Below are 45503 nucleotides of genomic sequence, written 5' to 3' on the forward strand. Positions count from 1 at the left end.
CCCCTCGTGGGGGGGGGGGGTGCGGGGCGGGGGTGGGTCGTTACGGTCGGGCGGCGCCCGGGGCCCTGCGGTGGCGGGCGGGGCCGGGCGGGGGGGGGGGGCCCCACGGCCGTTCTCGCGTACGCGTCCGGTCGGCGGCCGGCGGCGGAGGAGCCGCCTCCGGCCGGGCCGCGGACCGCTTTCAGCTGCCGGGCGCGGGGCTTCCCGCCGCCTGGAGGAGGACCGGCGCCAGGTTCTCCTTGCGGATGCGCTGGTCGACGTAGACGAGGCTGGTGACCAGCGGCGGGAAGACCGAGACGACGATCTGGCCGAGCGTCGAGAGGATCAGTGAGGCCGCGAGGAAGGGAGCCATCTCCGCCAGGACCTCGCCCGGCGACTCCGGGGCCGTCTCGGCGGTGAAGGTCATGGGGCTGGAGAAGAGCTGGGCGAACAGCTGGAAGAAGGAGCCGGCCATCCCCGAGATGAGGCCCGCCACCAGCAGGGCGCCGAAGATCCGCCACCAGGAGCCGTGCACCAGGCGCCAGGAGCGGCGCATCGCCTCCACCGCGCGCTGCTTCTCGAAGACCGCCGCCGACGGGGCCAGGCTCAGCTTCACCCAGAGCCAGGCCGTCAGCGGGAACAGCAGCAGCGCGCCGAGCAGGCCGAGGACCGGCAGCACCCAGGAGGCCGAGCCGGACTCGTTCGCCGTCGCGACGGCCGCCACGATCAGACCGACGAGGGCGGCGCCGAAGAGCGCCATGGGCAGCAGCATGAGCAGCATGGTGAGGAAGACCGTGCCGAGGACCGCCGGCAGGCTCGCCCAGGAGCGTCGCCAGACCGCGCCGAAGGTGGTGGGGCGCCCGAGCACCGCCTCCTTGAGGACGGCGGGGCAGGCCGCGTACACCAGACCGCTCGCGGCGACCATCACGATCATGGCGACGAGCCAGACGCAGACGGCCGCGATCAGCAGGGGCCGTACGTCGTCCCAGGACGGTTCGCGGGCGCCCGAGAGGTCGAGGACGGCGGACAGGTGGTCGCCGACCACCCCGTAGGCGATCCCGACCGCCGCGGCCAGGACCAGCGTCGCCGCGCCGTAGGCCGCCAGCGTCACCCCGAGCAGTTGCTTCCAGTAGCGGCCGAGGGTCGCGAAGGCGCCGGTCAGTATCTCGCTCAGCTTGAGCGGCACGAGGGGTATCACGCCGGGCTTCGGCGGAGGCGGTGGGGGAGGGTAGCCGTAGCCGTACGGTCCCGAGTGATGCGTCATGCGGGACACCGTAGCGGGAGGCCGTGCGTACAGACGTACGGATATATGTGTACGGGTGTCCCTATCCATGTGTACGCTCGTACACATGGGATACGGACTGCTGGCCGGAGCGATCGCGGCGGAGATCGTCGGAACGACGGCCATGAAGTACAGCGAGGGTTTCTCCCGCCTCTGGCCCTCCCTCCTCACCGTCGGCGGCTACCTCCTCGCCTTCGCCCTCCTCGCGCAGACGCTCAAGACGCTGGAGATCGGCACGGCGTACGCGATCTGGTCGGGTGTGGGCACCGCGGCCGTCGCCGCCATCGGCGTCCTCTTCATGAACGAGTCGCTGAGCCTCGCCAAGCTCGCCGGCATCGTGCTGATCGTCGTCGGCGTGGTCGTCCTCAACCTCGGCGGAGCGCACTGATGGCCCGCGCCCGCCGTCACGACCCCGAACGGCGCCGGCGCATCGTCGACGCGGCCCTGCGCGTCGTCGGGCGGCGCGGCATCGCCGGACTCAGCCACCGCACGGTCGCCGCCGAGGCGGACGTACCGCTCGGCTCCACCACCTACCACTTCTCCTCCCTCGACGAACTCCTCGTCGCCGCCCTGCGCCAGGCCAACGAAGGCTTCGGGCGGGCGGTCCGCGAGAGCCCCGGGCTCGCCGACCCCGAGGCCGACCTCGCGCGCGAACTGGCCGCGCTGATGGGCCGCTGGCTCGGCGGCGAACGGACGGGCGTGGAGCTGGAGTACGAGCTGTACCTGGCCGCCCTCCGCCGCCCCGTCCTCCGCCCGGTCGCCGCCGAGTGGACCGAGGCCGTCACCGACGCCCTGTCCCGGCGCACGGACCCCGTCACGGCGCGCGCCCTGGTCGCCCTCATGGACGGCATCTGTCTACAGGTGCTCCTGACCGACGGGGCGTACGACGAGGCGTACGCGAGCGAGGCGCTGGCACGGGTGCTCACCCCGGCGCCGGGGCGGACGTCGGGGCGCGGCCGGGCGGAAGGGACGCGCTCGGCGCCGGTGGAACCGCCGAATCGGGCGGTCGCGGCCTCGTCGGATCCGCCGGACGGCTCGACCGACACCTGAGACCGGTTGGCCCGCGCGGGGGCCCGCCCGTTAGGTTTTCCGCATGACCACTGCTCCTCGCACCACCGGCGCCGTCGCCGCCGGCCTCGCCACCCTCGCCGGTGACGGCACCGTTCTCGACACCTGGTTTCCCGCCCCCGAGCTGACCGAGGCCCCCGGCCCCGCCGGCACGGAGCGGCTCACCCCCGACGCCGCGGTCGACGCCCTTGGCGAAGGCGCCGCCAAGGCCATCGGCGTGGACGCCCGCCGGGGCGTCGAGGTGGTCGCCGTCCGCACCGTCATCGCCTCCCTCGACGACAAGCCGCTCGACGCCCACGACGCGTACCTGCGCCTGCACCTGCTCAGCCACCGGCTGGTCAAGCCGCACGGCCAGAACCTCGACGGCGTCTTCGGCGTCCTCGCCAACGTCGCCTGGACCTCGCTCGGCCCGGTCGCCGTCGACGACGTCGAGAAGGTCCGCCTCAACGCGCGCGCCGAGGGCCTCCACCTCCAGGTGACCTCGATCGACAAGTTCCCCCGGATGACCGACTACGTCGCCCCCGCCGGTGTCCGCATCGCCGACGCCGACCGTGTTCGGCTCGGCGCGCACCTCGCCGCCGGCACCACCGTCATGCACGAGGGCTTCGTCAACTTCAACGCCGGCACCCTCGGCACCTCGATGGTCGAGGGCCGGATCTCCGCCGGTGTCGTCGTCGGCGACGGTTCCGACATCGGCGGCGGCGCCTCCACCATGGGCACGCTCTCCGGCGGCGGCAACGTCGTCATCTCCATCGGCGAGCGTTGCCTGATCGGCGCCGAGGCGGGCGTCGGCATCGCCCTCGGCGACGAGTGCGTGGTCGAGGCCGGTCTGTACGTCACCGCCGGTACGCGCGTCACGATGCCCGACGGCGAGGTCGTCAAGGCCCGCGACCTGTCCGGCGCCTCGAACATCCTCTTCCGCCGCAACTCGGTGACCGGCGCCGTCGAGGCCCGCCCGAACAACGCGGTCTGGGGCGGACTGAACGACGTGCTCCACAGCCACAACTGACCCGACGTGACCGATGCGGGTGACTCTGCGTTAGCACGGTGGCGCTGATCACAGCGTCACACGAGCAGAAAAGGCGAGGAGTCGACATGAGGACGAGGCCCACCGTCGGCGGACTGATCGGGGTACTGGCCGCCACGGCGGTGCTGGTGCCCGCCACGTCCGCCACGGCGGACGAGACGCACCACCACTCGCACAACGGGCCGCACGTCTCCCTGATCTCCGTCGGGCAGGTCGACGACCCGCTGGAGGACGTCCTGGAACACGCCGCGATCCTCGGCAGCACGTACGTCAAGGACTGACGCCACCCGGCGCCACGCGCACGGCCGCGGCCCGCCGACCGGAAGACGGTCGGCGGGCCGCGGCGCGTTCGGAGCGGCTGCGGTGCGGCTACGGGCGGAAGCGCAGCACCTGCGGGTCGTGGTCGCTGTTCTGGTCGGCGAACTCGGCGTTGATGTGCACGCTGTCGTACTCGAAGCGACGGATCCCCGGGCTGGTCAGGATCTGGTCGAGGACCTGGCTGTTGCCCTGGTAGACGTACGAGTAGCGCTCGCCGCGCGGCAGCGACTTCACGGCCGGGTAGAGCGCCCCGCCGTGCGTCAGCGCCTTCGTGGTCTCGGAGAACTCGAAGTCGTTGATGTCGCCGACCACGAGCACGTCGGCCTGCTTCTCGATGGCCAGCACGTCCTTGACGAAGGCGTTCACGGACTGCGCCTGGAGCAGGCGCTTCGCCTCGGAGGAACGGTTCGGCGGCTGGTGGTGCGAGGTCAGGCCCTCGTCGCCGCCCTTCGAGCCGAAGTGGTTGGCGATCACGAAGACGGTCCGGCCGCGGAAGGTGAACTCGCCCGCCAGCGGCTTGCGGCTGTTCTCCCACGCGGTGTTCGCCGGGTCGATCCGCCCGGGGGAGAGGGTCAGCGCGGCGCGGCCGCGCTCGCCGCGGACGACACCGGTCGCGGCCGTCGCGTCGCCGCCCGAGCGGTCGGTGAAGGAGACCCGCTCCGGGTTGAAGAGGAAGACCTGACGGATGTTGCCGCCGGGCTCGCCGCCGTCCTTGTTGTTCTCCGGGTCGACGGAGCGCCACTCGTACGCCGGGCCGCCGGCCGCCGCGATCGCGTCCGTGAACTTCTTCAGCGTCTGTCCGGCGGTGACCGTGCCGTCGTTCGTGGCGCCGTTGTCGTCCTGGATCTCCTCCAGGGCGAGGATGTCGGGCGAGGCCAGGTTGTCCACCACGGCCGCGGCCAGCGCGTCGAACTTCTCCTGCGGGTCGGACGGGTCGAGGTTCTCGACGTTGTACGTCGCCACGGCCAGCTCGTTCCGGTGCTGGCGGTCCGTGGTCTCGCGCTGCAGCCGGCGGTCGACGACCGTGCCCAGGGTGCGCGCGGTCAGGGTGTAGCCGCCGAACTGGTTGAAGTCCAGCGGGCCCTCGGTCCATCCGGCGAGGACGTCGCCGACGTTCGCCTTCGGGAAGGGCTTCTCCGCGATCGGGGTCAGCGACTGGATCTGGAGCCGGCCGGTGTTCTGCGCGGTGTACGAGCCGTAGACGGCGCCGCCGCGGCGGTTGTCGTTCTCCCAGGGCTTCACCGTGATCCACAGCTCGGAGTACGGGTCGGTGGCACCGACCACCCGCGAGGTGCCGACGCGGACGTTGGTGCCCTCCAGGGACTCGTAGTAGTCCAGGGCGTACGCCTTCGGCTGCAGCGGGAGGCCGTTGACGGAGCCGCCGGCGGCCGGGTCGCCCTCGGGGGCGTACGCGTCCGGCACGGACCGGCCGGAGATCGTCACGGGGGCCGGGACGGGGTTGCCGGAGGAGACCACGGTGACCGTCGGCCGGGAGAGCTGGGTGATCGACTGGTTGCCCGAGTTCAGGCCACCGGGGACGTACTCGCCGACGGTGCCGTCCACGCTGACCGCGTCGCCGACCGCGACGGTGGGCACGGAGCTGGTGAAGACGAAGAGGCCCTCACTGGTGGCCGGGTTGCCGTCACCCTGCGGGTCCTGGATCCAGAACCCGCGCGAACCGTAGGTGCGCACGCCGGTGACGACGCCCGTGACACCGGTGACCTGCTTGCCGACGAGCGGCGAGACGCGCGTGGTGCCCTGGACGTCGTGGACGCGGACGCCGGCGGCCGTCGTCGGAGTGGTCTCCGCCGAGGCGGAGGAGCCCGCGAGGAGCCCGGCGGCGAGCGCGGCGGACACGACGGCGGCGACGGCCGCGGATCTCGGTATGGAGGAAGGCATCAAGGAACTCCGGAGCTGCTTGGAGAATCGGTCAATAGATCTACGCGCGTCAATCTCTTGTCTGGGCGCCCCCCTTGTCAAGGGTCGACGGGTGTACGAAGGCTGACGGATCCGTGAACCGGATGACCTCGTCGGAATTGCGTCTACCCTGAAGGCCGTCTCTGACCGACCCGGGCCCCCACCCCCCGCCTAGCTTCGAGGAGAAGACCCTTCATGGCATCGGACCGCCCCACCCTGCCCCCCGTTCAGCTGCACACGGACGCGGAGCTGGCGCGGGACGCCCTGGCCACCCCCCTCCTCGCCCGTGCCGTGCGGCTCGCCCGCTGGGCGGGGCCGGAGACCCGGGTCGGCGCGGGAGGCGAGCTGATCGACGGGCAGCTGGCCGCGGCCGCCGAGGCGTTGGGCCTGGCGGCGGACGAGGACGGCGCCGCGTACGCGAGCGAGGCGTGGCGGGTCGCGGTCGACACGGGTCTCGTGGAGGTCGAGGACACGGACTTCGACGCCTCCGACGGTGCGCGCGACGCGGCGCGGGAGGGCGACGGAGACGAGGAGTCGGAGGCCGTCGGCACGGTCACGGCCGGCGAGAACCTCGCGCTCCTCACCGGAGGCGGTGCGCCGCGGGACGTGCTCGGCGTCTGGCTCGACGGCCTGGACGTGGTCTTCGCCGACGCCACCGCGCCCGTGATCGACGACCTCGCGGAGGCCATCGACGAGGACGGCGAGATCGACTTCGAGCTGCTCGACTGGAACCCCGAGGAGGAGGCGGAGTTCCTCGAAGGTGTGCTCGGCAACCTCTACCTGCTGACCGTCAGCGAGGCGGGGGCGGGCGACGGACCCGTACCGCTGCCCGCGCTCGCGGCGTCGATGATCGTCCCGGACGACATGGGCGAGCCGACCGACGACGTCCTGGAGCAGGTGTCGGAGGCGATGATGCGGCTCGACGACCAGTTCCGGCTGCTCGAACCGATCGGGCTCGTCGAATACCAGCCGGTCGACGAGGCGCTGATGGCGGAGGAGGGCGAGGAGCCGGCCCCGCCGGTCGACGAGGAGGACGTCACGCGGTACGGGATGGTGCGGCTGACGCCGCTCGGCCTCTACGGCGTCCGGGCGCGGATGCTGGAGGCGGGCGTGGACGCCCCGGCGGTCGGCGACCTGGCCGGCAAGGGCGCGGACGCGCTGCTCGACGGGATCGCGCACTACCCCCTGACGGCGGCCCGTGCCGAGACGGCCGGCTGGCTGGCCGGGCGGGACGCGGTGGCGGCGGCGCGTGAACTACTCGCGGCGGCGCGGGGCGCGGACGCGGGCTCTCCGCTGCGGCGCCTGCACTGCCAGCAGACGCTGGCCCTGGTCGGCGCGGAGGCGGAGCCGGCGGTCCGCGAGGTCCTGGACGACGCGGAGCTGGGCGGCCTGGCGCGGGTCTGGCTGGCGGAGCGGGGAGCGGCGGACATTCCGGCGCCGCCGGAGTCGATGATCTTCTGGCTGGCGATCGACACGATCGCGGCGCAGCTGGACTCGGACGGCGACCTGGAGGAACTCCAGGAGCTGGTGGAGAGCCTGACGGGCCGCCACAGCGGCTTCTTCGACGCGGCCTGGCGGGTGGAACACCCGGCGACGGCGGAGGTCCTGGAGGCGATGGGCCGCCTCCACCGCGACAAGCCCTCGGCGAAGGAGGCCCGCAAGGCCGCCTTCAAGGCCCGGTCCCGCCAGGGGGCGTAAGGGGGACCGCGCCGGGGGGCGGGGCCTTACGGCCGCTTGGCCTTCGGGCCCGAGCCGGGCGGGGGCCGGGGCCCGGGGTGCCGCCCTTGCCGCGCGCCCGGCTCGGCCGCGAGGGCGCTGCCCGGGCTCCGTCCGGGCCGCCGACCCCGCCCGGGGGTGCCGTACCGGCGCCGCGCCGGTGCCGGCCGGTCAGGTGCGCAGGTAGGAGGCGCCGTTGAGGTCGAGGATCGTGCCCGAGGACCACTCCGCCTCCGGGGAGGCGAGCCAGAGGACCGCGGCGGCGATCTCGGGCGCCGTGGCCACCCGGCCGAAGGGGCTCTGGGCCAGGATGGAGGGGCCCTCCGGGCCCGTGAGGCGCGGGGCGACGCGTTCCGTCGCGAAGAAGCCCGGGGCCACCGAGGCGACGCCGATGCCGTGCGGGGCCAGGGCGACCGCCAGCGACTGGCCCAGCGCGTGGACCGCCGCCTTCGTCGCGCCGTACGCCGGGTGATCCGGCTCGCCCCGGAACGCCCCGCGGGAACCGATGTTGACGATCCGCCCGCCACCGCCCTGCCCGATCATCCGCCGCGCCGCCAGATGGCTCAGGTTCGCCGTGGCGAGCAGGTTCACGGAGACGTGCCGCTGCCAGATCTCCGCCCACTCCTCGTACGGCGTCTCCACCGGCGGATGCGGCAGGTTCACCGCCGCGTTGTTCACCAGCACGTCGATCCCGCCCAGTGCCTCCGCGGCGGCGGCCTCCACCGCCGCCGCCCCCGCCGGATCCGCCAGGTCGCCGCCGACCAGCGCGTGCCCCGTGCCGTCCAGCGAGCCGAGGGTCTCGCGGGCCTCGTCGGCGCGGGTGCCGTAGTGGACGGCGACCCGGTCGCCCTGGGCGGCGAACGCCTGGGCCACGGCGCGGCCGAGCCCCCGCGACGCCCCGCTGACCAGGACCCGTCGACCGGACGCGGGCAGGTTCATGGAAGGTGGCCTCTCTGTTCGACTCTGGTTCGGCCGGCGTGCGTACGCGCACGGGACCGTGCGCCCCGAGATCCGGTGACCTCGGGGAGACGTACGCCGTCCCTCCACCGTAGAGAGTCCGCCGAGCGCTCCGCCGCACCCGTCCGCCGGGCCGCCGACCTGGTCAGTCCCACGGACTGACACCTAACATGTCAACTCATGGACGGACTGCGGCCCGTGGGCCGGACACTGCTGCGTGACCAGGCCTACGAGGCCCTGCGCGATGCCATCGTGCGCGGGGACCTGGCGCCCGGCTCCGTGGTCAAGGACGCCGAACTCGCCGAGCGGCTGGGCTTCTCGCGCGCCCCCGTGCGCGAGGCCCTGGCCCGGCTCGCCGACGAAGGCCTCGTGGAGACCAAGCCCCAGAGCTACACCCGGGTCACCCGACTGGTCAGCCGCGTCGTCCGGGACGCCGCCGCCGTCGTCCGGGTCATGCACGAACTCGCCACCCGCACCGGTGTGCCCCTGCTCGGCCCCGAAGGCATCCGCGCCATGCGCGAGGCCAACGTCCGCTTCGCCGCCGCGGTCCGCTCCGCCGACGTCGAGGCCGCCCTGCGCGCCGACGACGAGCTGCACCAGGTCCTCGTGAGCGCCAGCGGCAACCACGCCGTCGCCGCCACCATCGACCGCTTCACCCCGCTCCTGCGCCGGGTCGAACGACGGCTCTTCGGCGACACGGGAGCCTGCGGCTCGGCCGCCCTCCACGACCGGCTGATCGAGGCCTGCGCGGCGGGGGACACGGAGGAGGCGGTCCGGGTCACGACGGAGATCTGGCGCGCCCTCGAGGAGTTCGCCGACGACGCCGCCGACCTGACGGCCGTACGGAACCGCGTCCCTCAGCCGCACTGACTCCCCTCCGGACGCGCCGCTCCCGCCACCGGCGTCCTGTGCGGACGGTGGGCCGTCCGCACAGGACACCGGCGCGCGGACCGGATCAGAGCGCCTGGGCGGCGGGCTTCACCATGCCGCGGACGGTCCGCGACTTCACGAAGTCGCCCAGCGCCGTCATCTCCCACTCGCCCGAGAACTGCTTGATGAGCTTCGCCATCATCACGCCGGTCTGCGGCTCGGCGGTGGTGAGGTCGAAGCGGACCAGCTCCTCGCCGGTCGCCGCGTCCATCAGCCGGCAGTAGGCCTTGGCGACCTCGGTGAACTTCTGTCCCGAGAACGAGTTCACCGTGAAGACCAGGCCGGTCGCGTCGGCCGGGAGGCGGCCGAGGTCGACGACGATGACCTCGTCGTCCCCCGCTCCCTCGCCGGTCAGATTGTCACCGGAGTGCTTGATGGAGCCGTTGAGGATGGACAGCTTGCCGAAGTAGCAGCTGTCGAGGTGGTTGCGCTGGGGGCCGTACGCGATCACCGAGGCGTCGAGGTCGATGTCCTTGCCGCGGTACGCCGGCTCCCAGCCGAGGCCCATCTTCACCTGGGAGAGCAGCGGCCGGCCGCCCTTGACCAGGGACACCGTCTGGTTCTTCTGGAGGTTGACCCGGCCCTTGTCGAGGTTGATCTTCCCCGTGGCGGCGGCGGGTGCGGGGGCCGCGGCGGGCGGGGGAGGCGTCGAGGCGGCCACGCGGGGGTCGGCGGGGGCGGCGGGCGCGGCCGCCACGGGGGCGGCCACCGGAGCGGCCGGGGCGGGGGCCGCGGCGGCGGGCGCGGCCGGCTCCTCGTCGACGGAGACGCCGAAGTCGGTGGCGATGCCGGCGAGTCCGTCCGCATAGCCCTGTCCCACGGCCCGCGCCTTCCAGGCGCCGTTGCGCAGATAGATCTCCACGACCACCAGCGCCGTCTCCGTGCCGAGCCGCGGCGGGGTGAACGTGGCGAGGACGCTGCCGTCGTCGGCGTCGCGGATCGTCGCGGTGGGCTCGATGCCCTGGAAGGACTGGCCCGCCGCGTCCGGGCTGGCGGTGACCACGATCTTCTCGATGCCGGCCGGTACCGCTCCGGTGTCGACGACGATCGCGTCCGGCGCCGCGCCGCCGCCGGAGCGGTACGTCACGCCCGGGCCGGCCGGCTGGTTGTAGAAGATGAAGTCGTCGTCCGAGCGCACCTTGCCCTCGGGAGTGAGCAGCAGGCCCGAGACGTCGAGCCGCACCGGTGCGGCGACGTCCACCGCCACGCGCGCGGCGGAGAGAGGGATGTTCGAGCCGGGGGTCATAGCGGTCATGCCAGGGCTAACGAGCGAGACCGCTTTGCCGTTCCCTTACCTTCGCCCCCTTCGGCCACTCTGATGACGGGGGTGGTTCCGGGCGGTGCGTTCGTTGCCGAACTTGTACGCGCCGGTCCAGCGGGCCATCACCAGCTGGGCGTCGCCCGACCCCACCTCGGCGAGGAACTTCTCCGCCCGATCGCCCCGCAGGGTCCCGGCGGCACGGCCGCGGTGGGTGAGCACGACCGTGCCGTCCGCGCGCCGCGCGTAGCTGAATCCGAAAGGCTGAGGCATGACGGGCATCCTGCCGGTCGGGGACCGGTCCGTCATGCGAATATTCTTGCGACTCGTGGGTGGGAGCTCTTTTCGTACGCGGGACGTCGACCAGGCGCGGGTGGAGATCGGCGCGCGGTACTACGCCAACGTCATGGACGTCATCGAGCGGTGGGACCGCCCCTTCGCGGCCCGTTTCGACACCGTCGAGCTGGGTCCCCTGGTCATCGGCGACCTCGCCTGCGGGGCGGACGTGCGGATGCGCTTCGGCGAGCTGGGGGCGTTCCACGTCAACGCTCCGATGGGCGGCGGCGTCATGGAGCTGCGGCAGGGCGGTGGCCGGGCTCCGCTGCTCGCGACAACGGCCGAGGCGGTGGTGCTGGACCCGCTGGGCGACACCGTCCTCGACCGGTGGAGCGGTGACTGCCGGGCGCTCTCCGTGAAGATCGACGCGGCCGCGCTGCGGGACCGCCTGGAGCGCCTGACCGGCCGCCCGCCCCGCGGCCGGCTCTCCTTCGCGCCCCGCCTGGACACCTCGCGCGGCCCCGGCCTGGCGTGGGTGCGCTTCGCCCGGCAGGCCGCCCGGGAGGCCCTGCGCGGGGACAGTCTGGCCCACCACGAACTCGTCGCCCTGCCCTTGCAGGAGGCGCTGCTCAACGGGCTGTTGCTGGCGGCCGAGCACCCGTGGCGCGAGGAGCTGGACCGCCCCGGCGAACGGCTGCGGCCCGCCCCCGTCAAGCGCGCGATGGACGCCGTACGGGCGCGCCCCGAACACCCCTTCACCACCACCGAACTGGCCGCCCTGGCCAAGGTGAGCGTCCGCAGGCTCCAGGAGTCCTTCCGGGAGTACGTGGGGATGTCACCGATGGCGTACGTCCGGGAGGTCCGCCTGGACCGGGTCCACGAGGAGCTCAGGAAGGCGGACCCGGGCGAGCGGGGAGTGGGCGAGGTGGCCTGGCGCTGGGGGTTCGCGCACCAGGGGCGGTTCGCGGCGCGGTACCGGGCCCGGTTCGGCGAGACGCCCTCGCAGACACTGCGCGGGTCGGCCTCCTGGAGCGCGTCCGGACCCGACCCGGGCTCGTCGCCCGCCGGACCCGCGGGCCGGTAGGCCCGCGGTCTCGTCCGACCCGTCGCCCCGGGGCCGTCGCCTCCCGCGCCGTCGCCGGCGGCGGGCGCGGCCCGCCCCACAGGTCCGTCGCGTTATCCGGACAGCCGCCGCGCTGCGCGGATCGTGCCGCCCGGGCGGTGGTCCTACAGTGCGGAGGTCGGGTGTGCCACGCATGCCGTGACCCGGGCCCCGGCCGGCGCTCCCCCGCATAGTCCGGCCGGGCCCGTGTATCCGTCTGCTCCGTGCCGCCCGGCCCCGTGCCGGGCGGGCGGGTTCAGTGCGGCCAGCGCGGCGGGTCGGTGCAGAAGTGGCCGCCCAGGTGCGCCTCCGCCGGGTCGTCCTCGGCCGGCAGCCCCCGTTCGGCGATGATCCGCTCCGCGAACGGCTCCGAGTCGTCCCGCGGTGCGTACCCGAGCGCCCGGGCGGAGGAGAGGTCCCACCACAGGCGGGTGTTGGCGGAGGAGCCGTAGACCACCGTGTGTCCCACGTCCTCCGCGGTGAGCGCCGCGTGCAGGAGCCGGGCGCAGTCGGGCGGGCTCAGCCATATCGACAGCATCCGTACCGAGGTCGGCTCGGGGAAGCAGGAGCCGATCCGCACCGAGACGGTCTCGATCCCGTGCGCGTCCCAGTAGAACTGCGCCATGTCCTCGCCGAAGGCCTTGGAGAGGCCGTAGAACGTGTCCGGGCGGTGCGGGGTGTCGACCGGGACGAGCGGATCGTCGCCGCGCGGGCGCGGGGTGAAGCCCACCGCGTGGTTGCTCGACGCGAAGACGATCCGGCGCACGCCCTCCTCGCGCGCGGCCTCGTAGAGGTGGTGCAGGCCGGTGACGTTGGCGGCCATGACCTTCTCGAAGGTGGACTCCAGCGAGATCCCGGCGAGATGGACGACGGCGTCGACGCCGCGGACGGCCTCCCGCAGCGCCTTGCGGTCGGCGAGGTCGGCGACGATCGCGTCCGGTGCGCCGTCGACGGGCGCCACGTCGAGCAGCCGCAGGTCGTATCCGTGGGCGGGCAGCAGCTCCCGCATGAGGGTGCCGACCCCACCGGCGGCGCCGGTGAGCAGGACGGTGCGGGGTGCGGGCATGGAAGAGATCTCCGTCCGTAGATCGAATTCACAACCATGGACACGCTAAGGAGTGGCTCCAAGGTCGTCAAGAGTCCCTGGACGGGCCGTCAAGAGTCCATTTGGGGGAGGGTGAGTGCCTTGACCCGCGCTCCCTGGCTGCTCTAGCGTGAAAGTGTTCATAAATATGGACGACAATCAGAATTGTGCACGACGGACTTCTCTGGGAGCGCCCGTGACCTCAGCCCCGCTCGCCGACCGGCTCGACGGCCTGCTGTTCTTCCCCGTCACCGCCTTCGGTCCGGACGGCACCGTCGACCTCGACCTCTTCCGCGCCCATGTGCGCGCCGGCGTCGAGGCGGGCGCGGCCGCGGTCTTCGCCTGCTGCGGGACCGGCGAGTTCCACGCCCTCACCCCGGAGGAGTTCCGCGACTGCGTCGCCGCCGCCGTCGAGGAGACCGCGGGCCGCGTCCCCGTCGTGGCCGGCGCCGGCTACGGCACGGCGCTCGCGATCCGGTACGCCCGCCTCGCCGAGGAGGCGGGCGCCGACGGGCTGCTCGCCATGCCCCCGTACCTCGTCGTCGCCGACCAGGCGGGGCTGCTGCGGCACTACACCGCGCTCGCCGCCGCCACCCCGCTCGACGTCATCGTCTACCAGCGCGACAACGCGGTCCTGACCCCCGAGACCGCCGTCGCCCTGGCCCGCGTCGAGGGCGTCATCGGCCTCAAGGACGGCCTCGGGGACCTCGACCTCATGCAGCGGATCGTCAGCGCCGTACGGGCCGAAGGCCTCGGGCTGCTCTACTTCAACGGCCTGCCCACCGCCGAACTCACCGGCCTCGCCTACCGCGGCATCGGCGTCACGCTCTACTCCTCCGCCGTCTTCTGCTTCGCCCCCGACATCGCCCTCGCCTTCCACCGCGCCTTCGCGTCCGGGGACGACGCGACCGTGGAGCGGCTCATCGACGGCTTCTACCGGCCGCTGGTCGAACTCCGCGCCAAGGGACGGGGATACGCCGTCTCCCTCGTCAAGGCGGCGGTGAGGATGGCGGGTCTGGACGTGGGGGAGGTACGGCCCCCGCTGAGCGAGCCGGCGCCCGAGCACCTGAAGGAGCTGGTCACGATCATCGAGCGCGGGCGCGCGCTGCTGGCGACCGGGGACGGTGGAGCCGGTGGCGCCGACGGGTCCGACGCCCAGGGCGAGGGCCGGGACGGCGGCGCGGGCGCCGGGGCCGCGTCGTGAGGGCCGGGACCTTCGTCTACCCCTGGGACGTGGTCGGCGACCCGGCCGCGCCGGCCCTCCTCGCGGACCTCGGCGTCACACAGGTCACCCTCGCCTCCGCCTACCACTCCACGCGCGCGCTCACCCCCCGCCACCCGGCGCACCGGGTCGTCACCGCCGAGCACGCCGCCGTGCTCTACCCCCCGGACCCGGCCCGCTGGTCGGGACGGGCCCCGCGGCCGTACCCGGCGGGGGAGTGGGCGCCGGGCGACGCGTTCGGCGACGCGGCGCGGGCGCTGGCCGAGGCGGGCCTGGAGGTGCACAGCTGGGTCGTCCTCGCCCACAACTCCCGGCTGGGCGCCGAGCGTCCGGACACCTCGGTCGTCAACGCGTACGGCGACCGCTACCCCTGGGCGCCGTGCATCGCCATGCCCGCCGTCCGCGCGTTCCTGGTCGACCTCGCCGCCGAGGCGGCGGTACGGCCGGGGGCGGCCGGCACCGAGCTGGAGTCCTGCGGCTGGTACGGGCTGGCCCACCTCCACGCCCACGACAAGACGGCGGGCGTGCCGCTGGGGGACGCGGAGCAGTACCTGATGTCGCTGTGCTTCTGCCCGTCCTGCCGGCAGGGGTACGGGGCGGAGGGCGTGGACCCGGACGGGCTTGCGGCGGCCGTACGGGCCGCCCTGGAACCGGTCTGGGCCGGGCGGCCCGCGGGACGGCTCGGGACCGCCGACGCCGACGCGGCCCTGTCCTGGCGGATCCGTACCGCGCGCGCCTTCCAGGAGGCCGCGGTGGAGGCGGTCCGGGCGGCCGCCCCGCCCGGCTTCCGCGTCCTGCTCCACGCGGACCCGCGCCCCGACCGCTGCGGCGCCAACGCCGGCACCGACCCGGCCCATGTCCTCGGCCTCGCGGACGGAGTGGTCACCCCGGCCGCCTCGGTCGCCCTCTTCGCCGCCCACGCGGCCCCGGGCTCCGTCCTCGCGGCCAACCTCCCGATCGTCAGGGGCATGGGAGGCTCCCCGGCCACCCTGGCCGCCGACGCGCGGCGCGCGGCCGCCGCCGGAGCGACCGAACTCCGCCTCTACCACGCGGGCCTTGCCTCGGACGCGGACCTCACGGCGGTGCGGGCGGCCCTGCGGACGCCGGCCTGAACCACGGCCGGGGCGGGGGGCGTCGGCGTCAGGCCACCGCCTTCCTCCCGCCGCGGTTCTCGTACCGCAGCGCCGCCCCCGTCAGCACCGCTCCCAGGCCCTCCCACAGGCCCACGCCGAGGAAACCCGCCGGCGCGCGGCCCGTGAGGACGGCCAGGGTGAAGACGGCGCAGGTGAGGAGGCGGAAAGGGACCGTCCAGCGGAAGAAGGGCTTCCAGTCGGCGCAGGCGGCCAGGACGTAGTAGACGCCCATGTTCAGCGCCGCCATCGAGGAGGCGGTCAGGAAGACCAGGGTGTGGTCTCCGTCCGCGCGTCCCGTGCCGGGTATGGGGTCGAAGCCCATGACCGTGAGCAATGTGTCCGGGGAGACGAGACCCACCACCCCCAGGGCCGCGGCGAGCAGCCCGAAGACGGCCATGGTCCAGCCGGACAGGGAACGGGGCAGACGCACGGCGGTCCTCCGCGGAGTCGAATCTATGCTCGGGTCATGAGTGACCTTGCATATCGTGTCGCGGGCCCCGCGGACCAATCGGCGATCGCCGCGCTCGACGACTCGTTCACGACGGAACACGTCTACGAAGTCGCCGCGGGCGCCGTCGGGTTCGGACTCCGCATGGTCGCCGTCGACCCGCCCCTGGCGAAGGTCTTCCCCGAGGACGAACCCGACGCCCCGGACACCGACGACGACGCGCACGAGATCGTGGCCGTCGACGCGGACGGCACGGTCCTGGGCGTCGTCGCCGTCGCCGTCGAGGAGTGGAACCACCGGCTCGTCATCCGCCGGATCACCGTCGACCCCGCGCATCGCGGCCGCGGCATCGGCGGCGAACTGATGCGCCGCGCCCTCGCGTACGGCCGTGACCGGGGGGCCCGTACCGCCTGGCTGGAGGTCACCAGCGTCAACGTCCCGGCGGTACGGGCCTACCGGCGCATGGGATTCCGGCTCTGCGGCCTCGACACCACGCTCTACACCGGCACACCATCCGAGGGCGAAGCGGCCCTCTTCATGGCCAAGCCCCTCGAAAGGCCTTAGAGGGTGTCCTCCCGGGAGGTCGTGGACGGGTGAGCCAGGTCTCGGCTGAGGGAGCTTGAAGGGGGGATCAGCTCTGCGTCTCCCCGCGGCCTCCCACAGCGGCCGCATCGGGTACGACGAGCAGCTTGCCGGTGGTACGCCGAGCCTGCAGATCGCTGTGGGCCTGGGCGGCCTCCGACAAGGCGTAGCGGCCCGTCACGGTGACCTCAAGCGCCTTGGAGCGCACCCACTCGAACACGTCGGCGGCCCGTCGGAGCAGTTCGGACCGATCGGCGATGAAGTGCCCGACGCTCGGCCGGATCAGGGTCAGCGAACCGTCGGCGAGCCGCATCGGATCAAACGGAGGCACGGCACCACTTGCCGCGCCGAAGAGCACGAGATGGCCGCGGGTTCGCAGGCTGGCGAGGCTCGCATCGAAGGTGTGCGCGCCGACGCCGTCGAAGACGACCGGCAGTCCCTGACCGCCGTTGAGCCGCCTCACCTCGGCTGCGAGATCGTCGACCGCGGAGGAAAGGATCACCTCAGCGGCCCCGGCACGCTTCGCCAACTCGGCCTTCGCCGTGGTCGACGTCGTGCCGATCACCCTGCCGCCGAGATGGGTGATGAGTTGGGTCAAAAGCAGCCCCATCCCACCAGCAGCCGCATGCACGAGCACCGTGTCGCCCCCCTGAACCGGGTAGGCGTCCTTGACGAGATAGTGCGCGGTCATGCCTTGGAGGAGCACGGCGGCGGCTGTCTCGAAGCCGATATCGTCGGGCAGCGGCACCAGCCGGGAGGAGTCCACGACGGCCCGCTCGGCATACGTGCCGGGAATCTCCACCCAACCGACCCGGTCCCCGACGGCGACGTCAGCGACGCCGGGTCCGACTTCGACGACCGTGCCGGCGCCCTCAGCGCCCGGGGTGAAGGGCAGCGGGAGGCTGTACCGGCCTTCGCGGTAGTAGACGTCGAGGAAGTTGACCCCGGATGCGGCGACCTCCACGATCGCCTCGCCCGGACCCGGCCGCGGCTGGTCCACCTCGGCCTCCTGCAGCACCTCGGGACCGCCCACTTCGTACACCTGAATCGCTCGCATGACCCCTCCGATAACGGCTCGTCCCCCCACCAACCCCGTTGCCGGCGATCCGATTCCCGGCAAGCAGACAGCCCGCCGCCCCCGCGCGCCGTCGACGACCACTCCCGCCTCGCCTGCAGCGAGATCCACGCGGACGTGAGGAAGGAGACCGCCACCTCCTTCTGGCCTACACCGAGGTCACCTCAGCGCCGCCTTCATCATCTTCTGCGCCACCGGGGCCGCCAGTCCGTTGCCGCTGACCTCCGAGCGTGCCGCGCCCGAGTCCTCGATCAGGACGGCGACCGCGACCTCCTTGCCGGTGCCCGCGTCCTTGGCGTAGGACGTGAACCAGGCGTACGGCGTCTTGCTGTTGTTCTCGCCGTGCTGCGCGGTGCCCGTCTTGCCGCCGACCTCCGCGCCGTCGATCGCCGCGTTGCCGCCCGTGCCTTTCTCCACCACGGTCACCATGGCGCTCCGCAGCTGCTCCGCGACCGACGAGGAGAGGATCCGCTCGGTCTTCCCGTCCTCGAAGGACTCCAGGGCGTCCCCGTCCGCGTCGGAGACCTCGGAGACCATGTGCGGCGACGCCATGAGTCCATCGTTGGCGATCGCCGCGGACACCATGGCCATCTGCAGCGGGGTGGCCGTCACATCGAACTGGCCGATCCCGGTCAACGCCGTCTGGGCCTTGTCCATGTCGGACGGATACACACTCGGATAGGCGCGCACGGGCACGTCCTGCTCGGTGTCGCCGAAGCCGAACTTCTCCGCCATCGCCTTCACCTTGTCCTGGCCGAGGTCGACGGCCAGCTTGGCGAAGACGTTGTTGCAGGAGTACCGCAGGGCGGTGCGCAGGGTGGCGTTCTCGCAGGGCGCGGAGGCGTTCTCGTTCTTCAGGACGGTCCGGGTGTTCGGCAGCGTGTACGGATCGGGGCTCTCGGTCGGCGTGTCGACCGAGCCGTACAGCCCGTCCTCCAGCGCGGCCGCCGCGACGACCAGCTTGAACGTCGACCCGGGCGGCAGCGGCTGCCGCAGCGCCCGGTTGACCAGCGGCTTGTCCTCGTCGGTGGTCAGCTCCCGCCAGGCGGAGCCGTCGTTCAGGCCGGCGATCTTCGAGGGGTCGTAGGACGGGGTGGAGACCAGGCCGAGGATCCGGCCGGTCTTCGGGTCGATGGCGACCGCCGCGCCCTTGTTGTCCCCGAGCGCTTCGTACCCCGCCTTCTGCACGGCCGGGTCGATCGTGGTCAGGACGTCGCCCGGCTCCTGCGCCGAGCCCGTGAGGGCGTCCAGCGGGTTCTTCAGCCGGGTGTCCGTGCCGTCCAGGACGTCGGAGTAGATGCCTTCCAGCTGGGTGGAGCCGTACGCCTGCGAGCTGTAGCCGGTGACGGCCGCGTACAGCTCACCGTCGGTGTAGTCCCGCTTGTACGCGAGGTCGGTGCCCTCCGTCTTCTTCGAACCGGTGACCGGCGAGCCGGCCACGATGATGTTCCCGAGCGGCTGCGCGTACTGCGCCATGATGTTCCGCCGGTTGCTCTTGTCGTCCGCGAGGGCCTTGCCTTCGTACGCCTGTATCCAGGTCGCCCGGCCCAGCAGGGCGAGCACCAGGAGCAGCGCGAAGACCGAGGCGCGCCTGATCGTCTTGTTCATCCCATATGCGGGACGACCGAAGGGGGACCGGACGTTCCGGATGTGTCCGGTTTCTCAGGGAACCTTCATGCGGTCGTCGGGTGTAGGTTCGATTCAGGATCCGGCGTGCGGGCTCACCCCGCTCTGACGAACCCCGACTCGTACGCCAGGATCACCGCCTGCGTCCGGTCCCGGGCGCCGGTCTTCGCCAGGACCGCCGCCACATGGGTCTTCGTCGTCGCCGGGCCGACCCCCATCCGGGCCGCGATCTCCGCGTTCGTCAGGCCCGTCGCCATCAGGCGCAGCACCTCCGACTCACGGTCGGTGAGCCGGGCGGCCCAGGGCGGCGGCGCCGAGGGACCGCGCCGGGCGTGCTCGGCGGCCAGACCCCGTACCGCCGCCGGATAGAGCAGCGAGTCGCCGCGCGCCACCAGGCGTACCGCCCCGACCAGCTCCTCCACCGCCGCCCGCTTCAACAGGAACCCCGCCGCGCCCACCCGCAGCGCGTCGTAGACGTAGGAGTCGTTCTCGAAGGTCGTCACCACCACGACCCGCGGGGGCTCCGCCATCCCCGCGAGGATCTGCTCGGTCGCCCGGATCCCGTCGATCTCCGGCATCCGCACGTCCATCAGCACCACGTCCGGCCGCAGCTCGCGGACGACCGACACCGCCTCGGCGCCGGTCGAGGCCTCGCCGACGACCGTGAGGTCCGGCTCCGCGTCCAGGATGACCCGCAGGGCGGTGCGGACCATCCGCTCGTCGTCGGCGAGGACGATCCGGATCATCGTCCACCCGCCACGGGCAGCCGGACGGCGAGCCGCCACATCCCGTCGGCCGGCCCTGCCTGGGCCGTGCCGCCGAGCAGCCGGGTCCGCTCGGCGATGCCCCGCAGGCCGCGGCCCCCGTCCGGGCGGGCCACCGGCGCGCGGCCGGGCAAGGGGTTCTCCACGGTGATCTCCAGCTCCTCTTCGTGCAGGGCGAGACGCGCGGTCACGCGCGCCCCCTCCGCGTGCCGGGCCGCGTTGGTCAGGCCCTCCTGGACGATCCGGTACGCCTCCCTGGACACCGCCTCCGGTATCCGGTCCAGCGTCCCGGTCACGGTCAGCTCCACCCGCCGTCCCGCCCCCGCGACCAGCGCGTCGAGCGAGCCGAGCCCGGGCCCCGCCGGCTCGCCCTCCTCGTCGCCCCGGCGCAGCAGGCCGAGGACCGCGTCCAGTTCGCCGACCGTCCGCCGGGTGGTCTCCTCGATCGCCGCCAGCGCCTCCCGGACGAACTCCACATCGGAGTCGAGGACCTTGCGGGCGGCGCCCGCCTGGAGCGTGACGGCGCTGAGCGCGTGGCCGACCGAGTCGTGCAGTTCGCGGGCGAGCCGGTTGCTCACCGCCAGCTCGGCGGCGCGCCGTTCGGCCGCCGCGAGACGGTCCACCCGGCTCGGGCCGAGCAGCCGCGGGGCCAGCCGGGCGAGCAGCCCCCCGGCCCCCGCCGCGACGGCGGAGAGCGCCAGGAGCATCAGCAGCCCCAGGGGGACGCCGGCCCAGGCCGCCCAGGCGTGGTCCGCGTTCCCGTAGAGGCTCGCCGCCGAGGCCCGCAGCGAGGCCGAGAACGGCAGGGCGATCAGCGTGAGCGCGAACGGCGGCACGGCGAGGGACGCCCCGCTGACCAGCGCGCCGGCGCCGAGGTGCAGCGTGAACCAGGCCGCCGTCCGGGCCTGGTCGGCCCGCCCCCGGGCCGGGCTGTCGGCCAACCGGTGCGCCGGCACCCCGCACAGCGCCTGGACCGCCGCCACCGACATCGGCCGGACCAAGGGGAAGAACGAGGTGGCGGCGGCGATCGGCACGCCGATGGCGTACGCCGCCGCCTGCGCCGTCAGACCGCCCGTGAACGCGGATGCCCCGCCGGCGAGCGGCCCCGCGACCACGGTGCCGACGAGCCAGTACGGCATGAACAGGGCGCCGCCGAGGATGAGATGGATCCACCGTCGTCGCGTCCGCTGCCCGAGCAGGGCGCGGACGGCCCGGCGGGCTCTCACGCGGCGCGTCGGCGGAGGAAGACGGCCAGACAGCCGGCGAGCAGGAACCCGGTGATCATTTCGCCAGCGTAGGTCACCTCCATCAGGACCGAGTGCGCTTTCTCCTGATCGGTCTCGGGCATCAGCGACACCAGGCTCAGATACGCGCCCCAGCAGCCGAGACCGCCCGTGGCGACCCAGCCGGGGCCGAGGACGGCGAGGACCGGGAGCCCGCGGGGCCGTCGGGAGACGAGGAGCAGGACGGCGCCGACGGCGACGGCGGCGAAGAGCACCCGCGTCCACTCCAGGACGGCGACGTCGGAGGTGCGCTGTGCCATGCGGGCCGCCGAGAGGCCGGCCGTGGAACCGAGCGCCCACCGCACGTGCGGCGCGGCGGAGGCGACGGCGAGCACGGCGGCGGTCACGGCCGCGATCCGCACCGGGGCGCCGGTGGACCGGGCGGGCAGCTCGCCGAGGGTGCCGCGCCAGAGGGGGCCCCACCGGTCCCGCGCGTAGAGGAAGAACAGGGCGCCCAGGGCCGCTCCCTGGACGATGAAGCCTCCGTAGACGACGCCGAAGACCCACTCGTCGAGGAACGGCCGGGCCGGACCGCCGTCGGCCGTGCGGTTCCCCGGGCCGGTGAACAGGGCGGTGGCCAGCTGCGCGGGGAAGGCGACCATGATCGGGGCGAGCAGTCCGGTCGCCACCCACAGGGGGAACGCGAGCAGCCAGGCCCGTACGCGCAGGCCCCACGGCTCGGTGAGCAGCCGGGCGAGGACCACGACCAGGGCGTCGGCGACCACGGAGACCGTGTTGGCGACGACCAGCAGCGTCCGGTGGTCGAGGAGCGGGCTCCCGGTCGGGATGCCGATCTCGCTGCCCGCCACCCAGGCGATCTTGAGGGCGATGTAGGGCAGGCAGGCCACCGCGGCGAAGGTCCGCAGGACGCGGCGGGCGGTGCCGGGGCGCGCCGCCCGGGTGGTGCCGGGGCGGTCCGCGGCGGCGGGCCGCGGCGCGGGAGGGAGGGTCCGTGTCATGGCTCTCACGCTTCCGTGCCGGCGGCCGCCGCACCTCCTGCCCGGCGACGATCCGCCTCCGCCGGGCGGGGGAGACGGCCTCGCACCCCGGGGGAGAGCCCCCCGCATCCGGGGGAGACGGCGTCGCGCCCCGGGGAGGCGGCGTCACGCACGGCCCGGGAATTGACCCATGATCTCGGGTGCCGAATGCACCCTGTCATCGGTCACTGTGCGCACTAAAGTGATCTTCATGAACACGCCGCAGACCTTCGCCCCGCTCCTGACCCGCGCCGCCGACGCCGAGACCACCGCCGACCCGAGCAGTGTGATGACCCTCCTCGCCGACTCGGACACCACCGGCGGTCTGCTCACCAGTTACCGCTCGTCCTTCGCGAAGGGGGCCGTCGGCGCCCCGGCGCACTTCCACACCAAGGCGTCGGAGATGTTCTTCGTCCTGGGCGGCTCGCTCCAGGTGCTGGTCGGCGAGGAGCTGAGCGTGCTGGAGGAGGGCGACTTCCTGCTCGTGCCGCCCCACACCCCGCACGCCTTCGCCGCCGCCCCGGGCGCCGAGGCCGACGTGCTCTTCGTCTTCACGCCGGGCATGGCCCGCTTCGACTACCTGCGGCTGCTCGGCCGGGTGATGCGGGGCGAGGCGAGCTTCGAGGAGATCAAGGAGTCCTCCGAGCGCTTCGACAACCACTACGTCGACAGCCCGGTGTGGCAGCGGGCGCTCGCCGAGCGCTGACCGCCGTGCGGGGCGGGGCGCTTCCGGCGCCCCCGCCCCGCACCCTCGGGGCCGGCGCCCGTCAGAGCCGGCGGGTCGCCAGGGTCAGCCGGTCGCGGGCGTCGAACAGCGCGTCCTTGATCATCTGCTCGTGCCCCGGGGTCAGCCGCGCCACCGGCACCGAGCAGCTGATCGCGTCCCGCGCCGGGGTCCGGTACGGGATCGCGATGCCGAAGCAGCGCAGCCCGAGGGTGTTCTCCTCGCGGTCCACCGCGTACCCCTGCTCGCGGATGAGGCGCAGCTCCTCGATGAGCTTCTCGCGGTCGGTGACGGTGTGCTCGGTCAGCGCCGGCAGCGTCTCCGGCAGCATCTTGCGGACCTGCTCGTCGCTGTGGGTGGCCAGCAGCGCCTTGCCCAGCGAGGTCGAGTGGGCGGGCAGCCGACGGCCGACGCGGGTGAACGGCCGCAGGTAGTGCTGGGATTGACGAGTCGCCAGGTAGACGACGTTGGTGCCGTCGAGCCGCGCCAGGTGGATGGTCTCGGTGGTGTCGTCGGAGAGCCGGTCCAGGGTGGGCCGGGCGGCGGCCACCACCTCGTCGCCGTCGATGTACGACGTGCCGACCAGCAGGGCGCGGACGCCGATGCCGTACCGCGTGCCGGTCGCGTCGGTCTCCACCCAGCCCAGCTCGACCAGGGTGCGCAGCAGCATGTACAGGCTGGACTTGGGGTAGCCGACCGCTTCCTGGACGGCGGCGAGCGAGTGCATCCCGGGCCGCCCGGCGAAGTACTCCAGCAGCTCCACCGTCCGCACAGCGGACTTGACCTGTGACCCACCCGTGTCGGCCGTCGACATCACCCTCGCCCCTCTCGTCGCCGCCCCTTGTGGAGACGGCCCGCCCGTCAATAGAGTCCCATTCAGCTACAGGAATCGTGTTCAGAATAGCGAACAGCTCGTGAAGAGGGGCATGTCGGTGGCGGCTGAATCAGTGTGGAGTGTGGACCCCCGGACGGGGAAGCCGCGCGAACAGGTTGCGGTGGAGGCCACAGCGGCGGAGGTCGACGAGGCGGTGCGGGCCGCCCACGCCGCCCGGGGCGCGCTCGCCGACCGTACGGCGCGGGCCGCCCTGCTCCGTACCGCCGCCGACCTCCTCGACGGGGCGGCCGCGCACGTCATCGAGGCGGCCGACGCCGAGACCGCGCTCGGACCGGTCCGGCTCACCGGCGAACTCGCCCGCACCACGGCCCAGTTGCGCTCCTTCGCGGCCGTCGTCGAGGAGGGCGCCTTCCTCGACGTACGCATCGACCTGCCCGATCCGACGACCACCCCGCCCACGCCCGACCTGCGGCGGTGGAAGATCCCGCTCGGGGTCGTCGCCGTGTACGCGGCGAGCAACTTCCCGCTGGCCTTCTCCGTCCCCGGGGGCGACACCGCCAGCGCGCTCGCGGCCGGCTGCCCCGTGGTGGTCAAGGCCCACCCCGACCACCCGGCCACCTCCGAACTCTGCGCGTCCCTGCTGCGCCGCGCCGCGGCCGCCACCGGGCTGCCGGAGGACGTCGTCGTCCTGGTGCACGGCTTCGACGCCGGCGTGGAGCTGGTCCGCCACCCGCTGGTCGCGGCGGCCGGCTTCACCGGTTCCGTACAGGGCGGGCGGGCGCTCTTCGACGCGGCGGCGGCCCGGCCCGTGCCCATCCCCTTCCACGGCGAACTCGGCTCCCTCAACCCCGTCGTGGTCACCGACGCGGCGGCCCAGGAGCGGGCCGAGGAGGTCGGGACCGGCCTCGCGGGCTCGATGACCCTCGGCGAGGGCCAGTTCTGCACCAAGCCCGGGTTCGTCCTGGCGCCCGCGGGCGAGGCGGGCGACCGGATCGTCGGAGCGCTCACGGCCGCCGTCAGCGAGACCGAGCCCGGCGTCATGCTCGACCACCGCATGCGGGACGCCTTCGTCGACGGCGTCCGGGAGCGGGCCGGGCTGCCGGGGGTGGCCGCCCCGGTCACCCCGGGCGCCGGCGGGGAGCACACCGTGAGCGCCGGCGTCCTCACCGTCGAGGCGGCGGACCTGCTGAAGGGCGGGCACGAACCGCTCCTGGAGGAGTGCTTCGGCCCCGTCACCGTCGTCGCCCGCTACTCCTCCCGCGAGGAGGTCAGCGAGATCCTGTCCCGGCTGCCCGGCAACCTCACGGCGACCCTGCAGATCGCGACCGACGACGACCCGGACGCCCCCGGCCTGCTCGCCGAGCTCACCCCGCTGGCCGGCCGCGTGCTCGTCAACGGCTGGCCGACGGGCGTGGCGGTCGCGAACGCCCAGCACCACGGCGGACCGTACCCGGCCACCACCTCCACCTCCACCTCGGTCGGTGCCACCGCGATCGAACGCTGGCTGCGCCCGGTCACCTACCAGTCCACCCCCCAGCACCTGCTCCCCCCGGAGCTCCGCGACGGCAACCCGCTCGGCCTGCCGCGCCACTGACCCGGCCGGGAACGATCGCCGGCGCCGCGGCCCCTCACCGGCGCCGGCGAGGGGCGCGCGTGCCGCGGCTCACAGCGGCCCCGGGGGCGGAATGAATCCGGCGGGGCGGGGCGTTCCCGCCTCGGAACACCCCCCCATCCCCGCCACCTCCGGAGAGAAGCAAGAACATGCGCGTCGAGATCTGGAGCGACATCGCCTGCCCCTGGTGCTACATCGGCAAGGCCCGCTTCGAGAAGGGACTGGCGGAGTTCGCCCACCGCGACGAGGTCGAGGTGGTGCACCGCTCCTTCGAGCTCGACCCGAACCGTCCGCAGGGCGACACGGCGCCGGTGATCGACATGCTCGCCGCGAAGTACGGCCGTACGCGGGAGGAGGCCCGTGCCATGGAGGCCCACGTCGCCTCCAACGCGCACGCCGAGGGCCTGGACTACCGCACCGAGGGCCGGGACCACGGCAGCACCTTCGACATCCACCGTCTGCTGCACCTGGCCAAGGCGCGCGGCCGGCAGAACGAGCTGCTGGACCTCGCCTACCGCGCCAACTTCGCCGAGGAGCGGTCCGTCTTCGACGCCGGGACGCTGGTGACCCTCGCCGTGGAGGCCGGTCTGGACGAGGCCGAGGCCCGCGCGGTGCTCGCCGACCCGGGCGCGTACGCCGACGAGGTGCGGGCCGACGAGCGGGAAGCGGCCGAGCTGGGGGCGAACGGAGTGCCATTCTTCGTCCTCGACCGCCGCTACGGCCTCTCCGGCGGCCAGCCCGCCGAGGTCTTCACCCAGGCCCTGGAGCAGGCCTGGCAGGGCCGGGTGCCGCAGCCGGCCGGCGGGCCCGCGGCCGACGCGGCTGCCTGCGACGTCGACGGGACCTGCGACGTATAAGCGACCCTTGGGGATTCCCCTTGATCGCTCGCCGTTGACGGGAGATCGAGGGGGATCCAGGCTGGGGTCATGGATTCCCTGGACCCCCTCGGCGGAGCCGAGTTCGCGCCGAAGCAGACCTATCTGAACACCTCCGCCTGCGCGCTGCTGCCCCGGAGGACCATCGAGGCGATCACCCTGCTCGCCGAGGAAACCGCGGCCGGCCGCCCCGACGGCGCCGGCAGCTTCGACATCGTCGACGAGGCCCGCGCCGCCTTCGCGCGCCTCGCCGCGGTCGGCCCCGACCGGGTCGCCGTCGGCAGCTCGGTCTCCGTCCACGTCGGGATGATCGCCCAGTCGATGCCGGCCGGCGCGGAGATCCTCTTCCCCGAGGGCGACTTCAGCTCCGTCATCACCCCCTTCACCGTGCGCGGCGACCTCAAGACGCGGTTCGTGCCCCTGGAGCGGCTCGCGGAGTCCGTACGGCCCGAGACCGCGCTCGTCGCCTTCTCCTGCGTGCAGTCGGCGAACGGCCGGACCGCCGACCTGGCGGCGATCCGGGCGGCCGCCGCCGCCCACGGCGCCCGTACGCTGCTCGACGCCACCCAGTCGGCCGGCTGGCTGCCGCTGCGGGCCGGGGACTGGGACTACACCGTGTCGGGCGGCTACAAGTACCTGCTCTGCCCGCGCGGGGCGTCCTTCCTCACGGTCACCGAGGAGGCGCAGGACTCGCTCGTGCCGATCCACGCCGGCTGGGTCACCGGCGAGGAGCTGTGGGCCAACAGCTACGGTCCCGTCCGTGAACTGGCCCGCTCCGCCCGCCGGTTCGACGAGCCGGCGGCCTTCCTCTCGTACCATGGCGCCGCCCGTTCGCTGGCGCTGCTCGAGGAGATCGGCATCGAGCGGATCGAGGCGCACAACAAGGCGCTCGGCGCCCGCTTCCGGGACGGGCTCACGGCGCTCGGGCACGCGCCCGTGCCGGACGTCTCCGGGATCGTCGCGGTCCCGGGCCTCGGCGACCGGCAGGCGGCGCTGCGGGAGGCGGGCGTGCTCACCTCCGCCCGGGCGGGGAACCTGCGCGTCTCCTTCCACCTGTACAACGGCGCGGCGGACGCGGACCGCGCCCTGGACGTCATCGCCGGCTGACCCTCCCGGGATCCCGCCGGCCTGCCGGAGCCGCACGCGCGGACGCCCCCGGACGCCAGGCCGTGGCCTGATGTCCGGGGGCGTCCGCGGTGGGGGAGCCGGGGCCCGCGCCCGTCACCGTACGGGTGTGAAGTCCCGCGCGCCGATGAACTCCGGTCGCCGTACCGGCGCGGCGAACGGCTCCACGGCCGTGTTCTCCACACTGTTGAAGACGATGAAGACGTTGCTGCGCGGGTACGGCGTGATGTTGTCGCCGGAGCCGTGCATGGCGTTGCAGTCGAACCAGGTCGCCGACCCGGCCCGGCCGGTGAAGAGCCGGATGCCGTGCGCGTCCGCCAGGCTCGTCAGCGCCTCGTCGGACGGCGTGCCCGCGTCCTGCATCTGGAGCGAGCGCTTGTAGTTGTCCTTCGGGGTGGCGCCCTCGCAGCCGAGGAACGTCCGGTGCGAGCCCGGCATGATCATCAGGCCGCCGTTGGTGTCGTGGTTCTCGGTCAGCGCGATCGACACCGACACGGTCCGCATCCGCGGCAGGCCGTCCTCGGCGTGCCAGGTCTCGAAGTCCGAGTGCCAGTAGAACCCGGAGGCGCCGAAGCCGGGCTTCACGTTGATCCGCGACTGGTGGACGTACACGTCCGAGCCGAGGATCTCGCGGGCCCTGCCCACCACGCGCTCGTCCCGGACGAGCCGGGCGAAGACCTCGCTGATCCGGTGGACCTCGAAGACCGAGCGGACGGAGCCGGACTGCGGCTCGATGATCGAGCGCTCGTCCTGCCGTACCGCCGGATCGGCGATCAGCCGGTCGAGCTCGGACTTGTAGACGGCGACCTCGTCGTCGGTCAGCAGGTCGGGCTGGGCGAGGAAGCCGTCCCGCTCGTACGAGTCCAGGCCCGGGCCGCCACGGCCCCACACCACCGGGTCGCGCCGGGGCGTGAGCACCTCCGAGGCGCCGCGCGTCGGGTAGAGGTCGGTCGACTTCGTGTGGTCGGTCAGTACGTCGGTCATGCTCAGGCCTCCTCCGTGAGCAGGGGGTACACCCCGTTCTCGTCGTGGTCCTCCCGCCCGGTGACGGGCGGGTTGAAGACACATACGCACCGGAAGTCGGTCTTCGGGCGCAGTGTGTGGCGCTCGTGCCCGTCCAGCAGGTACATGGTGCCGGGCTCGATCCAGTGCTTCTCGCCGGTCTCGTCGTCCGTCAGCTCGGCCTCGCCCTCGACGCACAGGACGGCCTCGATGTGGTTGGCGTACCACATGGACGTCTCGGTGCCCGCGTACAGCACGGTCTCGTGGAGCGAGAAGCCGACCTTCTCCTTGGCGAGGACGATCCGCTTGCTCTCCCAGGTACCGGACTTGGACCTGACGTGGCGGTCGGTGTTCTCGATGTCCTTGAACGATCGGACGATCACGGTAGGTGCAACTCCCTTGGGTGTACGGGTTGATCAGGCGGTCTCGTGGACCGCGCGGGACAGCGTGCGCAGCCCCTCGTCCAGCTCCTCGGGCGAGATGGTCAGCGGCGGCAGCAGCTTGACGACCTGGCTGTCCGGGCCCGAGGTCTCCAGCAGCAGGCCCAGCTCGAAGGCGCGCGCGCAGACCTTCGAGGCCCGCGTGCGGTCCGCGAACTCCAGGCCCCACACCAGACCGCGGCCGCGGTAGTGGGCGCCGTCGGCGGAGTTCTCCTCGCAGAGGGCGAGGAGCGCCTGCTCGACCTGCTCGCCGCGGGCCATGGTCTGCTTCTCCATCTGGCCGTCGGCCCAGTAGGCGTCCAGCGCGGCCGTGGCGGTGACGAAGGCCGGGTTGTTGCCGCGGAAGGTGCCGTTGTGCTCGCCCGGCTCCCACACGTCGAGCTCCGGGCGGAACAGGCAGAGCGACATCGGCAGGCCGTAGCCGCTGATCGACTTCGACAGCGTCACGATGTCGGGGGTGATGCCGGCCTCCTCGAAGGAGAAGAACGCGCCGGTCCGCCCGCAGCCCATCTGGATGTCGTCGACGATCAGCAGCATGTCCTGGCGGCGGCACAGGTCGGCGAGGGCGCGCAGCCACTCGGCGCGGGCGACGTTGATGCCGCCCTCGCCCTGCACGGTCTCCACGATCACGGCGGCGGGCTTGTTCAGACCGGAGCCCTGGTCCTCCAGCAGCCGCTCGAACCAGAGGAAGTCCGGCAGCTGGCCGTCGAGGTAGTTGTCGAACGGCATCGGGGTGCCGTGCACCAGCGGAACACCGGCGCCGGCGCGCTTGAAGGCGTTGCCGGTGACGGCGAGCGAGCCGAGCGACATGCCGTGGAAGGCGTTGGTGAAGGAGACCACGGATTCGCGGCCCTTCACCTTGCGCGCCAGCTTCAGAGCCGACTCCACCGCGTTGGTGCCGGTCGGGCCGGGGAACATCACCTTGTACGGCAGCGAACGCGGCTCGAGCACGACCTTCTGGAAGGTCTCCAGGAAGCTCCGCTTGGCGGTGGTCGCCATATCGAGACCGTGGGTGATCCCGTCGCGTTCCAGATAGTCGATGAGAGCCCGTTTCAGCACGGGATTGTTGTGGCCGTAGTTGAGCGAACCGGCCCCCGCGAAGAAGTCGAGGTAGGTGTGCCCGTCCTCGTCGACGAGGTGGGCGCCCTGGGCCCGGTCGAACACGGTGGGCCAGCCACGGCAGTAGCTGCGCACCTCCGACTCCAGGCTTTCGAAGACGCTGAGTGCGGAGGGCGCGCCGTCATAGGCCGCTCGGCCGAGGGCGGTGGGGATCGGGTGGGCGGGCGGGGTGATGGTCACAGCGATTCTCCTGTGGGCTGGAAGGGGCCGATGCGGTACAGGACTTCGGGCTCGTGGGTGGCGCCGTCGGGGAACAGGCCCCCGTCGAAGAGGACCTCGCGCTCCAGACGGAGCCCGTGCCGCCGGGCGTAGGACGTGAAGAGCCGGTCGGATGCCGTGTTGTCCGGCGTGACGGTCGTCTCCACGGCGTCGGGGGCGATCCGCGCGGTCAGCGCGTCGAGGAGCACCCCGGCGAGGCCCCGGCCCTGGTGTCCGTCACCGACGGCGATCTGCCAGACGACGAGGGTGCCGGGACGGTCCGGCCGCAGGTATCCGGTGACGAAGGCGATCGGCTCCCCGTCGGCGTCGCGTGCGACCAGTGACGTGGCGGCGAAGTCGCGGCACCACAGCAGATAGCTGTACGAGGAGTTCAGGTCCAGTACCTCGGAATCGCGGGCAATGCGCCAGATCGCGGCTCCGTCCTCTACTCGTGGGCTTTCTACGGTCATGGCTGCTTGTGCGGCGGTCATGCTGAGGGAATTTACCCAGCGGAATTCTCGATTGCACCCCCGGAAGGGGTGGGCAAAGTGGCCGGAACGTGTTATCCGCGCGAGCGCGAAAGACGACCGATTTGCCCGTAAATACCCGTACGAAACGGACGCGATGTGGAGTCCGTCACAACATCAACAACGTCCGGAAGTGGTGAGCAAACTCTAGCGTTTGCGCTCGCGGATTCGGGGCAGAAGAAGCCGGAGACCTCAATTGGACGGGAAAGGGAATTCGCTTGCGGAAGGCGCGCCGGTATTTCCCTCGGAAATGTGAAATGCCGCGACCGGGAAGCCGGTCGCGGCATTTCGTGTACGACGGGGCCCGCCGCGGGGCGGGCCCTAGGGGCTTTCCTTACCCCCACGCCGCCGCGGCCGCGCGCAGCGCCGCCTCCGGGTCGACCGCCCGGCCCGTCCCGCCGAGCGCGGTGCCCAGCGCCGCCAGTGAGGCCGACACCGTGTCCCGGGTCGCGTCCGCGCCGTAGTGGTTGACCCGGATCATCTCCTTCGCCAGCGCGCCGCCGCCCGCGATCAGCGGCACCGAGGGATCGACGGCCAGTGCACGGGCCACCAGCTCGGAGGCGTCGACACCCTCGGGGGAGCGCAGCGTGGTGGCGACCGGGGCCGCGTCCCGCGCCTCGTACACGTACGGCTCCAGGCCCCCGCCCAGCGCCGCCGCGCCCGCGCGGGTCGCCGCCGCCGCCGCCGCGTGGCGCGCCATCAGCGTGTCCAGTCCCTCGGCCTCGATCCGCTCCACGCACGCTTCCAGGCCCAGCATCTCCAGCTGCGCCGGCGCGTGCGGCAGGGCCTTGCGCCCGCCGTCGATCCAGCGCTCCTTCCAGTCGAGGAGGGAGAGGTACGAGCGGCGCGGCGCCCGCGGGTTCGCGGCGAACCGCTCCCAGGCCCGCTCGCTGACCGAGACGGCCGACACGCCGGCCGGGCCGCCCATCGCCTTCTGCGCGCCGATGATGCACAGGTCGACGCCCCAGGCGTCGGGCAGCACCGGCTCGGCGCCGATCGACGCCACCGCGTCCAGATAGAACAGCGCGCCGTGCGCCCGCACGACCTCGCCGATCTCCGCGACGGGGTTGGTGTTGCCGGTCGCCGCCTCCGCGTGCACCAGGGACACGAAATCGGTCTCCGGGTGCTCGTCGAGGGCGCGGGCCACCTGCGCGGCCGTCACGGCCGTGTGGAAGGGCACGGACAGGTCCACGACGGTGGCGCCGCAGTCCCGCAGCCAGTCGCCGAAGGTCTGGCCGTACGGGCCGGTGACGATGTTCAGGGCGGTCGAACCGGGCCGCGCCCCGCTGCGGATGCAGCCCTCCAGGGGCAGCAGCGCCTCGCCCTGGGTGATCACCACGTCCTGCTCGGTGGAGAGCAGGGCGGCGACCCGCCGCTCGATGGACGCGAAGCGCGCGGCGGTCAGCGGAGGCAGGTCCAGAAACGGGTGTGTCACGGTCACGGCGGTGCCTTCTTCGACTCGGATCGGTGCAGGTGGGGCTCGGCTCAGCGTACCGAGGGGGCGGCCGGGGCCCGGGGCCGCACCGGGGTCCCGGCGGGCCGGGCGAGGAGCCGGCGGAGGGGGCGGGCCGGGTCAGGCGACGAGCCTCGGGACCGGGCCCGGTGGGCCGGGCGACGAGTCTCGGGAGGGGCTCCCGGCGGGGCACCCGCCCCTCGTACAGTGCAGGCATGAGCGATCACGTGGTGCTGCATGTGAAGGGGCGGGTGCTCGTCGGCCCGGAGGACGTCCGGGACGAGCTGTGGGCGGTCGACGGGCGGATCACCTTCGAGCGCCCCACGGGGCTCCCGGCCGGCGACACACTGACCGTGACGGGCTGGGCCCTCCCCGGCCTCGTCGACGCGCACTGCCACGTCGGGCTCGACCGGCACGGCCCGGTGGACGAGGCCACCAGCGAGAAGCAGGCCCTCACCGACCGTGACGCGGGCACGCTCCTGATCCGTGACGCCGGATCCCCGTCCGACACCCGCTGGATCGACGACCGCGACGACCTCCCGAAGATCATCCGCGCGGGCCGTCACATCGCCAGGACCCGCCGCTACATCCGTGACTACGCCCATGAGATCGAGCCCGCCGACCTGGTGGAGTATGTCGGCCGGGAGGCCCGGCGCGGTGACGGCTGGGTCAAGCTCGTCGGCGACTGGATCGACCGCGAGGCGGGCGACCTGACCGCCTGCTGGCCGCGCGCCGAGGTCGAGGCGGCGATCGCGGAGGCGCACCGCCTCGGGGCGAGGGTCACGGCGCACTGCTTCGCCGAGGACTCGCTGCGGGATCTGGTCGAGGCGGGCATCGACTGCATCGAGCACGCCACGGGGCTGACCGAGGAGACCATCCCGCTCTTCGCCGAGCGGGGCGTCGCGATCGTCCCCACGCTCGTCAACATCGCCACCTTCCCGCACCTCGCGGACGGCGGCGAGAAGAAGTTCCCGCGCTGGTCGGCGCACATGCGACGCCTGCACGCGAGGCGGTACGACACCGTCCGCTCGGCCTACGACGCGGGCATCCCGGTCTTCGTCGGCACCGACGCGGGCGGCTCGCTGGCCCACGGCCTGGTGGCGGCCGAGGTCGAGGAGCTGGTAAAGGCCGGCATCCCGCCGATCGAGGCCCTCTCGGCGACCGCCTGGGGCGCCAGGTCCTGGCTGGGCCGCCCCTCGCTGGAGGAGGGCGCCCCGGCCGACCTGGTGGTCTACGACGACGACCCGCGCGCGGACGTCCGCGTCCTGGCGGCACCGCGCCGGGTGATCGTCAACGGCCGGGTCATCGGCTGAGACACGACCGGCGCGAACGGCGCGAACGGCACGACCGGCGGGATAGTGAGACCGGCGAGACCGGCGAGACCGGCGAGACCGGTGCGACCGGTGGAACGGCGCGGCGCGCGGTGGCGGTCCGCATGGCCCGCGGGCCGGTCTGGGGCCCGTCAGGCCGCGCGACCGACTCCCTCCACGGCCCTTAGGTTAGGCTGACCTAAATTCAGGGGATCCAGGGGAGGAGACCGCGGTGGGGCATGGCTGGGAGGGCGTCGTCCTCAAACTGCTGCGCGGCAAGGACTTCACGTTCACCGTGACCGGAGCCGAGCAGGTGACCGAGCACTACCGCCGGGTGCATCTCACGGACGGCGGTCTGCTCGCCGCCGCCGGAGTCCACCCGACGATGTGGGTGCGCCTCTGGTTCGAGGACGCGGGCAAGCCGCACCAGCGCGCCTACACCCTCGTCGACCCCGACCCCCCCGCAGGAACGTTCAGCCTGGAGTTCGCCCTCCACGACGGCGCCGCCAGCCGCTGGGCCCGCGACTGCGCCCCCGGCGACACCATCGAGGCCACCCTGCAGGGCACCGGCTTCGCCGCCCCCGAGCCGCGCCCCGGGCGTCTCCTCGTCGTCGGTGACGCCGCCTCGCTGCCCGCCGTCAACTCCCTGCTCGACGCGGTGCCCGGAGTCCCGGCCACCTACTGGTTCGAGACCACTCACGACTCCGACGCGAGCCTGCCGATCCGGCTCGACCCCGACCTGCACGAGGTGCGCCGGGTGCCGCGCGAGCGCGGGGGAGCGGCGCTCGTCGAGCGCGTCAAGGCCGAACTGCCCGCGCTGGCCGGGGACGACCCCTACGTCTGGATCGCCTGCGACACGGCGACGACCCGCGCGCTCGGCACGTACGTACGCAAGGAGCTGGCGCTGCCCAAGGAGCGCGTCCACTCGCTGGGGTACTGGCGCGCCGACTGACCGCCCAGCTGGGGCGCGGTGTTGACGGACCGTTACCTCGGCTCGGCGCGTCTCGTTGAAGGCGGCTCTTCCGGGCCGCGCCCACCCCCCTGCCACGCGACGCGCGGGGCAGGCGGGAACGCGTGTGCCGAAAGATTCGAAAACAGGAGCGGAAACCCCCCTTTGGAGTGAACTGACGCCAGGTGTCTGCCGGTTCACTCTCCGTGCGTAAAGATTCCGGTGTCTCGAGTCGTCGACTCCGCGCCGGCCACGTGTCCCCGTGGTGAGCGGCCGGCGACGCCATGTCTCCTGTGGGGGTTCCACCACCTTGAACAGCAACGCCTTCCGCCTGCCCGTACGCCGTACCGCGGCCGCCGCGACCTCCGTCGCCCTGGCCGTCGGCCCCGTGGTCCTCGCGGCCCCCGCGGCGCACGCCACGGGCGGCGAAGGACGCGCCACCGCCGTCGTCCTGCGGACCGGCCTCGACGTCTCCCTGCTCAACAAGACCGTGAACGTGCCGCTGCGCGCCTCCCTCAACGAGGTCCAGGCCCCGGCCAGCGCCGACAAGACGGCGCTCACGGTCACCCTCGACGGCGTCGAGAAGGGCAAGCCGGTCTCCATCCTGCGCGCCGACGTGGCCACCGCCAAGGCGACCGTGGAAGGCGACCGTGCCGAGGGCTACGCCAACATCGCCAAAGCGCGGGTCCACGTCCCCGGCCTGCCGGCGCTCTCCTTGATCGAGGTCCAGAAGGTCACCTCCAAGGCCGTCTGCGAGGCGGGCGCCAAGCCGGTCGCCGAATCCAACGTGCTCGGCCACGTGACGGTCCTCGGCAAGAAGACCACCCTCTCCAGCGGCGGCCGGACGAAGGTCACCGTGCCCGGCGTCGGCGAGGTGACCCTCGACCTGTCGAAGACGTCCACGACCTCGCGCACGGCGGCCGCCACCGCCCTGGAACTGAAGGTCGCCGTCAACCCGCTCAACCTCAACGTGGCCGAGGTCAACGGCGTGCTGACCCTCGCCGAGGCGACCTGCGAGACCCCGAAGAAGACCCCGCCCACCCAGAAGCCGACCCAGGACCCCACGAAGCAGCCCACGAAGGAGCCCGCCGCGCCGCCCACCGACGGCGGCGGCGTCGAGACCCAGAACGGCGGCTCGGACCCGGCCGACCAGAACCTCGCCGAGACCGGCGGCAGCTCCACCACCCCCTACCTGGCGGGCGGCGCCGCACTCCTGCTCGGCCTCGGCGGCAGCGCGCTCGTCCTGGCCCGGATCCGCGCCCGCGGCTGACCGACCCACCCGAGGGGGACGAGGGGGGACGCACCGGGGGGTGCGCAGGGGGGAAAACGACGGAGGGGGACCGGGCGGGGGGGGGGGGGGGGGGGGCCCCCCCCCCCCCCCCCCCCCCCCCCCCACCCCCCCCCCCCCCCCCCCCCCCCCCCCCCCCCCCCCCCCCCCCCCCCCCCCCCCCCCCCCCCCGGGGGGGCGGGGGGGGGCCCCCCGGGGGGGGGGGGGGGGGGCAAACCCCGGGGGGGGGGCGGGGGGGGGGGGGGGGGGGGGCCCCCCCCCCCCCCCCCCGCCCGCACGCGCCCTAGCCGCCCGCCCGCACGCGCCCTAGCCGCCCGCCCGCACGCGCCCTAGCCGCCCGCCGCACGCGCTCTAGCCGGCCGCCAGCAGCGCCTGGTCCAGCGCCTGCAGGAAACGGTTCGTCGTCGTCCGGTCCCGGACCGCCAGCCGCAGCCAGTTCCGGTCCAGACCCGGGAACGTGTCGCCCCGGCGCACCGCGAACCCCAGCGCCCGCAGCCGCTCCCGCACCGCGTCCGCCCGCTCGATCCGGACCAGCACGAACGGACCCTCCGCCGCCGCCACCGCCCGCACTTCGTCGAACTCCGCGAGACCGGCCAGCAGATGGGCCCGCTCCACCCCCACCCGGTGCGCCGCGTGCTCCGCCTCCGCCAGCGCCAGCCGCGACATGCACGCCTCCGCCGCCACCAGCGCCGGAGTCGACACCGGCCACAAGGGCTGCGCCCGCTCCAGAACCGAGACCGTCTCCGGATCCGCCAGGACGTACCCGACCCGCAGACCCGCGAGCCCCCACGTCTTCGTCAGGCTCCGCAACACGACAAGACCCGGCACATCCGTCCGCCCCGCCAGCGCCTCCCGCTCGCCCGGCACCGCGTCCATGAACGCCTCGTCCACCACCAGCGTCCGCCCCGGCCGCGCCAACGACGCGATCGTCTCCGCCGGATGCAGCACCGACGTCGGATTCGTCGGGTTCCCGATCACCACCAGATCCGCGTCCTTCGGCACCGCCGCCGGATCCAGCCGGAAACCGTCCTCCTCCCGCAGCAGCACCCGGCCCACCTCGTGCCCGGCGTCGCGCAGCGCCGCCTCCGGCTCGGTGAACTGCGGATGCACCACCACCGGCCGCCGCGCCGGCAACGCCCGTGCGAGCAGCACGAACGCCTCCGCCGCACCCGATGTCAGCAACACCCGCCGGGCCGGCACGTCATGCCGCTCGGCGACCGCCGCCCGCGCCGCCCGCCCGTCCGGATAGACCGCCAGACCCGCCAGCGAGGCCGCGATCCGCTCCCGCAGCCACTCCGGCGGCGTGTTCGTCCGGACATTGACCGCGAGGTCGATCAACTTCTCGTCCCGTACCTCCGCGTCACCGTGATGACGCAGATCGTGGGCATCGGAGTGCGTATGCGTATACATGGCCACCGTGGGGGGGTGAGTGGGGGGAGTGCGGAGCTCGGGGACCGGGTCGAACGCCGCCTTCCCAGCGGTGTACCCGTGACCCCGGGGCAACAACCGTGCGGCGGTGGACTCTTCGTTCGCCACGAACGGGAGAGAACGGGCGATCGCACACGTAACGCCCCGCGACTTCCGCTTCGGCACCACGAGTTCGGCCCCCGCGGCCCCACCGTCTCCCGCGCCCCCGCCGTCTCCCGCGCCCCCGCCGCCTCCCCGGGCCCCGCCGTCTCGAAGGATCCCGTGGGCTCCCTCGGCCCGGGCGCCCGCCAGAGCCGCCGCCTCCGCCACGGACGCCGTCCCTGTCGCCGCCCGCGCCACCGACGACGGATGCGGTACCGGTACGGACGCCAGCGTCTCGGCCCCGAACGCCCGCACCGGCACGCCCCACCGCTCCGCCGCGCCCGCGATCCCCGGCTCCCCGGCCCGCGCGTCCAGCGTCGCCAGCGCCACCACGTCGGCGACCGTCAGGCCGGCCTCCCGCAGGGCCGCGTCCAGCAGGGCCAGCACCTCGTCCACCGACACCCCCGAGCGGGCCCCCACGCCCACCACGACCGCGCCGGTACGGAGGTGCGCGGACGCCGCGCGATCCGATAGCAAGGGCCCATGGCCGTTCTCGTCGCGCTCGGCGCGTTCCTGATGACGCTGTTCGGCGGATGGACGGCCGGCCGCGTCACCGACCGGCGTCACCTGGTCCTCGGCCTCGCCGGCGGACTGATGCTCGGCGTGGTCGGACTCGACCTCCTGCCCGAAGCCCTCGCCGCCGCCGGGACCGAGGTCTTCGGCGTACCGCAGGCCCTGCTCCTCTTCGTCGGCGGTTTCCTCTTCGCCCATGTGGTGGAACGTCTCCTCGCCGTCCGCCAGGCGGCACACGGGGTCGCCCCCGGCGAACGCGTCCCGCAGGTGGGCCTCACCGCGGCCGCCGCGATGGTCGCCCACAGCCTCATGGACGGCATCGCGCTCGGCGCCGCCTTCCAGGTCGGAGGCGGCATGGGTGCCACCGTCGCGCTCGCCGTCATCACCCACGACTTCGCCGACGGGTTCAACACGTACACGATCACCAGCCTGTACGGGAACGCCCGCCGCAAGGCGGTCCTGATGCTCGTCGCCGACGCGTGCGCACCGATCGTGGGAGCCGCGTCCACCCTGCTGTTCACCCTTCCGGAGGAACTTCTCGGCAGCTACCTCGGCTTCTTCGGCGGCGCCCTGCTCTACCTCGCGGCCGCCGAGATCCTTCCCGAGGCCCACCACGACCACCCCGCCCTCTCCACCCTGCTCTGCACGGTCGGGGGCGTGGCCTTCATCTGGCTCGTGGTGGGCGTCTCCGGCTGACCTCATGCCACGGGGCCGTTCGCGCAGTGCTCCACGAACCGCACGGCCGCCGCGGGAGCGCCCGCCCAGTGGGTGTGCACATAGCTCGCGTGCACGCCGCCCCGGACGAACCCCTCCACCCGCCGCTCCGGCTGCCGCAGCCCCCAGGCGGGCCGCTCACCCGCCCCCGGCTCGATCACCGTCCGGTGGAACTCGTGCCCCCGCATCCGCACCCCGTTCGCCGCCAGCGGGCTGTCGCTGATCGCGACCGCGTCGCGGTAGCCGAGCGTCAGCCGCTCCGACATCCGCGCGTCCGCGTCGAGCACCCCGCACATCGGCTTCCCGTCGAGCGACCGCGCGAGGTACAGCAGCCCGGCGCACTCGGCGGCGACCGGCGCACCGGAACGCGCCAGCTCGGCGACGGCCGCGCGCAGCGGCTCGTTGGCGGACAGCTCGGCGCCGTACATCTCGGGGAACCCGCCCCCGATCACCAGGCCCGAGGTCCCCTCGGGCAGCGCTTCGTCCCGGAGCGGGTCGAAGGTGACGACCTCCGCCCCGGCCGCCCGGAGGAGTTCGGCGTGTTCGGCGTACGAGAACGTGAAGGCGGCGCCCCCGGCCACCGCGACGCGCGGGCGCGCCGCCCCGAAGGAGGGCCGTGCCGCCTCCCCGCCGCTGCCCGCCGGACCGAGCGCGCCTCCACCGCTCCCGGCGGACGCCGGACCCACCGCGCCCTCTCCGCTCCCCGCGGCGGCCGACCGCACCGCCCCCTCGGGGCTCCACACCTCGGCCCGCAGCTCCGGGGCGCTGCGCGCGAGAGCCAGCAGCGCCTCCAGGTCACACCCCAGGCGGACCTGCTCCGCCTGCGCCGCGACCGCCTCCACGGCCTGCGCCTGCCGCTCGGCCACCGGCACCAGGCCCAGGTGGCGCGAAGGCGTCGCGACGGCGGGCGCCCGGCGCAGCACGCCCAGCACCGGCACGCCCGACTCCCCGAGCGCCTCGCGCAGGAGGTGCTCGTGCCGGTCGGTCGCGACCTTGTTCAGGATCACCCCGCCGATCCGCACCTCCGGGTCCCACGACGCGAACCCGTGGACCAGCGCCGCCACCGACCGGGACTGCGACGAGGCGTCCACGACCAGCACCACCGGCGCCTTCAACAACTTCGCGACCTGCGCGGTCGACGCCAGCTCACCCTGGTCGGCGGCCCCGTCGTACAGGCCCATGACCCCCTCGACGACCGCCAGGTCGCAGCCGCGCGCCCCGTGCGCGAAGAGCGGCGCGACGAGGCCCGTACCGCACATGTACGCGTCGAGGTTGCGGCCCGGGCGGCCCGTGGCCAGCGCGTGGTAGCCGGGGTCGATGTAGTCGGGGCCGACCTTGTGCGGGGAGACGGCCAGACCGCGGCCGGCGAAGGCGGCCATCAGACCGGTCGCGACCGTGGTCTTGCCCGCGCCGGAGGACGGCGCGGCGATGACGAGACGTGCTACCACTCGATGCCCCGCTGGCCCTTCTGACCGGCGTCCATCGGGTGCTTCACCTTCGACATGTCGGTGACGAGGTCCGCGAAGTCCACCAGCTCCTGCGGCGCGTTGCGCCCGGTGATCACGACGTGCTGCTGCCCCGGCCGGTCGCGCAGCACCTCGACGACCTCCTTGGTGTCGATCCAGCCCCAGTGCAACAGGTACGCGAACTCGTCGAGGACGTAGAACTTGTATGTCTCCTCGGCGAGGTCCCGCTTGACCTGCTCCCAGCCCTCGCGCGCCTTGTCCTCGTGCGACTGCTCGCCCTCGGCGACCTCGCGCTGGATCCAGGACCAGCCCTCGCCCATCTTGTTCCAGGTGACGGGGCCGCCCTTGCCGGTCTCGCCGAGCGCCTTGAGGGCGTTCTCCTCGCCGACCTTCCACTTGGCGGACTTGACGAACTGGAACACCCCGACCGGCCAGCCCTGGTTCCACGCGCGCAGCGCCATCCCGAAGGCGGCGGTCGACTTTCCCTTGCCGACGCCGGTGTGCACCATCACCAGCGCGCGGTTGCGGCGCTGACGGGTCGTGAGACCGTCGTCGGGAACGACGGTCGGCTGTCCCTGCGGCATTAGGCGGCCTTTCTCGTAGAGCGGCTGACTTGTACGTCCCTGACAAGACCGGCGATCGCGTCCGCCCGCAGCTCGTCCAAGGTCACGGCGGTTCCGCCCAGGGCGCGGGCGAGGTCCCCGGCGAGCCCGAGCCGCACCGGCCCGCTCTCGCAGTCCACGACGACGGAGGCGGTGCCGTCGGCGGCGTGCAGACGCGCGGCGCGGGCGGCCAGCGCCACCGGGTCCCGGCCGCCGCCGGTCGCCCGGCCGTCGGTCACCACGACGAGCAGGGGGCGGCGCGAGGGGTCGCGCAGCCGCTCGACGCGCAGCACGTCGTGAGCCTTCAGCAGACCGGCCGACAGGGGCGTACGGCCCCCCGTCGGAAGCAGTTCGAGCCGGGCCGCGGCCGCGTCGACCGACGAGGTCGGCGGCAGCGCCACCTCGGCGTCCCGGCCCCGGAAGGTGACCAGGCCGACCTTGTCGCGGCGCTGGTAGGCGTCGAGGAGCAGGGAGAGCACGGCCCCCTTGACGGCGCTCATCCGCTGCCGGGCCGCCATCGACCCGGACGCGTCCACGGCGAAGAGCACCAGATTGCCCTCGCGGCCCTCCCGGGTGGCCTGCCGCAGGTCGTCCCGCCGCACCACCAGACCGGGGCCCGAGCGGCCGCGCGCCTTCTGGTGCGGGGCGGCGGCGTGCACGGTCGCGGTCAGGTGCAGCTTGGTCAGCGCGCCCCGGGGGCGTACGGAGCCGGTCGTCCTGCCGTGTTCGGTACGGGCCCGGGAGCGGCGCCCGGCCGCGCCCTCGCCGAGTCCGGGCACGCTGAGCATCTTCGTACGGAACGGCTCGGCGGCCCGGACGGCGCCGCGCTCGCCGGCGCCCCCGCCGGGCGCGGGCGCGGGCTGCGCCGCCGGCTCGTGCTCGGCCGCCGGTTCGGGTGCGGGGGACGTGCCGGGCTCGGGGCTCCGCTCGGGCTCGCTCGCCGGAGTCCGCTCGTCCGGTCCCGTGCCCTCGGGCCCTCCGGCCTGCGGCGGCACCCCGCCACCGCCCCCGTCGGGCCCGTCGTCCGGGCCTTGGCCGTCGGGGCCCGGGCCCTGCGGGTCCGGGTCCTCGTCCTCGTCCGCGAACCGCTCCAGCGTCTCGTCCAGCTTGTCCTCGTCGAGGCCGGGCGCGTCGAAGGGGTTGCGCCGGCGGCGGTGGGGGAGGGCGAGCAGCGCTGCCTGCCGTACGTCGTCGGAGGTGACGTCGGTCCGGCCCGCCCACGCGGCGAGCGCGGTCGCCGTGCGGGCCATGACGATGTCGGCGCGCATGCCGTCGACCTCGAACGCCGCGCAGGTGGCGGCGATCCGCAGCAGCGCCCCGTCGCCGAGCCGCACCTGGGGGAGGAGCGCCCGCGCGGCGGTGATCCGGTCCCGCAGCGCGCTCTCCTCGTGGTCCCAGCGGGCGGCGAAGGCGGCCGGGTCGTCGTCGAAGGCGAGCCGACGGCGCACGACCTCGACCCGCTGCTCCGGCTCGCGGGAGGCGGCGACCTCCACGGTCAGTCCGAAGCGGTCCAGCAACTGCGGCCGCAGCTCGCCCTCTTCGGGGTTCATGGTGCCGACGAGGAGGAAACGGGCCGCGTGCCGCACGGAGACGCCTTCGCGCTCCACGTACGACGAGCCCATGGCGGCGGCGTCGAGCAGCAGGTCGATCAGGTGGTCGTGGAGGAGGTTGACCTCGTCGACGTAGAGGATCCCGCGGTGGGCGTCCGCGAGGAGCCCCGGCTCGAAGGCCTTCACGCCCTCGGCGAGGGCCCGTTCGATGTCCAGCGCGCCCACCAGCCGGTCCTCGGAGGCGCCGACGGGCAGTTCGACCATCCGGGCGGCCCTGGCCGCGGCGGGCGCGGTCTCGTGCGGCCCGTCCGGGCACCCCGGGTCGGGGGAGGCCGGGTCGCAGCTGAAGCGGCAGCCCGCGACGACCGGCACCTCGGGCAGCAGGTCCGCCAGCGCACGGACGGCCGTGCTCTTGGCGGTGCCCTTCTCGCCGCGTACGAGGACACCGCCCACCGCCGGGCTGACGGCGTTCAGCAGCAACGCCAGCCGCAGGTCGTCCATGCCGACGACGGCGGTGAACGGATACCGGGTGCTCATCGGGCGGTCACTCCTTCAACTCGTGGGGATACGGCGGGTGGGGCGGTCATGGACGGCCGGGCGGTCACGGACCAACGGGCGGTCGCGGACCAACGGGCGGTCGCGGACGGCCGGGCGGTCATGACGGCCCACGGGTCCGGGACCGGCCCTCCGGTCGCGGACGGAAGGGTGGCCACGGCGGGCCGGGCGTCCGCGGGCGGCCGGGGGGTCACGGCGCGCCCGGCGGGATGAACGGCAGGCCGGGCGGCGGGCCGTTCTCGATGAGCCGCAGCAGCGCGTCCGTGTCCGCGTGTTCCTCGATCAGGTCGCCGAGCCGGTCGAGCTGCTCCTCGCGCAGGGCGTGGAAGCAGGTGTCGGGGGCGGGGACGAAGCGGCGGCCGGCCGCGGCCGCGACCTCGCGCAGGAACGCCCGGCGGAAGCCGTCGCTCTCCAGCGAGCCGTGCCAGTGGGTGCCCCAGACGGAGCCGACCCGGCAGCCGTCCAGGAACGGCTCGCCACCCTCCACCCGGGCGACGCCGTGGTGGATCTCGTACCCTTCCACCCGCTCGCCGAGCGCCTCGCCGACCGGCCGGGCCAGGGTCTTCTCCGGGGCGAACCGGACGTGGACGGGCAGCAGTCCGAGCCCGTCGACGACGCCCGCCCTCGACTCGACCTCGTCCTCGATGCGGGCGCCGAGGGCCTGGAAGCCGCCACAGATGCCGAGCACCGGCCGGCCCTCGGCGGCGCGCCGCGCCAGCGCGTCGGCCAGGCCGCGCTCCCGGAGCCAGGCCAGCGCCCGGACGGTCCCGCGCGTGCCCGGCACGACGACGAGATCGGCGTCGGCCAGTTCCTCGGCGCGGTCCACGAACCGCACGACCACGCCCGGTTCGGCCGCCAGCGCGTCCACGTCCGTGAAGTTGGACATCAGCGGCACGGCGCACACCGCCACCCGCAGCACGTCCTCGCCGACCGGCGGCGCCACGACCGACTCCCGGACCGCGCCGCGCAGCGAGACCCGCAGCCCGTCCTCCTCGTCGATGCCGAGGCCGTGGGCGTAGGGCAGGACGCCGAAGGTCCGCCGTCCGGTGAGACCGAGCAGCATGTCGAGGCCGGGTTCGAGGAGCGAGACGTCACCGCGGAACTTGTTCACGAGAAAGCCCGCGATCAGCTCCTGGTCCTCGGGCGCGAGGAGCGCCGTGGTCCCGAAGAATTGGGCGAACACCCCGCCCCGGTCGATGTCGCCGACCACCAGGACCGGCAGCCGCGCGGCCCGCGCGATGCCCATGTTCACGATGTCCGTGCGCCGCAGGTTGATCTCGGCCGGACTGCCCGCCCCCTCGCAGATCACGGCGTCATACGTGCCCCGCAGCTCCTCCAGGCACGCGAGGACCGGCTCGAAGAGCTCCTTCTGCCGTCCCCCGTGGTAGCCGCGCGCGCTCAGTTCGCCGACCGGCTTCCCCATGAGCACGACCTGGCTGGAGCGGTCGCTGCCCGGCTTGAGCAGCACCGGGTTCATCAGCGCGGTCGGCTCCACCCGCGCGGCCTGCGCCTGCATGGCCTGCGCGCGGCCGATCTCCGCGCCCTCCCTCGTCACGAAGGAGTTCAGGGACATGTTCTGGCCCTTGAACGGCGCGACCTTCACCCCCTGACGCACCAGCCAGCGGCAAATCCCCGCCGTCACGACGCTCTTGCCCGCGTCGGACGTGGTCCCGGCGACCAGCAGCCCCCCGCCCGTCATCCGTGCCTCCGCTTCCTCTGCCGCGCGCCCGCCAGGGCCCGTCCCGCCACACAGACCGCCAGCGTCAGCCAGGTCACCCGGCGCGACAGCCGTACCGCACGCTCGATGTCCGCCACCTCCACCGCCCGGCCCTCGCCGTTGAGCACGGGCCGGTGTTCCACCCGCCCGCCGTACGACAGCGTCCCGCCCAGCCGTACGCCGAGCGCGCCGGCGAACGCCGCCTCCACCGGGCCCGCGTTGGGGCTCGGGTGGGCGGCCGCGTCGGAGCGCCAGGCCCGCAGCGCGCCCCGGGGGTCGCCGCCGGCGACCGTCGCGAGCAGGGCCGTCAGCCGCGCCCCCGGCCAGCCGGCGAGGTCGTCGAGCCGGGCCGAGGCCCAGCCGAAGCGGCGGTACGTCGGGGACTTGTGGCCCACCATCGCGTCCAGGGTGTTGACGGCCCGGAAGCCGACCAGCCCCGGCACGCCCGCGATCGCGCCCCAGACCAGGGCGCCGACGACGGCGTCGGAGGTGTTCTCGGCGACGGACTCCACGACCGCGCGGGCCATCGCGGGGCCGTCCAGGGCCTGCGGATCGCGGCCGCACAGATGCGGCAGCCGCTCGCGGGCCACGTCCAGGTCCCCGGCGGCCAGCGCCCCGCCGACGGCGCGGGCCTCCCGGCCCAGGGTCGTACCGCCGACGACGGCCCAGACGGAGGCGGCGGTCAGGGCGGCGGACGCGGCGGGCCGGTCGCGGACCGTACGGGCGGCGAGGGCGCCGAGCACGGCCGTACCGCCCACGCAGACGGCGGTGTGCAGCGCGCCCCAGCCGCGGTGGTCGCGGCGCAGAAGGCTTTCGACGGCGCCGGCGGCCCGGCCGAAGGCGGCGACGGGGTGGCCGCGGCGGGGGTCGCCGAGGAGCAGGTCCGCGGCCAGGCCGGCGGCGGCGCCGTACGCGAAGGCGCCCGGGGGCGCGGATACACCGGTGGCTCTGCGGCCAGGCATGGCGCTGTGTCCTCACTCAGGGTCCGCGCCCTGGCTCGACGTGACCGGCGGTGAGAGTTCCTGGCTCCCGGGGGTTGCACCCCGGTCACAGTGGCGGGACCGCGCCGGATTCGCACCGGACTTCCTCTTCTGCCGCCGTATTGGCCCCGAGAGTCCACCACGGGGCGCGAACGGCCGTCAACTCACCCTTGACCTGCGACAGGAGAGTGTGCGAAGCCCCACAGCGACGACGACCGGGCGGGGGGGGGGGGGGGGGGGGGGGGGGGCCCCCCCCCGGGGGGGGGGGGGGGGGGGGGGCCGGGGAGAAAACTAAGAGACAACATAACCAACCCCCCCCCACCCCCAAAAACAAACAACCACCCCCCCCCCCCCCC

Annotated in this window: 41 protein-coding genes, 1 pseudogene and 1 riboswitch; of the genes and pseudogenes, 18 read left to right on the forward strand and 24 right to left on the reverse strand. The window is 73.8% G+C overall.

What is annotated here, in order from left to right; all coding sequences use genetic code 11:
* Positions 1 to 181: 181 nt before the first annotated feature.
* Positions 182 to 1243, reverse strand: a complete 1062-nt coding sequence (locus ACZ6RC_RS31275; protein ID WP_469589636.1) for a DUF7847 domain-containing protein — start codon at positions 1241 to 1243, stop codon at positions 182 to 184.
* 85 nt (positions 1244 to 1328) lie between these two features.
* Here ACZ6RC_RS31275 and ACZ6RC_RS31280 point away from each other — a divergent pair, with 85 nt between their 5' ends.
* From ACZ6RC_RS31280 to ACZ6RC_RS31295, 4 genes and pseudogenes are all read left to right on the forward strand, one after another.
* Entirely contained in the window at positions 1329 to 1649 is a 321-nt protein-coding gene (locus ACZ6RC_RS31280) for a DMT family transporter (protein WP_391140568.1), read from the forward strand.
* Positions 1649 to 2212: pseudogene (locus ACZ6RC_RS31285) on the forward strand (TetR/AcrR family transcriptional regulator); the annotation flags it as partial. The gene ACZ6RC_RS31280 and the pseudogene ACZ6RC_RS31285, both read left to right, overlap by 1 nt.
* 142 nt (positions 2213 to 2354) lie before the next feature.
* Entirely contained in the window at positions 2355 to 3338 is a 984-nt protein-coding gene (gene dapD, locus ACZ6RC_RS31290) for a 2,3,4,5-tetrahydropyridine-2,6-dicarboxylate N-succinyltransferase (RefSeq protein WP_391140567.1), read from the forward strand.
* Between the two features lie 86 nt (positions 3339 to 3424).
* Positions 3425 to 3637, forward strand: coding sequence for a hypothetical protein (locus ACZ6RC_RS31295; protein WP_391140566.1), 213 nt, complete (start codon positions 3425 to 3427; stop codon positions 3635 to 3637).
* Positions 3638 to 3725: 88 nt separating this feature from the next.
* Here the strand turns inward: ACZ6RC_RS31295 and ACZ6RC_RS31300 are convergent, their stop codons facing one another.
* A complete protein-coding gene (locus ACZ6RC_RS31300; RefSeq protein ID WP_391140565.1) occupies positions 3726 to 5573 on the reverse strand; it encodes an endonuclease/exonuclease/phosphatase family protein in 1848 nt (615 codons plus the stop codon).
* Positions 5574 to 5786: 213 nt separating this feature from the next.
* On the opposite strand from ACZ6RC_RS31300, the gene ACZ6RC_RS31305 reads away from it, so the two are divergent.
* On the forward strand, positions 5787 to 7289 hold the full coding sequence (locus ACZ6RC_RS31305; RefSeq protein WP_469589642.1) for a hypothetical protein: 1503 nt from the start codon (positions 5787 to 5789) through the stop codon (positions 7287 to 7289).
* Between the two features lie 189 nt (positions 7290 to 7478).
* Here ACZ6RC_RS31305 and ACZ6RC_RS31310 read toward each other — a convergent pair whose 3' ends face one another.
* Positions 7479 to 8246, reverse strand: coding sequence for an SDR family NAD(P)-dependent oxidoreductase (locus tag ACZ6RC_RS31310; protein ID WP_453615071.1), 768 nt, complete (start codon positions 8244 to 8246; stop codon positions 7479 to 7481).
* Positions 8247 to 8444: 198 nt separating this feature from the next.
* Here ACZ6RC_RS31310 and ACZ6RC_RS31315 point away from each other — a divergent pair, with 198 nt between their 5' ends.
* Complete coding sequence (locus ACZ6RC_RS31315) at positions 8445 to 9134, forward strand: GntR family transcriptional regulator (RefSeq protein ID WP_469589646.1); 690 nt, start codon at positions 8445 to 8447, stop codon at positions 9132 to 9134.
* A gap of 85 nt (positions 9135 to 9219) precedes the next feature.
* On the opposite strand, the gene ACZ6RC_RS31320 is transcribed toward ACZ6RC_RS31315, so the two are convergent.
* Positions 9220 to 10440, reverse strand: a complete 1221-nt coding sequence (locus tag ACZ6RC_RS31320) for a TerD family protein (protein ID WP_453615741.1) — start codon at positions 10438 to 10440, stop codon at positions 9220 to 9222.
* A 45-nt stretch (positions 10441 to 10485) separates the two neighbouring features.
* A complete protein-coding gene (locus ACZ6RC_RS31325; RefSeq protein ID WP_391140560.1) occupies positions 10486 to 10725 on the reverse strand; it encodes a hypothetical protein in 240 nt (79 codons plus the stop codon).
* Positions 10726 to 10780: 55 nt separating this feature from the next.
* On the opposite strand from ACZ6RC_RS31325, the gene ACZ6RC_RS31330 reads away from it, so the two are divergent.
* The gene (locus tag ACZ6RC_RS31330; protein WP_469589651.1) at positions 10781 to 11812 is read left to right on the forward strand and encodes an AraC family transcriptional regulator; all 1032 of its coding nucleotides are present in this window, start codon (positions 10781 to 10783) and stop codon (positions 11810 to 11812) included.
* Positions 11813 to 12086: 274 nt separating this feature from the next.
* On the opposite strand, the gene ACZ6RC_RS31335 is transcribed toward ACZ6RC_RS31330, so the two are convergent.
* Positions 12087 to 12896, reverse strand: a complete 810-nt coding sequence (locus ACZ6RC_RS31335; protein ID WP_469589654.1) for an NAD-dependent epimerase/dehydratase family protein — start codon at positions 12894 to 12896, stop codon at positions 12087 to 12089.
* A gap of 214 nt (positions 12897 to 13110) precedes the next feature.
* Here ACZ6RC_RS31335 and ACZ6RC_RS31340 point away from each other — a divergent pair, with 214 nt between their 5' ends.
* Positions 13111 to 14118: a 5-dehydro-4-deoxyglucarate dehydratase gene (locus ACZ6RC_RS31340; RefSeq protein WP_469589658.1), complete on the forward strand. Its 1008-nt coding sequence runs from the start codon at positions 13111 to 13113 to the stop codon at positions 14116 to 14118.
* Positions 14115 to 15248, forward strand: a complete 1134-nt coding sequence (locus ACZ6RC_RS31345) for a hypothetical protein (protein WP_391140556.1) — start codon at positions 14115 to 14117, stop codon at positions 15246 to 15248. Before ACZ6RC_RS31340 ends, ACZ6RC_RS31345 begins: the two co-directional genes overlap by 4 nt.
* Positions 15249 to 15276: 28 nt before the next feature.
* Here ACZ6RC_RS31345 and ACZ6RC_RS31350 read toward each other — a convergent pair whose 3' ends face one another.
* The gene (locus ACZ6RC_RS31350; protein ID WP_391141186.1) at positions 15277 to 15666 is read right to left on the reverse strand and encodes a hypothetical protein; all 390 of its coding nucleotides are present in this window, start codon (positions 15664 to 15666) and stop codon (positions 15277 to 15279) included.
* Positions 15667 to 15735: 69 nt separating this feature from the next.
* Between ACZ6RC_RS31350 and ACZ6RC_RS31355 the strand changes: the two genes are divergently transcribed.
* On the forward strand, positions 15736 to 16281 hold the full coding sequence (locus ACZ6RC_RS31355) for a GNAT family N-acetyltransferase (protein ID WP_469589661.1): 546 nt from the start codon (positions 15736 to 15738) through the stop codon (positions 16279 to 16281).
* A 67-nt stretch (positions 16282 to 16348) separates the two neighbouring features.
* Here the strand turns inward: ACZ6RC_RS31355 and ACZ6RC_RS31360 are convergent, their stop codons facing one another.
* The 5 genes from ACZ6RC_RS31360 to ACZ6RC_RS31380 form a co-directional block, all read right to left on the reverse strand.
* Entirely contained in the window at positions 16349 to 17356 is a 1008-nt protein-coding gene (locus ACZ6RC_RS31360) for a quinone oxidoreductase family protein (RefSeq protein ID WP_469589664.1), read from the reverse strand.
* A 177-nt stretch (positions 17357 to 17533) separates the two neighbouring features.
* Positions 17534 to 18982 carry a peptidoglycan D,D-transpeptidase FtsI family protein gene (locus tag ACZ6RC_RS31365; RefSeq protein ID WP_469589667.1) on the reverse strand — a complete coding sequence of 483 codons (1449 nt, stop codon included), beginning with the start codon at positions 18980 to 18982 and terminating at the stop codon, positions 17534 to 17536.
* Positions 18983 to 19095: 113 nt separating this feature from the next.
* On the reverse strand, positions 19096 to 19746 hold the full coding sequence (locus ACZ6RC_RS31370) for a response regulator transcription factor (RefSeq protein WP_453615054.1): 651 nt from the start codon (positions 19744 to 19746) through the stop codon (positions 19096 to 19098).
* Complete coding sequence (locus ACZ6RC_RS31375) at positions 19743 to 20990, reverse strand: sensor histidine kinase (RefSeq protein WP_469589670.1); 1248 nt, start codon at positions 20988 to 20990, stop codon at positions 19743 to 19745. Before ACZ6RC_RS31375 ends, ACZ6RC_RS31370 begins: the two co-directional genes overlap by 4 nt.
* Positions 20987 to 22006 carry a hypothetical protein gene (locus ACZ6RC_RS31380; protein ID WP_469589674.1) on the reverse strand — a complete coding sequence of 340 codons (1020 nt, stop codon included), beginning with the start codon at positions 22004 to 22006 and terminating at the stop codon, positions 20987 to 20989. The genes ACZ6RC_RS31375 and ACZ6RC_RS31380 overlap by 4 nt, the downstream gene beginning before the upstream one ends.
* A 229-nt stretch (positions 22007 to 22235) precedes the next feature.
* On the opposite strand from ACZ6RC_RS31380, the gene ACZ6RC_RS31385 reads away from it, so the two are divergent.
* On the forward strand, positions 22236 to 22730 hold the full coding sequence (locus tag ACZ6RC_RS31385) for a cupin domain-containing protein (RefSeq protein WP_391140549.1): 495 nt from the start codon (positions 22236 to 22238) through the stop codon (positions 22728 to 22730).
* A 61-nt stretch (positions 22731 to 22791) separates the two neighbouring features.
* Here the strand turns inward: ACZ6RC_RS31385 and ACZ6RC_RS31390 are convergent, their stop codons facing one another.
* Positions 22792 to 23562 carry an IclR family transcriptional regulator gene (locus tag ACZ6RC_RS31390; protein ID WP_453615046.1) on the reverse strand — a complete coding sequence of 257 codons (771 nt, stop codon included), beginning with the start codon at positions 23560 to 23562 and terminating at the stop codon, positions 22792 to 22794.
* Between the two features lie 118 nt (positions 23563 to 23680).
* On the opposite strand from ACZ6RC_RS31390, the gene ACZ6RC_RS31395 reads away from it, so the two are divergent.
* The 3 genes from ACZ6RC_RS31395 to ACZ6RC_RS31405 all read left to right on the forward strand — a co-directional run bounded on the left by ACZ6RC_RS31395 (position 23681) and on the right by ACZ6RC_RS31405 (position 27177).
* Positions 23681 to 25177 (forward strand): aldehyde dehydrogenase (NADP(+)), encoded by a 1497-nt coding sequence (locus tag ACZ6RC_RS31395; protein WP_453615043.1) that lies wholly within the window; start codon positions 23681 to 23683, stop codon positions 25175 to 25177.
* A gap of 167 nt (positions 25178 to 25344) precedes the next feature.
* The gene (locus ACZ6RC_RS31400; protein WP_469589679.1) at positions 25345 to 26052 is read left to right on the forward strand and encodes a DsbA family oxidoreductase; all 708 of its coding nucleotides are present in this window, start codon (positions 25345 to 25347) and stop codon (positions 26050 to 26052) included.
* Positions 26053 to 26121: 69 nt separating this feature from the next.
* Complete coding sequence (locus tag ACZ6RC_RS31405; RefSeq protein WP_469589683.1) at positions 26122 to 27177, forward strand: aminotransferase class V-fold PLP-dependent enzyme; 1056 nt, start codon at positions 26122 to 26124, stop codon at positions 27175 to 27177.
* Positions 27178 to 27291: 114 nt separating this feature from the next.
* Here ACZ6RC_RS31405 and thpD read toward each other — a convergent pair whose 3' ends face one another.
* The 5 genes from thpD to ACZ6RC_RS31430 all read right to left on the reverse strand — a co-directional run bounded on the left by thpD (position 27292) and on the right by ACZ6RC_RS31430 (position 31916).
* Positions 27292 to 28179 (reverse strand): ectoine hydroxylase, encoded by an 888-nt coding sequence (gene thpD / locus ACZ6RC_RS31410; RefSeq protein ID WP_391140544.1) that lies wholly within the window; start codon positions 28177 to 28179, stop codon positions 27292 to 27294.
* 2 nt (positions 28180 to 28181) lie between these two features.
* Entirely contained in the window at positions 28182 to 28580 is a 399-nt protein-coding gene (locus ACZ6RC_RS31415; protein ID WP_391140543.1) for an ectoine synthase, read from the reverse strand.
* Positions 28581 to 28613: 33 nt separating this feature from the next.
* Complete coding sequence (ectB, locus tag ACZ6RC_RS31420; protein ID WP_391141184.1) at positions 28614 to 29909, reverse strand: diaminobutyrate--2-oxoglutarate transaminase; 1296 nt, start codon at positions 29907 to 29909, stop codon at positions 28614 to 28616.
* A gap of 23 nt (positions 29910 to 29932) precedes the next feature.
* Positions 29933 to 30445 carry a diaminobutyrate acetyltransferase gene (ectA, locus tag ACZ6RC_RS31425; RefSeq protein ID WP_391140542.1) on the reverse strand — a complete coding sequence of 171 codons (513 nt, stop codon included), beginning with the start codon at positions 30443 to 30445 and terminating at the stop codon, positions 29933 to 29935.
* Between the two features lie 370 nt (positions 30446 to 30815).
* On the reverse strand, positions 30816 to 31916 hold the full coding sequence (locus ACZ6RC_RS31430) for a pyridoxal-phosphate-dependent aminotransferase family protein (RefSeq protein ID WP_469589802.1): 1101 nt from the start codon (positions 31914 to 31916) through the stop codon (positions 30816 to 30818).
* A 233-nt stretch (positions 31917 to 32149) separates the two neighbouring features.
* On the opposite strand from ACZ6RC_RS31430, the gene ACZ6RC_RS31435 reads away from it, so the two are divergent.
* The 3 genes from ACZ6RC_RS31435 (at position 32150) to ACZ6RC_RS31445 (ending at position 35463) form a co-directional block, all read left to right on the forward strand.
* Positions 32150 to 33247: an amidohydrolase family protein gene (locus ACZ6RC_RS31435; protein ID WP_469589687.1), complete on the forward strand. Its 1098-nt coding sequence runs from the start codon at positions 32150 to 32152 to the stop codon at positions 33245 to 33247.
* A 229-nt stretch (positions 33248 to 33476) separates the two neighbouring features.
* Entirely contained in the window at positions 33477 to 34196 is a 720-nt protein-coding gene (locus tag ACZ6RC_RS31440) for a siderophore-interacting protein (RefSeq protein ID WP_469589690.1), read from the forward strand.
* A 307-nt stretch (positions 34197 to 34503) separates the two neighbouring features.
* On the forward strand, positions 34504 to 35463 hold the full coding sequence (locus ACZ6RC_RS31445) for an SCO1860 family LAETG-anchored protein (RefSeq protein WP_469589694.1): 960 nt from the start codon (positions 34504 to 34506) through the stop codon (positions 35461 to 35463).
* Between the two features lie 369 nt (positions 35464 to 35832).
* Here the strand turns inward: ACZ6RC_RS31445 and cobC are convergent, their stop codons facing one another.
* On the reverse strand, positions 35833 to 37527 hold the full coding sequence (gene cobC / locus ACZ6RC_RS31450; RefSeq protein ID WP_469589697.1) for an Rv2231c family pyridoxal phosphate-dependent protein CobC: 1695 nt from the start codon (positions 37525 to 37527) through the stop codon (positions 35833 to 35835).
* 6 nt (positions 37528 to 37533) lie between these two features.
* Between cobC and ACZ6RC_RS31455 the strand changes: the two genes are divergently transcribed.
* Positions 37534 to 38259 (forward strand): ZIP family metal transporter, encoded by a 726-nt coding sequence (locus ACZ6RC_RS31455; protein WP_391140537.1) that lies wholly within the window; start codon positions 37534 to 37536, stop codon positions 38257 to 38259.
* 2 nt (positions 38260 to 38261) lie between these two features.
* On the opposite strand, the gene ACZ6RC_RS31460 is transcribed toward ACZ6RC_RS31455, so the two are convergent.
* The 5 genes from ACZ6RC_RS31460 to ACZ6RC_RS31480 form a co-directional block, all read right to left on the reverse strand.
* Complete coding sequence (locus ACZ6RC_RS31460) at positions 38262 to 39725, reverse strand: cobyrinate a,c-diamide synthase (RefSeq protein WP_469589700.1); 1464 nt, start codon at positions 39723 to 39725, stop codon at positions 38262 to 38264.
* The gene (gene cobO, locus ACZ6RC_RS31465; RefSeq protein ID WP_391140535.1) at positions 39719 to 40327 is read right to left on the reverse strand and encodes a cob(I)yrinic acid a,c-diamide adenosyltransferase; all 609 of its coding nucleotides are present in this window, start codon (positions 40325 to 40327) and stop codon (positions 39719 to 39721) included. Before cobO ends, ACZ6RC_RS31460 begins: the two co-directional genes overlap by 7 nt.
* Positions 40327 to 42432 (reverse strand): putative cobaltochelatase, encoded by a 2106-nt coding sequence (locus ACZ6RC_RS31470; RefSeq protein ID WP_453615007.1) that lies wholly within the window; start codon positions 42430 to 42432, stop codon positions 40327 to 40329. Before ACZ6RC_RS31470 ends, cobO begins: the two co-directional genes overlap by 1 nt.
* A 208-nt stretch (positions 42433 to 42640) precedes the next feature.
* Positions 42641 to 44149 (reverse strand): cobyric acid synthase, encoded by a 1509-nt coding sequence (locus tag ACZ6RC_RS31475; protein ID WP_391140533.1) that lies wholly within the window; start codon positions 44147 to 44149, stop codon positions 42641 to 42643.
* On the reverse strand, positions 44146 to 45129 hold the full coding sequence (locus ACZ6RC_RS31480; protein ID WP_469589706.1) for a cobalamin biosynthesis protein: 984 nt from the start codon (positions 45127 to 45129) through the stop codon (positions 44146 to 44148). Before ACZ6RC_RS31480 ends, ACZ6RC_RS31475 begins: the two co-directional genes overlap by 4 nt.
* Positions 45130 to 45164: 35 nt before the next feature.
* Positions 45165 to 45303, reverse strand: a riboswitch (cobalamin riboswitch).
* Between the last annotated feature and the right edge of the window lie 200 nt (positions 45304 to 45503).

The organism is Streptomyces sp. NPDC048353 (assembly GCF_055587165.1).

Bases quoted from the DNA above. Each gene is read 5' to 3' on its own strand.
- ACZ6RC_RS31390 (WP_453615046.1), bottom strand. From the start codon at position 23,562: ATGTCGACGGCCGACACGGGTGGGTCACAGGTCAAGTCCGCTGTGCGG.
- cobO (WP_391140535.1), bottom strand. From the start codon at position 40,327: ATGCCGCAGGGACAGCCGACCGTCGTTCCCGACGACGGTCTCACGACC.
- ACZ6RC_RS31470 (WP_453615007.1), bottom strand. From the start codon at position 42,432: ATGAGCACCCGGTATCCGTTCACCGCCGTCGTCGGCATGGACGACCTG.
- ACZ6RC_RS31355 (WP_469589661.1), top strand. From the start codon at position 15,736: ATGAGTGACCTTGCATATCGTGTCGCGGGCCCCGCGGACCAATCGGCG.
- ACZ6RC_RS31380 (WP_469589674.1), bottom strand. From the start codon at position 22,006: ATGACACGGACCCTCCCTCCCGCGCCGCGGCCCGCCGCCGCGGACCGC.
- thpD (WP_391140544.1), bottom strand. From the start codon at position 28,179: ATGACCGACGTACTGACCGACCACACGAAGTCGACCGACCTCTACCCG.
- ACZ6RC_RS31280 (WP_391140568.1), top strand. From the start codon at position 1,329: ATGGGATACGGACTGCTGGCCGGAGCGATCGCGGCGGAGATCGTCGGA.
- ACZ6RC_RS31325 (WP_391140560.1), bottom strand. From the start codon at position 10,725: ATGCCTCAGCCTTTCGGATTCAGCTACGCGCGGCGCGCGGACGGCACG.
- ACZ6RC_RS31350 (WP_391141186.1), bottom strand. From the start codon at position 15,666: ATGGCCGTCTTCGGGCTGCTCGCCGCGGCCCTGGGGGTGGTGGGTCTC.
- ectA (WP_391140542.1), bottom strand. From the start codon at position 30,445: ATGACCGCCGCACAAGCAGCCATGACCGTAGAAAGCCCACGAGTAGAG.
- ACZ6RC_RS31300 (WP_391140565.1), bottom strand. From the start codon at position 5,573: ATGCCTTCCTCCATACCGAGATCCGCGGCCGTCGCCGCCGTCGTGTCC.
- ACZ6RC_RS31400 (WP_469589679.1), top strand. From the start codon at position 25,345: ATGCGCGTCGAGATCTGGAGCGACATCGCCTGCCCCTGGTGCTACATC.
- ACZ6RC_RS31315 (WP_469589646.1), top strand. From the start codon at position 8,445: ATGGACGGACTGCGGCCCGTGGGCCGGACACTGCTGCGTGACCAGGCC.
- ACZ6RC_RS31320 (WP_453615741.1), bottom strand. From the start codon at position 10,440: ATGACCCCCGGCTCGAACATCCCTCTCTCCGCCGCGCGCGTGGCGGTG.
- ACZ6RC_RS31305 (WP_469589642.1), top strand. From the start codon at position 5,787: ATGGCATCGGACCGCCCCACCCTGCCCCCCGTTCAGCTGCACACGGAC.
- ACZ6RC_RS31295 (WP_391140566.1), top strand. From the start codon at position 3,425: ATGAGGACGAGGCCCACCGTCGGCGGACTGATCGGGGTACTGGCCGCC.
- ACZ6RC_RS31480 (WP_469589706.1), bottom strand. From the start codon at position 45,129: ATGCCTGGCCGCAGAGCCACCGGTGTATCCGCGCCCCCGGGCGCCTTC.
- ACZ6RC_RS31435 (WP_469589687.1), top strand. From the start codon at position 32,150: ATGAGCGATCACGTGGTGCTGCATGTGAAGGGGCGGGTGCTCGTCGGC.
- ACZ6RC_RS31385 (WP_391140549.1), top strand. From the start codon at position 22,236: ATGAACACGCCGCAGACCTTCGCCCCGCTCCTGACCCGCGCCGCCGAC.
- ACZ6RC_RS31275 (WP_469589636.1), bottom strand. From the start codon at position 1,243: ATGACGCATCACTCGGGACCGTACGGCTACGGCTACCCTCCCCCACCG.
- ACZ6RC_RS31455 (WP_391140537.1), top strand. From the start codon at position 37,534: ATGGCCGTTCTCGTCGCGCTCGGCGCGTTCCTGATGACGCTGTTCGGC.
- ACZ6RC_RS31475 (WP_391140533.1), bottom strand. From the start codon at position 44,149: ATGACGGGCGGGGGGCTGCTGGTCGCCGGGACCACGTCCGACGCGGGC.
- ACZ6RC_RS31335 (WP_469589654.1), bottom strand. From the start codon at position 12,896: ATGCCCGCACCCCGCACCGTCCTGCTCACCGGCGCCGCCGGTGGGGTC.
- dapD (WP_391140567.1), top strand. From the start codon at position 2,355: ATGACCACTGCTCCTCGCACCACCGGCGCCGTCGCCGCCGGCCTCGCC.
- ACZ6RC_RS31365 (WP_469589667.1), bottom strand. From the start codon at position 18,982: ATGAACAAGACGATCAGGCGCGCCTCGGTCTTCGCGCTGCTCCTGGTG.
- ACZ6RC_RS31405 (WP_469589683.1), top strand. From the start codon at position 26,122: ATGGATTCCCTGGACCCCCTCGGCGGAGCCGAGTTCGCGCCGAAGCAG.
- ACZ6RC_RS31370 (WP_453615054.1), bottom strand. From the start codon at position 19,746: ATGATCCGGATCGTCCTCGCCGACGACGAGCGGATGGTCCGCACCGCC.
- ACZ6RC_RS31310 (WP_453615071.1), bottom strand. From the start codon at position 8,246: ATGAACCTGCCCGCGTCCGGTCGACGGGTCCTGGTCAGCGGGGCGTCG.
- ACZ6RC_RS31360 (WP_469589664.1), bottom strand. From the start codon at position 17,356: ATGCGAGCGATTCAGGTGTACGAAGTGGGCGGTCCCGAGGTGCTGCAG.